This window comes from Aquiflexum gelatinilyticum, assembly GCF_024741135.1.
In the GTDB taxonomy this organism is placed as follows: Bacteria; Bacteroidota; Bacteroidia; order Cytophagales; family Cyclobacteriaceae; genus Cognataquiflexum; species Cognataquiflexum gelatinilyticum.
In genome coordinates, this window is the sequence record NZ_JANSUY010000003.1 from 346,028 (window position 1) to 387,259 (window position 41,232).

The 41,232-nt window shown below is 40.1% G+C and carries 31 protein-coding genes (1 of these 31 running past the window's edge); 17 read left to right on the top strand and 14 right to left on the bottom strand.

Annotation, left to right across the window (positions count from 1 at the left end; translation table 11 throughout):
• The 9 genes from NU887_RS07590 to NU887_RS07630 form a co-directional block, all read left to right on the top strand.
• Positions 1–1,299, top strand: the 3' portion of a protein-coding gene (locus NU887_RS07590) for a S8 family serine peptidase (RefSeq protein WP_258422773.1). 348 nt of this gene lie to the left of the window's left edge; 1,299 of the gene's 1,647 nt are visible here — the last part of the coding sequence; its start codon lies off the left edge, out of view; its stop codon occupies positions 1,297–1,299.
• Positions 1,300–1,356: 57 nt separating this feature from the next.
• Entirely contained in the window at positions 1,357–2,007 is a 651-nt protein-coding gene (rpe, locus tag NU887_RS07595) for a ribulose-phosphate 3-epimerase (protein ID WP_258422774.1), read from the top strand.
• 155 nt (positions 2,008–2,162) lie between these two features.
• Positions 2,163–2,657: a hypothetical protein gene (locus NU887_RS07600; protein ID WP_258422775.1), complete on the top strand. Its 495-nt coding sequence runs from the start codon at positions 2,163–2,165 to the stop codon at positions 2,655–2,657.
• A 102-nt stretch (positions 2,658–2,759) separates the two neighbouring features.
• The gene (locus NU887_RS07605; protein ID WP_258422776.1) at positions 2,760–3,746 is read left to right on the top strand and encodes a hypothetical protein; all 987 of its coding nucleotides are present in this window, start codon (positions 2,760–2,762) and stop codon (positions 3,744–3,746) included.
• Between the two features lie 92 nt (positions 3,747–3,838).
• Positions 3,839–6,319 (top strand): DNA gyrase subunit A, encoded by a 2,481-nt coding sequence (gyrA, locus tag NU887_RS07610; protein WP_258422777.1) that lies wholly within the window; start codon positions 3,839–3,841, stop codon positions 6,317–6,319.
• Positions 6,320–6,376: 57 nt separating this feature from the next.
• The gene (locus tag NU887_RS07615; RefSeq protein ID WP_258422778.1) at positions 6,377–7,585 is read left to right on the top strand and encodes a tetratricopeptide repeat protein; all 1,209 of its coding nucleotides are present in this window, start codon (positions 6,377–6,379) and stop codon (positions 7,583–7,585) included.
• 127 nt (positions 7,586–7,712) lie between these two features.
• Positions 7,713–8,870: an acyloxyacyl hydrolase gene (locus tag NU887_RS07620; protein ID WP_258422779.1), complete on the top strand. Its 1,158-nt coding sequence runs from the start codon at positions 7,713–7,715 to the stop codon at positions 8,868–8,870.
• Positions 8,871–8,965: 95 nt separating this feature from the next.
• Positions 8,966–11,422: a PIG-L family deacetylase gene (locus NU887_RS07625; protein WP_258422780.1), complete on the top strand. Its 2,457-nt coding sequence runs from the start codon at positions 8,966–8,968 to the stop codon at positions 11,420–11,422.
• 94 nt (positions 11,423–11,516) lie between these two features.
• A complete protein-coding gene (locus NU887_RS07630; protein WP_258422781.1) occupies positions 11,517–13,223 on the top strand; it encodes a sodium:solute symporter family protein in 1,707 nt (568 codons plus the stop codon).
• 76 nt (positions 13,224–13,299) lie between these two features.
• Here NU887_RS07630 and NU887_RS07635 read toward each other — a convergent pair whose 3' ends face one another.
• On the bottom strand, positions 13,300–13,884 hold the full coding sequence (locus tag NU887_RS07635) for a DUF4136 domain-containing protein (RefSeq protein WP_258422782.1): 585 nt from the start codon (positions 13,882–13,884) through the stop codon (positions 13,300–13,302).
• A 250-nt stretch (positions 13,885–14,134) separates the two neighbouring features.
• Here NU887_RS07635 and NU887_RS07640 point away from each other — a divergent pair, with 250 nt between their 5' ends.
• Positions 14,135–14,500 (top strand): DUF2200 domain-containing protein, encoded by a 366-nt coding sequence (locus NU887_RS07640; protein ID WP_258422783.1) that lies wholly within the window; start codon positions 14,135–14,137, stop codon positions 14,498–14,500.
• An 18-nt stretch (positions 14,501–14,518) separates the two neighbouring features.
• Here the strand turns inward: NU887_RS07640 and NU887_RS07645 are convergent, their stop codons facing one another.
• On the bottom strand, positions 14,519–15,625 hold the full coding sequence (locus NU887_RS07645) for an AI-2E family transporter (protein ID WP_258422784.1): 1,107 nt from the start codon (positions 15,623–15,625) through the stop codon (positions 14,519–14,521).
• A 303-nt stretch (positions 15,626–15,928) separates the two neighbouring features.
• Between NU887_RS07645 and NU887_RS07650 the strand changes: the two genes are divergently transcribed.
• The 4 genes from NU887_RS07650 (at position 15,929) to NU887_RS07665 (ending at position 20,179) form a co-directional block, all read left to right on the top strand.
• Positions 15,929–16,999, top strand: a complete 1,071-nt coding sequence (locus tag NU887_RS07650; RefSeq protein WP_258422785.1) for a mechanosensitive ion channel family protein — start codon at positions 15,929–15,931, stop codon at positions 16,997–16,999.
• A 362-nt stretch (positions 17,000–17,361) separates the two neighbouring features.
• Positions 17,362–18,447, top strand: a complete 1,086-nt coding sequence (locus NU887_RS07655; RefSeq protein ID WP_258422786.1) for an AAA family ATPase — start codon at positions 17,362–17,364, stop codon at positions 18,445–18,447.
• A gap of 277 nt (positions 18,448–18,724) precedes the next feature.
• Positions 18,725–19,201, top strand: coding sequence for an exonuclease domain-containing protein (locus tag NU887_RS07660; protein WP_258422787.1), 477 nt, complete (start codon positions 18,725–18,727; stop codon positions 19,199–19,201).
• Between the two features lie 108 nt (positions 19,202–19,309).
• A complete protein-coding gene (locus tag NU887_RS07665) occupies positions 19,310–20,179 on the top strand; it encodes a helix-turn-helix transcriptional regulator (RefSeq protein WP_258422788.1) in 870 nt (289 codons plus the stop codon).
• Between the two features lie 98 nt (positions 20,180–20,277).
• Here NU887_RS07665 and NU887_RS07670 read toward each other — a convergent pair whose 3' ends face one another.
• The 12 genes from NU887_RS07670 to NU887_RS07735 all read right to left on the bottom strand — a co-directional run bounded on the left by NU887_RS07670 (position 20,278) and on the right by NU887_RS07735 (position 36,543).
• Positions 20,278–22,020: a M64 family metallopeptidase gene (locus NU887_RS07670; protein ID WP_258422789.1), complete on the bottom strand. Its 1,743-nt coding sequence runs from the start codon at positions 22,018–22,020 to the stop codon at positions 20,278–20,280.
• Between the two features lie 77 nt (positions 22,021–22,097).
• A complete protein-coding gene (locus NU887_RS07675; RefSeq protein WP_258422790.1) occupies positions 22,098–22,607 on the bottom strand; it encodes a hypothetical protein in 510 nt (169 codons plus the stop codon).
• Between the two features lie 175 nt (positions 22,608–22,782).
• Positions 22,783–23,805: a PorP/SprF family type IX secretion system membrane protein gene (locus tag NU887_RS07680; protein ID WP_258422791.1), complete on the bottom strand. Its 1,023-nt coding sequence runs from the start codon at positions 23,803–23,805 to the stop codon at positions 22,783–22,785.
• Positions 23,805–28,757: a PKD domain-containing protein gene (locus tag NU887_RS07695; RefSeq protein WP_275982348.1), complete on the bottom strand. Its 4,953-nt coding sequence runs from the start codon at positions 28,755–28,757 to the stop codon at positions 23,805–23,807. The genes NU887_RS07680 and NU887_RS07695 overlap by 1 nt, the downstream gene beginning before the upstream one ends.
• A gap of 167 nt (positions 28,758–28,924) precedes the next feature.
• Positions 28,925–29,731 (bottom strand): queuosine precursor transporter, encoded by an 807-nt coding sequence (locus NU887_RS07700; RefSeq protein WP_258422792.1) that lies wholly within the window; start codon positions 29,729–29,731, stop codon positions 28,925–28,927.
• 33 nt (positions 29,732–29,764) lie between these two features.
• Complete coding sequence (locus NU887_RS07705; protein ID WP_258422793.1) at positions 29,765–30,679, bottom strand: ribonuclease Z; 915 nt, start codon at positions 30,677–30,679, stop codon at positions 29,765–29,767.
• Between the two features lie 2 nt (positions 30,680–30,681).
• Complete coding sequence (locus NU887_RS07710) at positions 30,682–31,062, bottom strand: STAS domain-containing protein (RefSeq protein WP_258422794.1); 381 nt, start codon at positions 31,060–31,062, stop codon at positions 30,682–30,684.
• Positions 31,063–31,110: 48 nt separating this feature from the next.
• A complete protein-coding gene (locus tag NU887_RS07715) occupies positions 31,111–32,046 on the bottom strand; it encodes a phosphoribosylaminoimidazolesuccinocarboxamide synthase (protein ID WP_258422795.1) in 936 nt (311 codons plus the stop codon).
• 83 nt (positions 32,047–32,129) lie between these two features.
• Positions 32,130–33,275 carry a toxin-antitoxin system YwqK family antitoxin gene (locus NU887_RS07720; RefSeq protein ID WP_258422796.1) on the bottom strand — a complete coding sequence of 382 codons (1,146 nt, stop codon included), beginning with the start codon at positions 33,273–33,275 and terminating at the stop codon, positions 32,130–32,132.
• A gap of 71 nt (positions 33,276–33,346) precedes the next feature.
• Entirely contained in the window at positions 33,347–34,525 is a 1,179-nt protein-coding gene (locus NU887_RS07725; protein ID WP_258422797.1) for an acetyl-CoA C-acyltransferase, read from the bottom strand.
• Positions 34,526–34,719: 194 nt separating this feature from the next.
• Complete coding sequence (locus NU887_RS07730) at positions 34,720–35,562, bottom strand: hypothetical protein (protein ID WP_258422798.1); 843 nt, start codon at positions 35,560–35,562, stop codon at positions 34,720–34,722.
• Positions 35,563–35,577: 15 nt separating this feature from the next.
• Positions 35,578–36,543 (bottom strand): vWA domain-containing protein, encoded by a 966-nt coding sequence (locus NU887_RS07735; RefSeq protein WP_258422799.1) that lies wholly within the window; start codon positions 36,541–36,543, stop codon positions 35,578–35,580.
• Between the two features lie 109 nt (positions 36,544–36,652).
• Here NU887_RS07735 and NU887_RS07740 point away from each other — a divergent pair, with 109 nt between their 5' ends.
• Genes NU887_RS07740 through NU887_RS07750 form a run of 3 tightly spaced genes read left to right on the top strand, consistent with a single transcriptional unit; the run spans position 36,653 to position 41,094 of the window.
• Positions 36,653–39,043, top strand: coding sequence for a TonB-dependent receptor (locus NU887_RS07740; protein WP_258422800.1), 2,391 nt, complete (start codon positions 36,653–36,655; stop codon positions 39,041–39,043).
• A complete protein-coding gene (locus tag NU887_RS07745; RefSeq protein ID WP_258422801.1) occupies positions 39,043–39,876 on the top strand; it encodes a DUF4249 family protein in 834 nt (277 codons plus the stop codon). The genes NU887_RS07740 and NU887_RS07745 overlap by 1 nt, the downstream gene beginning before the upstream one ends.
• A gap of 48 nt (positions 39,877–39,924) precedes the next feature.
• Positions 39,925–41,094, top strand: a complete 1,170-nt coding sequence (locus NU887_RS07750; protein ID WP_258422802.1) for a THUMP domain-containing class I SAM-dependent RNA methyltransferase — start codon at positions 39,925–39,927, stop codon at positions 41,092–41,094.
• Positions 41,095–41,232 lie beyond the last annotated feature (138 nt).

Below are 41,232 nucleotides of genomic sequence, written 5' to 3' on the forward strand. Positions count from 1 at the left end.
TTGGCAGCACCGGGCATGAGTTCCAACGGTAGATTGGGAATAGGTTTTGGCAATAAAGTCGGAACAAATTCATCAATACATACAAACGCGAAAACCGCTGCAACACCCTATGATTTCCAGAATGAGCTGGTAGGCATTCCTGTCATGCATGGAGAAGGTTATAAAGGAAAGGGCATTACAATCGCTGTTTTTGATGCAGGCTTTCCCGGAGTTAATACTATTTCAGCTTTTTCTCATCTGTTTACCAACAATCAGATCGTGGGAACGAGGGACTTTGTCCATTTAGAAAATGCCAATGTCTACAGTTTTAACCAGCATGGTACAAATGCCCTTTCTCTAATCGCAGCAAATCAAGAAAACTTGCTTGTCTCCGGTGCACCGGATTCCAAATATATACTAGGTATCACAGAGGATGTTCCCACTGAATACAGGATTGAGGAATACAATTGGGTACGGGCAGCCTCTTGGGCCGACAGCCTTGGAGCAGATATTATCAGTAGTTCCTTGGGCTATTGGGATTTTGATGATCCTAGTATGGATTACACCAAAGAGGACTTGGATGGAAAGACAGCGACTATCACCATAGGTGCCGATGTGGCTTCAGAAAAAGGTATCTTGGTCGTCACAAGTGCGGGAAATTATGGTTCCAGAGGAGTTTCCTCTATTATCGCTCCTGCAGATGCAGAGGGAATTTTATCCGTAGGTGCAGTCAATTCTAGCCTTACCAGAGCCGGGTTCAGTTCTCAGGGCCCTACAGCCGACGGCAGGTTTAAGCCCGAAGTTTCTGCTTTTGGCAACAGTGCGCAAGTAATCCGTTCCAATGGAACTCTAGGACCATCCAACGGCACTTCTTTTTCTGCGCCACAAGTTGCTGCTTTGGCTGCGGGATTATGGGAAGCACGGCCTGATTGGACCAAAGATAAACTGATTGAATATATCCTCAGGAGTTCAAGTCAATATGAAAACCCTGATAACCTCTTGGGATATGGCATTCCGGATTTTTCAAAAGCTTATTATGGAGAGATTTTGAGTATTTTGACTTTGGAAAAAGAAAGTGATTTTAAAGTTTATCCCAATCCCTTGAACGGAGGTGATCTTTTTGTCCAATTCGGAAAAAGTCTCATGGGAGAGTTTTCAATATATGATGTCAATGGGAAGGAAATCCAAAAAATTGATATCCAAAGAGAATCCGTATCGCAACCCTTTGAAATCAGCCTTCCCAATATTCCTAAAGGGATGTTTTTGGTTCAGATGCAATCAGGCAGAGAGGTCAAAAGGACAAAATTGTTAAAAAGGTAAAGCGTCAAAGAGATTTTTTTATTTCCTTTGCAGGCAATTCTATAACCCTTTCCTGCCATGTCTGTTCAAGTTGCCCCTTCTGTATTAGCATCTGATTTTGCCAACATCCAAAGAGAAATCGAAATGCTCAATGCCTCAGAGGCAGATTACATTCATGTAGACATCATGGATGGGGTGTTTGTTCCAAATATTTCATTTGGCATACCAGTCACTGAAGCAATCCATAGGCATGCAAAAAAACCTTTGGATGTTCATTTGATGATCGTGGACCCAGACCGGTACCTGGAAGCTTTCCAGAAAGCAGGAGCGCATATCATTTCTGTTCACTTGGAAGCTTGTAATCACTTGCACAGGACTTTGCAGGCCATAAAAGGCCTAGGCTGTAAAGCTGGAGTTGCTATCAACCCTCATACACCTGTTCACCTCTTGGAAGATATCATCCATGATATAGACCTAGTCTGTGTGATGTCCGTCAATCCTGGATTTGGCGCCCAAAAATTTATTGAACATACTTATGAGAAGGTTTCACAGCTGAAGTCTCTAATTTATAAAAGAGGGACATCTACTCTGATAGAAATCGACGGAGGAGTGAATCTAAAAAATGCGCCATTGCTTATTGCCGAGGGAGCGGATATTTTGGTTGCCGGTAATTTTGTTTTTTCAGCAGCAGATCCCATCCAGACCATACACGAACTTAAAGGGCTTTAAATGAGGCCATAAACCGTCTTCCTTTTATAATTCATATATTCCATTTAACATTTTTTAGGGTATTTTTTTTGATGATTTTGTTGTATTCATCAGGCTTAAGCCCTTTATTGAAAGTTGATACAATTTGAATTTATTTACCAAAACCCGTTTACAACATGAAAAAAGTGTTTTTATTGGCTTTCCTATTCATGGGAATTATGAGTGTGAAGTCTGTGGCACAAGAGGCAGCAGAGGAAGTTACAGAGGAAGAAATTTTGAAATTTGCGACGATGGAAGAGTCAGTTGCGAATTTTTTGGCAGAAAAACAGGAAGAGTTGGTGGAGATGATCAAGGGGGATTCCACTTTAGGCGGTGCAGCTAGGTATAATGAAATCAAAGGAGCTTGGGGGGATGATACAAAACTTGCAGAAATAAATATCACAGAAGAGGAAAAGGCTGCTTTCCAAAAGATCCAGGATTTTATGGATTCCTTGGGTGAATCAGTCAAGAATTATAAGATTGATTTCATCAAGGATGCAGAAAAATTAGGAGCAGGAACCTATAATAAAATCATGAAAGCAAAATCTGCAGATCCCAGCCTGAATGAAAAAATCAATTCCCTGATTTCGGAATTGGGAAAAAAGCGGGAAGAAGGTGAGGGAAACGTTTAAATGGTCGAATCAGCAACAAGACCCGGAAGGCTTTCATAATTGAAAGCCTTTTTTGTTTTAGTCAAGGTATTGTTTTTAATTTCGGTTTCGTTAATTATTTGTATGAAAAAACTAATTGCGTTGATTGGGATTTTGTCTTTGGGAATTCAAATTGGAAATGCCCAAGATGAAGATATATTCGGGATAGATTCAAAAGCCAAATCCAAAACTAGGAAAAGCCAGAGTAATATTGGGAATGTTTTTAGGAATGCGATTGGGAATTTCAGTTTTGAGGTTTTTACAGGAGGTGCCTTCCATACCAATAAAATGGTGTTTACGTCTCTTTCTCCCTCGCTATATCCTATTGAGCAATTCCAAAATATTGAAATCCCCCAGCAAATAACTGCTGAAGATACCCTTACTTTTTCAGGCAATAATTTTGCCATCCCGGTCAATGCAGCAGTCAAAATCAATCTTTTCAATACATTGACTCTTGGTGCAGGTTATGGAAGGGAATTCGGCGGGATGTCAAGTCTGCGTTCAGGTGATTTGGAATTTCGTTTTGACAGGACCAACTATACTCTGGATAGGGCATTTGGTTCGATAGGATTGGTGCTTTATGATGCCAACAAACGGGCTAAGTTTTTGAGATGGCGGTATAGGGCTTTTGACTCCAACAACATCATGATGCAATCCGAAATGAACCAAAGGATTAGACAGATTTATCCTTGGAGATTTATGGCTGAAAGTGAATTTGGAAATGTCTACATGAGGAAGAATTTTGATGCTTTGGTCAATACCAATAACCAGTCTTTTTTCAACTTGGCTTTGCGGGTAGAAAAAGAATTTTCAGAGTACACCAAGTTTTTTGTCAAAACAGGAGCAGAATTCCGTAAATACAATTACCAGACAGAAATCCCGGAAGAATTTCAAACCATTGGTCAAAATCTTTTTTTTGCACAGGTAGGATTGTCAATCAGTCTTCCTAGCACCAAGAGGTGTAAAGTTCCCGGTTGTGGGGTAGTAATGAAGCACTTGCACAACGGAGTGGAATACAGGGGCAGCTCTATTTTTCAACTACAAAACCGAAGGGTTGGGCAGTGGTATTGATGCCAAATCAAAACCTGCCCCAAGATCGCTTTCCCTTTTTAAAACCGTATTCTTTTTATTAACTTGCAGGCTTATTGATCACCTTTTAAAATATGGCGCAAGGAGAAAACGAGAATATAATCCCTATTACAATTGAGGATGAAATGAGAGGGGCGTACATCGATTATTCGATGTCAGTTATAGTTTCAAGGGCCCTTCCGGATGTTAGAGACGGACTCAAACCGGTTCATAGAAGAATACTTTTTGGTATGCAGGAATTGGGTGTGATGCATAACAAACCCTACAAGAAATCTGCAAGAATAGTTGGGGAAGTATTGGGTAAATACCACCCGCACGGTGACTCTGCTGTATATGAGACCATGGTCAGAATGGCCCAGCCTTGGTCTTTGAGATATCCATTGGTAGATGGACAGGGAAACTTCGGTTCCGTAGATGGAGATAATCCGGCTGCGATGCGTTATACCGAAGCTAGGCTTAAAAGAATTGCAGAGGAGTTACTGATAGACATCAATAAAGAAACTGTTGACTTCCAACTCAATTTTGATGATTCTTTAAAAGAACCTGTGGTCTTGCCTGCCAAAATCCCTGCATTGTTGCTTAACGGTACATCAGGAATTGCGGTCGGAATGGCCACTAATATGGCTCCCCACAACCTTGGGGAAGTAGTAAGTGGGATCATCGCCTTTATTGACAACAGAGAAATTTCCGTAGCTGAATTGATGGAGTATATCATTGCTCCTGATTTTCCTACAGGAGGAATTATTTACGGGTACAATGGTGTAAAAGCAGCCTTTGAAACAGGGAGAGGAAGAGTAGTCGTAAGAGGCAAGGCAGAGATTGAAACCCGGGACAATGGCAGAGAATCTATCATCATATCGGAGATCCCATATTTGGTCAATAAGGCCAATATGATTGAAAAAACTGCCGCACTTATTAATGAAAAGAAAATAGATGGCATTTCTGCGATCAGGGATGAATCTGACCGTCAGGGAATGCGGATTGTCTATGAGTTAAAAAGAGATGCGATATCAAGTGTTGTACTCAACAACCTATACAAGCAGACCCAGCTTCAGACTTCTTTTTCAGTCAATAACGTGGCCCTTGTAAAAGGCAGGCCACAGACATTGAACCTGAAGGACATGATTTTCCATTATGTCAACCACAGGCATGAGGTAGTCATCAGGAGGACAGAATATGAACTGAGAGAAGCTGAGAAAAGAGCCCATATCTTAGAAGGATACCTGATTGCATTGGATCACCTTGATGAGGTGATTTCCTTGATCAGGAGTTCAAGGGATCCTGAAACAGCCAGAAATGGTTTGATGGAAAGATTCAGCTTGAGTGAAATTCAGGCACGTGCCATTCTTGACATGCGTTTGCAGCGTCTAACCGGCATGGAAAGGGAAAAAATTCAGGATGAATACAATGAGATCATGACCTTAATTATAGACCTGAAGGATATTTTGGGTAGTGAGGAGCGTAGGATGCAGATCATCAAGGACGAACTCAATGAGATCAAAGACCGGTACAATGATGCAAGAAGGACAACTATCGAGCACAATGCCGAAGATTTCAGCTATGAAGACATGATTCCCAATGAGGAGGTAATCATTACTGTTTCCCATCAGGGTTATATCAAAAGGACAGCATTGACTGAATATAGGTCTCAAGGTAGAGGCGGTGTTGGGTCTAGAGGAGCGATCACCAAAGAAGATGACTGGACCGAATATCTTTTCACTGCTTCTACTCACAATTACCTATTGATTTTCACCGACTTAGGGAAATTATTTTGGCTGAAGACTTATGCGATACCTGAAGGCGCAAAAGCAACCAAAGGAAGACCAATCCAAAATCTGATCAATATTACTTCGGAAGACAAAATCAGGTCAATTATACAGGTCGGAGATTTGAATGATATTGATTATATCACCAACAATTACCTAGTGATGGTAACCAAGAAGGGGATTATCAAAAAAACCAACTTGGAACAGTATTCCAGACCAAGGACAAATGGGATTATCGCCTTGAATATCAGGGAGGACGATCAGTTGCTTCGGGTGGATATGACCAATGGAGATTCCCATATCATCATTGCAGCCAAGTCCGGTAGAGCAGTTCATTTCCATGAATCTACTGTAAGACCAATGGGAAGGACAGCCACAGGTGTGAAGGCAATTACGTTAAGTGATGTTAAAGACGAAGTGGTTGGCATGGTATGTGCTTCGAGAGAAGATGCAACACTTCTTGTGGTTTCACAAAAAGGATATGGAAAACGTTCACTGATCGAGGAATATAGAATAACCAACCGTGGTGGAAAAGGGGTGAAAGCCATGAACATCACAGAAAAGACAGGTTATTTAGTAGCGATCAAAGAAGTGGTGGACAGTGATGATTTGATGATCATCAATAAGTCAGGGATTACAATCAGAACTCCGGTGTCAGAATTGAGAGTGATGGGAAGGGCTACACAGGGGGTCAGGTTGATTAAATTAAGCGAAAGTGATGAAATTTCGTCAGTCGAAAAAATCACTAGGGAAGAAGAGGATGAAGTAGAAACTGCACCGGAATTATAATCCAACACTTATTATAGAATCAATAAAGAACCAAATAATTAGCAAAAAAGAAAACAAATGAAAAAGGTAATCTTATCATTGGCAATGGTTGCAGTCGCGACGGTTGCCTTTGCCCAGAAGAAAGTCGTCAGTTCCGCGGAAAAGAACTTCAAAAAAGGAGATCTTGAACTTGCAATTTCGGAAATTGATGCAGCTCTTGAAAACCCTGAAACCAAGGATGACCCAAATACCCCACTCCTTAAAGCCAGGATTTTGACAAAAAAATTCGGTCAGGATTCTTCCAATGTAGCATCAACTGTAGAGATTGGCAGAAGTGCTCTTGATCAATTCAACAAGGCTATGGAAATGTCAGGAAATGATAAAGAGAGTAAAATAGGAAAAGAAGTTTATAAGGAGGAGATACCTGATCTTCCTGAAAACTTCAAGCCATACTCGATCAGAACCCTAAAAAATGCCGCATTTGAAAAGGCGATCAAAACCTATGAAAATGACGACATGGAAATGGCCTATGAGTTTTTCAACCTGATGTCCGACATCGATCCTACTGACACAACCTCTTCCTTCAATGCAGGGTATATTGCCAATGACCTTGGTAAATATGAAGATGCCAAGAAGCAATTCAAAAAACTGATTGAGATCAAAGATTACAATAAGCTGAGTGCTTATTACCTTTTGATTCAAATCTTGAGTGCTGAGGATAAAAATCCGGAAGAAGCATATAAGTATGTAACCAGAGCCAGGGCTGATTATCCTGATGATAAAACGCTGTCTGAATTTGAAGTTCAACTTTTGCTTCAGATGAACAAAATGGATGAGGCAATGGCTTCCGTAAAAGAAGCGTTGGCTGCAGATCCTAATAATGCAGGTTTACTGTTGAGATATGGTTACCTATTGGAGCAATCAGGCGATATGGCAGGTGCTTTGGCTGAGTACAAAAAGTCTGTGGTTGCAGATCCGAATTTCTTTGAAGGAAACTATTATACTGGAGCAATATTCTTGGATCAGGCAAGGGAGATTTTGGCAAAAATCAATGACCTATCTGATGAAGAATGGGAAAAAAATGCACCAACAATGACCAAGCAGGCCGAAGGTCTTTATGCCGAGGCAGTTCCATATTTCGAAAAAGGTTTGTCTTTAAAGCCTGAAAATGTTGAAATCATGGAAATTTTATTCAATGTTCACACAAGATTGAAAAACACTGCAGAAGCTGAGAAATACAACAAAATGCTTGTTGCAAAATTAGGTGCTGACTGGATGGAAAAATAATCCTAAGCATTTTAAATTACTTGAAAGGCCGTCAATTTTGACGGCCTTTTTTTGTTGCATTTTCTGATTTTGTTTACTGCCAATAAATTTTCATTTTTGCCGATTGATATAAAAAATTCCTTGTCAAATGCCGGCAAATATCAGATTCAGGATTTTGGTTTTATTTTTATTTTTTTCCTTTGATCTGGCAAAGGCTTCCAATGAGTCAGATACTGTTGCCAATCATAATCCAAAATTCCAAAAGCACTTAAGCCTTTTGTTCGAAACAGGTCCTATGATTCCAAAAAATACAGATTGGGGGGAATTCATCAACAACGGGTTGAATTATAAGGCGCTGGATTTGAGGCTAGGATTCAGAAATACAAAAAGCAATCTTTACAACAGGATTTACAGGTACCCCACTTATGGATTTGGACTTTACACGGCGACCTTCAAAAACGATTATATCGGCAAACCCAATGCGGTTTATGCATTCGCAGATTTGCCATTTACCAAGACTTTTCTGAATGGTAAATTGAGATACAGTTACTTTGCGGCATTTGGTTTGGCATTTAACTTCAAACCTTATGATCCGGATTCTAATCCCATCAACCTATTCATTGGTTCTTACAGAAATGGATATGTCCATGTAGGATTCTCTATGCGATATGCCATTACCCCATGGATGGACCTTGATGCTGCATTTGGATTGAAGCATTTTTCTAACGGCTCTATTAAAAAACCAAATTCAGGATTGAATTTCATTCCGTTTTCCATAGGATTGAAATCAACCCTCAACCGTGCTTCTTTTGAAAACGCAGACCTTTCAGATATACCTCAATATATCAGTAACAACCATGTGAATCTTTGGACTTCCGTTGGAGCCAAAAACTATGAAATCGGAGGTGACATCTACTTGAAGTGGGGATTCAGTGCCAATTACTTAAGGCAGACAGGATATAAACTTAGATATGGTTTAGGCTTGGATATGTTCTATGCCAATAACGGGATCTTGCCGGGGGATTGGGTGAAAAACGGATTTATGGACAAAACCTCCTTTGCAGTAGTAGCTTCAGGAGAATGGGTACTGAAAAAAAATTTCTCTATTCCATTGGGCATCGGCGTGTATATCCATAGGAATGAATTCAATGATGAACCAAGTTTTTACTACGAAAGGATAGGAATCAGATATAGGTTTTCCAACCAAATGTTTACCGGCATTACCTTAAAAGCACATGGTTTCAAAGCTGATATCTTTGAATGGACAGTAGGATACTCCATTTTTAAAGATAAAAACAAGTATTGATTTAGGTATTTTAACAATTGGTACAACCCATTGATATAAAAAACAGTTTTTTTAGAAAATTGCTTGCAGTACATTTTATCCAAATTTTGAAAAACATGAAGAATCAAAAGTGGTGGCTATTTTGCTTATGTTATCTTTTCGTATTTCCTATTTTTGCACAATCCAATCCTTCATCTAAACTTTACCATAGCCTTTTGAGATTCAAGGAGACCAAGCGGATATTATTTGTCGCAGCGCATCCTGATGACGAGAATACGAGACTGATAGCCTATCTGGCAAATGCTGAACATGCTGAAGTAGCTTACCTTTCATTGACAAGAGGAGATGGGGGACAAAACCTCATCGGCAGTGAACTCGGGATAGAATTGGGTTTGATAAGGACACAGGAACTTTTGAGGGCAAGAGAAACAGATGGTGGCAGGCAGTTTTTTACCAGAGCTTTGGATTTTGGATTCAGCAAAAACCCCGACGAGACTTTCAACAATTGGGACAAAAAGAAACTCCTTTCAGATGTGGTTTGGATAATCCGTAAATACCAACCGGATGTGATTCTCAATAGGTTCAATACCATTCCCGGAACTACACATGGCCACCATACAAGTTCTGCCATGCTTTCTGTGGAGGCATTTGAACTGGCTGCAGACAAGAATGCATTTCCCGAGCAACTCAAATACGTCTCTGTGTGGCAGGCTAAAAGTGTCTTTTGGAATGCTTACAATTGGGGGGGGCAATATGAACCAGAAGAAGGGAAAACTTACCACAGATTTTTGGTAGGTGAATACAACCCATTATTGGGGACTACTTATTCTAAGATTGCCGCAGACAGCCGTACAATGCACAAATCGCAAGGCTTTGGCTCGACTTCACAGATCGGTCAAGGCAACGACTTCATTGAATTGATCAAAGGAGAACCTTTTAAAACACATCCTTTTGAAGCAATTGAAAGCCGATGGAATGATCTGCCAAATGGCGGTGAAATTACCAAATCCATTGAAGCCGTGCTTTCCTCTTTTGACTTTATACAACCTGAAAATAACTTGGAAGGCTTGTTGAAAATCAAATCATTACTTGATATTCAAAAATCAAATGCCCTTTGGCTAACAGAAAAAAAACAACAGCTTGACGGGTTGATCTTGGAGGTGCTTGGAATCAAAGCGGAGTTTAATATCAGGAAAGAAATCGGCTATCCTGGAGAAAAGATCAATGCTGAATTTGTCTTTAATAACCCATCCCAAAGTGTCGTGAAAGTCAAATCCTTTGATGGTACACTTTTCAAGTCCCAAATCGATAAAGAACTGAATGGCAATATTCCGCTGACCATTCCGATTGAAATTCAAATACCCAAGGACTATCCCGTTTCTCAGCCTTTTTGGCTAGAAAAACCATTGGACGGTTCATTGTTTAATATTACCGAGCCGGAGAAAATCGGAAAACCCAACAATAGCCCAAGTATCCTCGGGTCAGTGTCCTTAGAAATAAAAGGGCAGAAAATCAAGATGGAGCTCCCTCTCCAATACAAATACAATGATCAGGTGGACGGAGAAGTTAAGCAGCCTTTCACCTTGGTACCTGAGGTCAATGTACATCTCGACAAGGCAAACCTTTTCCTTGTCAACGGTGCCGAGCAAAAACTCCACGTAGAAGTGAGCTTCCGGGATCAGATTTTGGACGGTGACTTGATGCTGAAAGGCTTGGCCTCAAATCAATACCGTATAGTAAGAGTCGAAAAGGATGAAAGGAGAAAGAGAATACTTTATACACTTGATATCCTTGATTCTGACCAAGAGAAAAAGCAAGTTATGGTTACCTTCAGTAGTAAAGATGGCAGTGAATTCAACCAAGATACCAAACGGATTTCCTATAAACATATCCCTAATCTTACTTATTTCACAAGCACCACTTTGGGTGTAGTAAAGGCAGACATCAAAGTTTCCGGCCAAAAAATCGGATATATTAACGGGGCAGGGGATGATGTGGCTGAAATCCTTAAAAACCTCGGTTATGAGGTGAGCATCCTTGAAGATTCAGATCTTCAGAAAGACAGGCTAAAGGCCTTTTCCACGGTTATTGTTGGGATCAGGGCATTCAATGTCAATCAGGCACTCGCTTCCAATGTAGACCAGTTGATGGAATATGTAAAAGAAGGTGGAAATGTAATCGTCCAATACAATACTGGTTCTCCTTTGCTGACCAAAGACCTTGGACCGCATCCATTTTCTATATCAAGGGAAAGGGTTACTGTGGAAAATTCACCGATTCAAGTGGATTATTCCCATCCAATTTTGGCAGGACCTAATAAAATCACCCCTAAGGATTTTGAAGGTTGGGTTCAGGAAAGAGGGCTCTACTTCACCGCCAATTGGGACCCGAATTACAGTGCACCGATTGCCTTTCAGGATCCGGGAGAGGAATTCTTCCATGGATCTTTGATCCATACCAAATATGGCGAAGGGACATATACCTATTCTGGAATTTCCTGGTTCCGTCAGCTTCCGGCAGGCGTGCCTGGTGCAGTAAAAATATTTGTTAACCTTATTGAGCAGGGGAAATGAAAGATAAAATCAACTGGAACAACTGGTACTTAGGCTTGATGCTGACCTTGGGTGGTTTGGTATTGTTTTTTTACTGGCTTACCCATCATTTCGCATGAGTGCATTAGACTGGATTGTTCTTTTTGGTACCCTCATTACCATTGCAGGATATGGTGTGTACAAAACCTACAAGGTCAATGACATGGATGGTTATATCCGTGGCAGCGGTGACATGAACTGGTGGACAATCGGTCTTTCCATCATGGCGACACAGGCGTCTGCGATTACTTTTCTCAGCACACCCGGACAGGCCTATGAGGACGGGATGCGGTTTATCCAGTTTTACTTCGGATTGCCCTTGGCTATGATTATACTTTCGGTCACATTCCTTCCGATTTATTACAAACTAAAAGTATATACGGCCTATGAGTTTTTGGAAACTAGGTTTGATTTGAAAACCAGGACTTTGGCAGCTTTTCTTTTTTTGGTTCAACGGGGTCTTGCGGCAGGGATAACGATCTATGCACCTGCAATTATCCTTTCGACTTTACTGAATTGGAACCTCACGTTCACCAATATCTTTATCGGGATGATGGTGATTGTTTATACCGTTTCCGGCGGGACCAAGGCTGTATCCATTACCCAAAAGCAACAAATGGCTGTCATGATGGGAGGGATGCTTTTGGCGGGAATCTTAGTTATCTATATGCTTCCGGTGAAGTTTACTGATGCTCTGCATGTCGCGGGTAAAATGGAAAAACTCAATGTGGTCAATTTTGAGTTCAATTGGGCCGACAGATATAATTTTTGGTCGGGGATGACCGCAGCGCTGTTTCTTTTCCTTTCCTACTTTGGGACAGATCAATCTCAGGTGCAGCGCTATCTTTCTGGCAGTTCACTGACGCAAAGCAGGATGGGCCTGATGATGAATGGCCTGCTGAAAGTACCTATGCAGTTTATCATCCTCTTTATCGGGGTAATGGTATTTGTGTTTTACCAGTTTTTCCAGCCTCCTGTTGTCTTCAATAAACAACAGACCGAGCAATTGGAAAACAGTGCCCTTAAGGAAGATTACAGGTTTTTGCAGGATGAGTTCACACAGGTTTTTCAGGAGAAAAATAAGGACATCCAAGACCTTCTGAAAGCTGTGGAGTCGGAAGATGAAGCCGGTATGGCCATGGCGAAAGATGGGATCCAAAAGAAAAGCCAATACCAGGAAACCATCCGAAATGAGGTAAAAGACCTGATTGTCAGAAATGACGCCGCTGCTGTTACCCGGGACACCGATTATATTTTCATGAGGTTTGTAATGGATTATCTTCCCAAAGGCATTATAGGGTTGTTGTTTGCGGTGATCTTCAGTGCGGCGATGTCTTCGTCTGCTTCTGAGTTTAACTCCTTAGGTACTACCACGACCATCGATATGTATAAGCGCTCTATCGTCAAGAATGCTAGTCAATACCATTATATGGTTTCTTCCAAATGGTTTACGGCGATTTGGGGAGGCTTTGCGATCCTGTTTGCGATTTATGCTTCCCTGTTTGAAAATCTGATCCAAGCCGTCAACCTGCTTGGTTCGCTCTTTTACGGGACGATTTTGGGGATTTTCCTCGTAGGTTTTTATATGAAGTGGGTCAAAGGTCACGCAGTTTTTATTGCGGCTTTTCTCGCTGAAGCGATTATTTTATTGATCCATTGGAAAAATGGCAGTACACTTTTGGGGGTTCAGATTGATATTGGATTTCTTTGGTACAATGCAATTGGCTGCATTTTGGTGATGTCATTTGCGGCCGTGTTACAGTTGTTTTTTGGAAGGAAATGAAAGCGATTAAAGTAAAGAAAATTTAAAAAAAAAGGCGCAATATTCACTTGCGCCTTTTTGGTTATAGAAGGTCAGATTACTCAGCAAAAGGGTCAAAATCCCATTCATTGAAAATTGCAATTACTTTGGCCTCCAAGTTTGAGAAATCTTTCATGTCTGTCGCATCAAATGCGCCGGAAGCAAATCCCTGCCACAATTGAGTCCCTGTATTGGCATCTATAAAATTTACCATAACTGTGCCTGCTTTGACAGGTACCATTTTTGAGTTTGTTGTTTTTGGACCAAACCCCAAATAGTTTTGACCATTTGTCAGGGTAAAAGTCCTTAATTCTGTTGGCTTTTCAAGAATATGGAAGTTAACCAACATATCCGGACTGCTTTTATCGTGGCTAAATCCTTTGGCAGCCAATTGTGTATCTATGGCGTCTTTGACATTCTTATTGGCGCTTGTGTTGTTGTAAATCAACATGGTGCTTCCGTCAAAGATTAACTGGTCTTCGGGGATATTCTCTTTTGTGAAAATCCATTCATATGTTTTATACTCACTCAAATCTATATTTTCCCTTTTATCTGTAAAAGCCTTTTGGCCAAAGGCCAAAGTTGACACCAATGGTATAAGTAAAATTGAAGTTAAAATATATTTAAAATTTAAATTTTTCATGATTAAAATTGTTTTATTTCGTTAAACATCTTGATAAATATAACGAAATATATAACAAAGGGTTAAACACTGCTTAATGTGTGAAAAATATTCATCTAATTATTTGCTTAAAATAGAATTTTATGGTAAATGATTATGATATGCCATATATGTTTTCCTCAAATGGAGAATTACACAATAAAATTTTTTGTAATTTTCTAATAATTAGAGCGAATTCTCTTGAAAAAACTTCTAGAAAGACTTAAATCTCATGAAAACAACCCCAGAACACAATGAGCGTGTGGCAAAAATGACTTTTGCCTCGGTGTTTCCCCACTATATCAGCAAGGTGGAAAGCAAAGGAAGGACAAAGGAAGAATTGCTTCAGGTCATCACTTGGCTGACCGGTTTTGATGAAAAGAAATTGCAGGAATTGATTGATGAAAAAGCCAACTTTGAAATCTTCTTTGAAAAGGCCGACCTAAATCCAAATGCGAGACTTATCACGGGATTAATTTGTGGTTACCGTATTGAAGAAATTGAAAATCCCGTCACCCGAAAGGTCAGGTATTTGGACAAGTTGGTTGATGAGTTGGCCAAAGGAAAAAAGATGGAAAAGATTTTACGGGTTGGGTGAGGAGTTCCAATTCCAAATTTACTTAAACCAGCCCTTTACTTTTTCTATCCACATTGAATTTTTTGCAGCTTTTTTTTCATCCCCGGAAATATCGTTGCTTATCAGCATGGCAATGGGTTTCAATTGGTCAAACTCTTCGCAGATTACTTTGAGGATGGAAGCAAATGGCAAAAATAGAATCATGCCTGCCACTCCCCATACCGCAGCACCGACCAACAAACTCAATATGGCGACCAAGGCATTGACATTGAGGCTACTGCCAACAATCTTTGGATTGAGAAAGTTGCTTTCAATTACCTGGATTGCCCAAAACCAAATAACCACCGCCACGGGAACCCATAGAGAGTCCGAAGACATAAAAGCGTAAAGTACCGGAATAACTGCGCCAATGGTGGTGCCGACAAAAGGTACTATGGATAACAGTGCTGCTAAAAATCCAAATAGAAAGGGATTGTCAATCCCTATGAGAAGCAATCCTATACTGTTGGCAAAACCCAAAATCAAAATCAAAATAAACATTCCCGAAAGGTATTGTTTTCCAACACGCTGTATTTTTTGGAGCATCCTAAAGATTCTATCCTGATTTTCTACCTCCCCAAAAGAGACAAATGCTTTGGTCAAACCATCCCGATAAATCAGAATCAAAAATGTAAATATGATGGTGGTAAATATGCCTGTAAATAGTGTGGCTGTAGTGCTAAATGTACTTTGTAATAATGTCCCGGATGATGCCTGAAGCCAACTTATTCCTTCCTCAATCAATTCTTCCCTATTCAAATCTTCAATAAAATTGATATTTCCATTTATATAGACAATTACCTCGGATAGGGTGTCCATTATTTTTCCTGTGAATCCTGCAATCTGATCCGAAAAATTCATAATCTGGGTTGAAAATAAAGTTAAAAATCCTGTTAAAATCAGAAACATCATCAGTAAAGAAAGGAAGGCAGCAAGCAACCGATTGACTCCCCATGCCTCTAATTTTTGAACGACCGGAAATAAGATAAATGACACTAGCAATGCCATGCTAAGTGGTATCAAGACAGATTTGGCAATCACCATCACGGCAAAAAGACCAAATACGAAGGCCAGCACGAAGAATAATTTGGAGAAGGATAGATTCATAGGTTTTTCAATGTCATGTCTTTAGCGTAAAAAATGGCATAGAATTATTTATGCCTTTTTTGCTTGGAATCATTTAAGAAACCAAATTGAAACAAAAGAATTCGCTACAAAGGTCGGGATTTTTTATAGGAAAGAGCATTAAAATATCAATTGTGTTTTACATAATTCGCTGAAAACCCTAATTGGATCATTATTTCTGACATATCCCGCAGAACTGTCCTGTCGTAAATTCTGACGGAAAGAGCCAATCAAGGAAAAACAGAAAGTTGGTTAAGATTACGCCTACTTGAGTTAACTTCAAGCATGGGAACAACAGAACAAAAAGAAGACAAAGAAATTGAAGCCATCAAAAAAGATGAAAAAGTGCAAAGAGCCCTGAGCGAAACCTCCCTTGTGGCACAAAAAGAAGGTCCCGATGGTGCACAAAAGAAAGTTCCCTTTCTAGGCATCACAGCCATTGTTTTTTTGTCATGTGGAGCCCTTTATTTTCTCTTAGGCTGGAAGAGATTGCCTATTCCGATTACCTATATTCCACTTGCCCAAAAAATTTTATTAGCCATAATGTTGGTTTCTTTGGTATTGTTTGCGATTAGGCTTTTAAAAAATATCGTTAACAGTAAGATTGAAGATAAAACCAAAGAATTTAATTTCAACCGGATCGCAGACTTATTTGCAGCCCTGATCATTCTTGTCATTATCCTTTCCCTTCTTTTTGCGAATTGGTATGCGGCTGCGGTTTCATTTGGAATTATATCCTTGATACTTGGTTTTGCATTGCAAAATTTGATCACTAGTTTTTTTGGATGGCTTTATATTCTGATCCGAAAACCGTTTGAAGTCGGTGACCGAATTAAGATAGGAAATGTCTTTGGAGATGTTATCAATGTGGGTTATCTCGACACCACCCTTTGGGAATTTCATGGGGATTATTTGTCATCTGACCATCCAAGCGGACGTATTATCAGGTTTGCCAATTCCAAGGTATTCGGTGAATACGTATACAACTATTCTTGGCCCTTGTTTCCTTTTATCTGGAACGAAATGAGCTTCTTTATTTCATATGACAGCGATTTTAAATTTACCAGCGATACCATCAAGCGTGTGGTTGAAGTTAAGATAGGTCAAGCAATGGTCAGAAGGGTGAAGCGATTCAAAAAGATATTGTCAGAAACTCCCGTGGATGAACTAGATGTCAACGAATACCCGACGGTGATTTTGAAGGCGCATGTCAATACCTGGATAGAGGTGACAGTGAGGTACCTGGTCGAACCCAAAAATTCCGGCCGTGTGAAAAGAGAACTTTTTGAAGTTGTAATAGAAGAATTAAAGAAAAATCCGGGTAAGGTGATTTTTCCCAATACCAAGATGAAATGATCCTGCAAAAGATTTTTTTATAGGACAATGGAAATATATAACATAAAGATTGTCAAATACTTAAATCTCACGGTTTTTAGATTTTTACTTGAAAGTGGTAAAAGATGGAGAGTTTTTAATATTAATTTAATTTGACCAAAATTAACTATTGGGTTCAATGATCCATTTTGATTATCAGAATTATAGATAGAATTTCAGTAAAACCTTTTTACCTGTAATTAATTTTTGAGCGACATACTTTGGCGTTTCATACTTCTACTTTTGGAAAGACATTAGAAATAAAGAGAAACATGAAAACATCCAACCAAATATCAACTAATAACGGGAAGAATTTTTTTGATCTTCAAAACACATCTGCAAATATGAGTCTTTCAGAAGTTTTTGCAGAGAGAAGTATCTCCTATCTTAATGAATTGACACTATTTCTAGCCCATTTTAATTGTATTCCCAATTTAATTGAAGAGATAGATATTGATTGCAAAAAGGCCAATCTTTGGTTTAACAATAAGTTTGGATCAGAAGTTAAAGCGCATTATTTCAACAAAAGGTACTTCGGGGGAAGTGTTAAGGCAGAACTTGATGATATCTATTATTTTTTGGAGGAAGATTTATTGGTTGATTTTGACACCAACAGTTCCATAGTTAGATTTTTATTCAGAAAAACTGACCCTTCAAAAATTGAGGAAATAATTAAAGGAATTAAAAAATTCAAAAAAGGAAGGACCAAGCGAAAGCCTAAGATTTTATTGCTTGTTGGTGGCATGAAAGGGATTTATACAGAAGCATTGGCAATAACAAAGCCGAAATTGAATATTCAGGATAATTATAACGAAGGCTTTTATGAAGTTCATCAGACTATCATAAAAAGACTTTCCAAGAAAAATGATAAGGGTATAGTCCTGCTTCATGGCAAACCTGGAACAGGAAAAACTTCTTACATCCGGTACCTCATCGCATCACTTAAAAAGAAAATTATTTTTCTTCCGCCAAATATGGCAGGAGCCATTACAAGCCCAAACCTTATTTCCATTCTGATCGAAAATCCAAATTCCATCTTTGTCATTGAAGATGCCGAAAATATTGTAGTGGATCGGGAACGGGATGGAGATTCACCGGTATCGGCATTGTTGAATATTTCAGATGGATTGCTTGCTGACTGTCTGAATGTTCAAATAATCTGTTCTTTCAACATTGATATTTCAAAGATTGACAGTGCATTGATTCGGAAAGGAAGACTTATAGCAAAGTATGAATTCAAAGAATTAGAAGTGGCCAAAGCCCAACAGCTATCTAACAAACTCGGCTTCAAAACGACCTTTGACAAACCCATGACATTGACTTCAGTCTATAACCAAGAAGAAAAAGATTACCAACAAGCCAAAATTAGTAATCCGGTAGGTTTTCAACTTTTAAGCAAAAACAGGCAAGCCGAAAACTGTATAGAGTAGGCATCAAAATGAATTCAAAAAAATGGCAAATTTTTATTGTGAATATTGTGGGTCAAAGTATCCAAGTGTGGCTAGTTTGACGAGTGCCCAATGTATGAGGTTTCCCAATGGACCAAATAATGGAAAACACAAACTTTATGAAGGAAGCGAAAAATCACAATATGTCTGTAAATATTGCGCTACCAAATATTCTTCAGTTCCTTTCTTGACAAGCTATCTATGCATGAGGCATCCAAGCGGTTCTAATAAAGGGAAACACGCACTAGCTTTATAGATTATGGATTCATTTACCGCCATAGATTTTGAAACCGCGCAGGGATACCGATGGAGTATTTGTCAGGTCGGATTGGTCCGGGTGGAGAATCGAATCATCACAGAGAAATTATCCATTCTCGTCCGGCCGCCAAAAAATTACTATTGGAATAAATTTATTGACATACATGGAATTACTCCCGAACAAACTGCGGAATTACCAACGTTTGATTTAATTTGGGATCAAATTGAGCCTTTTATCACAAACCAGAATGTAGTAGCCCACAATGGATTCCGCTTTGATTTTCAATGCTTAAAGGAGACACTGGCGTATTATGGTATTTCAATTCCGGTATTTACAGGGCATTGTACCTACCGCATATTTGGAGTTAACTTGGCTTTCCTTTGCAAGAACTATGGAATCCAATTATACCACCATGATGCCCTGACCGATGTAATGGCTTGTGCAGAATTGTTTAAAATTTATTCACAAAACCAATAATAGGAAGTTGAGTTAAGAGGTTTTATTTGTTGATTTTTATTTAAATGAGTTCACTAACTGATGTCCAAACGAGGCTACATATCGCGCTACTTGCTTATTCTAAAAAAGTTGAAATTAAAACCTTATTCAACTTATGAGGAATTGCAAGCCTATATAGAAAATCAATTCGATTACCTGCAGGTGCAGGATGATACTTTGAATATTGGCTTTTCGAAGCGAACGCTTCAAAGAGACATCAAGGAAATCAGAAACGTTTTTGGGATTGACATCGAATTTTCAAAATCCAATAAGGGATATTTTATAAGCCAAAACGAAAATGAAAACATGAATTTCCAAAGAATGATGGAGGCATTCGATATGTTTAATTCTTTAAATCTGGCGCAGGATTTAACTCCTTTTATTCACTTGGAAAAACGCAGGCCACAGGGAACAGAAAATCTATACGGACTCCTTCACAGTATCAAGAATAGGTTAAAAATCGAATTTACATATCAGAAGTTTTGGGACGACGAACTGAGCCGACGAATAGTGGAACCCTATGCTTTGAAGGAATTCAAAAACCGATGGTATATAATTGCTAAAGACTCCAAAGACAATGACATCAAAAGTTTTGCTTTGGACCGTTTGACGCAGCTTGAAATTTCAAAGCAGACTTTTGTTTATCCCAAGAATTATAGCGTTGAAGAAAATTATCGCTATTGTTTTGGAATCATAAGTCCAAATGGAGAATCACCCCAAGATATTATTTTAGCATTTGACCCTTTTCAGGGAAAGTATATCAAAACATTGCCTTTGCATGACTCTCAGGTGATTTTGATAGACAATTCTGAAGAAATAAGGATCAAACTCAGGTTATGCCTTACTCATGATTTTTTGATGGAATTACTTTCTTTCGGAGAATACCTGAAAGTAATCGAGCCAAAGGCTTTGGCCGATAAGGTGAAAAAATCCCATGAGAAAGCATATAAGCACTACTGATTTTGGAGAAGGATTTGGTAATTGTTGAGATTAATCCGACAAATCTGATTCCTATAATCTCATCGTTTTTACCTTACGGTTACAAATAATTACTCCCCTTATTTTTTAACCATAAACTTCAGGTTCTGGATTTCATGGTGGGATGTAAATCTCACAAGGTAAACCCCGTTGGCAAACTCATTGACATCTATTGGAATCAGGTTTCCGTTGGTAGGAATATCATTCAAAGTTTGAATGACGGTTCCCTTTGAGTCCAAAACCTCTATATACTTGAGCTCAGGATCAATCATTTTAGGAAAGGCAATATGGATTATCCCTTGGCTTGGGTTGGGGTAGATGGTGATTTCATTTTTATTTTCATCTGGTGTGGATAAAATCATATCCACCCGCACGTTGGCAGTTTTGGAGCTTTCATTTCCATAAAGATCTCTGACGGTGAGTGTGACCAAATTTTCACCATTGTCTTCTTTGGAAAAGTTTGATTTTGAAAGACTTCGGCTTTCAATTCCACAATTGTCAAAAGAGCCATTGTCAATGTCTTCAGGCAAAAGCACCCCATTTCCATCTTCATTAAGCATCAAAGTAAAATTTCTGATCAAGACAGTAGGTGGGTTTTTATCCATAACTGTGACTATTGCTTTTTGAGTATTTTCGTTTCCATTGATATCAATCGCTTTGAAGATTATTTCATTTTCACCAATATCATTACAGTCAAATTCAGTTTTGGATAGAAGCAACTCACGGATTCCCGCGTTATCTGTGGTGCCATCGTCAATTTCATCAGGTGAAATTTTTACTTGCCCCATTTCATTTAAATTGGCTGTAAGATTTTTTAACCTGATTACTGGCGGTTCGGTATCGGCTTTAGTTACATGGATATATTGGGTCCTGTTGATGGTGGAGGAACCTAAAGCATTGGAGGTTTTCAATGAGACCTGAAAAACACCCTCATTTGGATAGGTAACGGTTGGATTTTGGAGGTTGCTGGTTTCGGGATTTCCTCCTTCAAATGTCCATTCCCATGCTGTGGGAGTCTCGTTACTCAAATCAAAAAAATTAACTTTTTGCCCTTCATATATTTCCCTGTTATCTGCCCCAAAAAATGCCAAAGGTAATTGCAAAGCTGAGGGAGCCGTCAGACTTTCTATTTTTTTACTGAGTTCATTGGTACACACCGAGCAAAAATCCCTTCCAAGGAATCTCATTTTACAATTTTGATGCGGTCTAAACCATGTCGGTGATTCTTCATGTGCATATATTCCTATTCCGTTTTGGTTAAGGAAATTTTTCCATCTGATATCATTAACATTGCTGGTTTGGGTCAAATTATAAGTTTCCCTGGCATATTGGCTTCCTGCCCAATACTCATCAGCCAAGCTGGAAAAAGTATGACCAAGTTCATGAATCATGATCTCTGCAGATTCGGGATTTGTCGAAAAAGTTGCAAATGTGCCTCCACCTCCTCCGTATCTTTGGTCGTTAACCATAATGAGTCCGATATCAAAAAATGGAGTATGGTTATTGAGAACTTCCAAAATCCTGTTGATTTGGGTTGGATATAGCAAGCGCTCTATATTTAAAGTATTGAAAGAGCTCCCAAAAAAATTATCAATAGGTTGGTCGGGACGGTTTGCCGCTCCTGAAACATTAGAAACCACCTTGACAGCATAAACATTGATTTTTTGAGAATAGGCATTCCATGGACTTTGGATAAGCATGCCGTCAATATTTTTTTTGACATCTTCGATGAATTTTTCCTGTTCGTTCAAGGTATATCCATCGCCCATTACTACCAAATTGAGCATTTGGTCAGGTGAACCGTTGTATCTGATTATTTCCATTCCAAAGTTTTGTCCAAAGGAACTTTGGTAAAGGAAGAACAATGAAATTAAATTGGCGATAAAAATAGCTACCTTCTTCATCGGACGTTTGGTTTATTATAGTTGAAGGTTTTTAATAATTCCCATTTATCCTCTGCGAGCTTTTCTACCTTGATTTGCTGAAAACAATCTTTCCATTGAAGCCTTATAAAAAATTTCGCTTCCTCTAATTCCACCGCTTCAGCAATCAATTTTCCCGTACTGTCACCTGATGAATATTCAACTTTCCTTAAAAGGGGATTGGCAACGATCATTTCTTGGCAATTAACCCCCTTCAAATCCAGAAATGTCAGTTTAAGGTCTCCATTGTAAGATGTGGATAGGCCTGTTTCATTTCCTTTGTAAACCCCCACATTGAGATAGGACTGGTCTATGGAAACAGAATCTTTTTGATTGATATAAAACAAAATCAGGAGGATTTCAGGATTGGTCCTTACTTCAGTTGAAACTTCATTTTGGATCCTAAACTGATCTTCAGGCTTTACACTTTTGCACGAGAAGTGAAAAACCAAGAATAAAATGATTTGAAAATTTGAAAGCCTGTTCATATTTTTCTTTTAAAAAATAGAACCTGAATATCTCAAAAAAATAGGTTTGATCCAAAAATCATTTCAGAATTCTAATCAGTTTTTAGTTTTTGAAAAAAAATGAATTCTGCCTAAGTCAATATTTTTGTCTTTAGAGATAAGAACAACTTCATTTCCTTGATTGATTTAAACCCTCTCACATCATAAAATTAAAACACTTCAAAACCCGGCTACGTTGGTTTCGGGATTTGGGATCGCCCATCAGGAACTGATATCGGAAAGATACTTCATGGGCGCCTTGGGTTTGGAAACCGATTTTGGAGATCATAAAGTCATAGCTATATCCGATTACCATGCCGTTGGACAGATTGATGCCAAAAAGAAAGATGATGGAATCCTGATTGGGAAGGTCTCTTACTCCGGGAATTCCCCTGAATCCCAATCCCCCAATAACATTGCCAAAGAGCATCTGTACACCGAGGTCCAATTGCTGAAAAGGATTTTGGTTTTTGTAGTTGGCAAGGATGGATACCTGATTGTCAAACTTTGACCCAAAATAATTTCTCGAGCCCAAAGGGAAATTGACTCCACCGTGAAAGCTCCATTTCATTGGCAGGAAGCCAGCTTCATTGTCCGGAAAAAAACTAAGGCTAGGCCTGTTGACATGGTGGGCAGATCCTCCCAACCAAAAATATTCATTGTTGACCAAGGCGCCAAAGGAAAGGTCTAGGTACCCGTTTGGTTCAAATTCAGGGATTTGGTCAATAGTAGTTTGGTTTATAGTGCGATTGAAAAGGTCCACCTGATCTCCAAACACGAGGTTGTCAAGCTGAGCGCTACGTCTTACCCAAGCTGCCTGCCCTCCAAATTTGAAGTTCCAGGTATCTGCTACCTGTAAGTTATAACTATAGAGTAGAGATACGTCTGTGGTATTGATTTGCATGTTTGATTCTTGGAAGCTGTTGACCATAAATCCAAAACCACTGTTAAGGTCAAAGCTGTAATGGTCAAAATAGGCCGAATAGGCATTGAAATCATAGTTCAGGCCAGGCCATTGTTTGCGGTAATTGACACCAACGCGGCTCAGTTCGGTAGATCCTGTAAGAGCAGGGTTGAGGTTGAGGGGAGAGGCGTAAAACTGCGAAAAATGAAAATCCTGTGCCGATACCTGCAGGAAGGCGAAAATACAGAACAGTCCGATAATGAATCTTTTTTCCATCATTTCAGTAAGAGGAAGACCTCCGTTTGCGTTTCTACCCGTCCATCTACGGTTTCAAATTTGAGCCTGTATATGTAATTGCCAGGTATGGCATAATCTCCACCGACTTTCCCATCCCAACCCTGCGAATTGATGTCCTCGGTGTAGAAAATGGTTTCTCCCCATTTGTTCAAGATCCAAAATTCCATTTTGGTGACATTGACAAATTTGGGAAAGAAATAATCATTGATCCCATCTGCATTGGGAGAGAATACATTAGGGACCACCAAAAAGAAATCCGTTATCTCGATTTCTTTTTTAACTTCCAGGATACACCCGTTTTCATCTATAGCTTGGAGGGTGACGGTATATTTTCCTGGCTTTTGGTATGTATGTGTTGGGTTGATTTCGGAGCTGCTGTTTCCATCACCAAAATCCCAGAAGTAGGAGATGATATTTCCTACAGATTTATTTTGGAAAGTGATTGGGATACCGACAAGGAATGATCCGTTTTGGTCAATCCCGGTGGATTGGATGCTGGCATCGATGACTACGTCTGTGTTTTCCACTTCAAATGACTCATTGAAAGAGCATCCTACCGCGTCAGTGATGGAAAGCAGGTATAGACCCGGTTGTCTTGTAGACATTTTCAATCCATCATCCTCTACTGATCCGTTTGACCATTGTATGGAATAAGGAGGTACTCCACCTGTTATTGAGATGTTGAATTCTTCTGTTATGGCTCTTGGTTCACAGACTACGTTGGTTTTTCTTACAGTGACCACCTCGATCGGAGCAGGCCTTTTGATTAGGAACTGACCTTCGATCGTGCATCCATTCGCATCGGTTACCTCAAGAGAATAAGGTCCTGAGGAAAGATTGATGAGGTTTTGCTGGGTACTTCCGTTACTCCATTTGAAAGTGAATGGCGGGGTTCCGCCGGCTACATTGACCAAAATATTTCCGCTCTGAGGATTGTCGCAGGAAAGTGCATCAGTCACGACAGATTCTAGGACCAATGGATCCGGCTGGATAATCGTAAATTCCCTTCTTACAGGACAGGTACCGAATTTGGTGACAGTCACCCCGTAGTTGCCCGGACCTAAGTTGAAAATCCCAGGAAGTTCCTGTCCGTTGTCCCATCTTATATTGACGCCTTCATTACCGCCTTCGATATTCAATTCAATAGCCCCGTTTTGCTCGCCGAAACAGGTGATTTGGGTTACCTCTGAACTCACTTTGAATAAGGGTGCATCTACTATATTGACAGATTCGGAGACGATACAACCTGCTTGATCCTCCACAGTGACGGTGTAAGTCCCCGGACCTACATTTTCGAAGGAAGTTGCATTCGAACCAAAATCCCAATCTATCTGATAGGGTGCTACACCGCCGATAATGTTCAGGTCTATTTTGCCATCATTGGCTTCGTAGCAAGAGATGTCTTCCTTGTTTACCTGAATCTGAAGCTTGACTTCCGGTTCGGCGATGAGAATCGGACCTGTTGAGACACTGCAATTGTTGTTGTCGACCAAAGTCAGTTCATACGTACCTGCCTGCAGGTTTTCAATAATTGGACTGTCTGCTTCAAAAATCTGACCGTCTTTGGTCCAATTGAATTGGTATCCTTCAGGTTCTACTCCTCCTGAAACCGCTACCTCAATCCTTCCAGTATTGTCTCCTGTACAGAATACATCGGTTTTCTCAACAAAAGTTGCTAACAATGCTTCTGGTTCCATGAGGGTATAACTCTTGGCGATATTGCAGCCAAATTCATCTTCGATCAATAGTTCGTATTGGCCGGGGGCTAAATTTTCTATTGTCTGGTTCCCTGAAGTATAGCCATTGGGTCCGGTCCAAGTGAAGATGAAATTCCCGTTTCCTCCTGAGGGTATGACTGATACCCTGCCATCATTCGCTCCAAAGCAGCTGATTTCAAATCCTGAAAAATCTGAAACTTGCTCTGTGAGGCTGATGGATGGATTGACAGTGATTTTATAGATTTGCGGAATTCCGGAGCAGGAATTTTGAACTCCGGTAAAGGCACTGACCTGATATTCCACTGTGAGCGGGTTAGGACTTGGGTTGATCAGATTTTGGACTGGAATGGTGTTTCCTTGGCCGGACAAGACTACACCTTCAACACCATTTGGGGAAGCAGTCCAAGTGAATGTTGCCGAAGGAACGGGACTGGAGATCAAAACTTCGCTACTTGAGGTACCTGTACAAAGGACCTGGTCACCAATTGAAAAATTGATACCCGGAGAAGGAAGTAGTGTAACAATCAGTGAAAACGGTTTTCCCGGACAAGATCCCAGAAAAGGTGTGACTTGATAGAGAAGATTTCTTGCCTCATTGGTATTGTTGGAAAGGGTATTTTGAATAGAGGAACTAGGTTGGGTGGAAGGCGCTGCACCGAAAACACCCGGAATTTGGTTTACCGTCCAAGTGAATAAAGAACCTGGGATCAAATTTTCTGGAGTAAAGTCCAAATTGGATCCGCTGCATATTTCCAAGCTATCATCGATGTATACAGGCTCCGGATTGACAGTAATCTTGTAGGTTCCTACCACTTCTTCACAAGCTCCTAAGTCCTCTGCTACGATTTTGGCAAGAAAAATGACATCGATAGGGGCGTTTGTGATATTGGTCAAAAGTTGGGAAGGAATCACGTTTATCCCGCTTGCTATTACCCCGCCAACGCCATTGCTTTGGGCGGTCCATTCTATATCATATCCCGGGGGTTCAGAAATCAGGTTGACCGCTGAGGTACTTTCCCCTGAACATATTTCTTGGTCAGGAATAGAGAATTTTACTGTAGGGGCAGGAATGACTGCGACCAAAACCTCATCAAACTCCAAACAGCCCGTGTCTGTGTTTCTGATTTGGACGGTATACTTTGTGGTTTGATCAGGTTGGATTGTTGGGCTTTTTGTGTTGGCATTTTCGATAGGGCTTACAGGATCTGAACTCCAGGAATAAGTATAATTACCTTCAGGAGAGGCAATGGCATCCAATGTCAGGATTTCCCCTTTGCAGATACTTTTATCTTCCCCTGCATCTACAACAGGTAGCGGATTGAGCTCAAACTGAATGGATTCCTGAACTGTTCCGCAGGAATTGGTAACTTCCAAGGTGATATTTTTTATGCCGGGAGTGCTAAATGTAATTGATCCTGGATCAAGGGTATTTGCAGTTGCCGGTGTTCCTCCCTCAAATGTCCATTTATAAACTGTCGATTCTGAACCGCAAGAGCTGACATTTGCTAGGGGGTTGAGAACTAGTTCCCCACAGGCATCAGGGATATTTTCAATTGCAACCAATGGTGGAGCAAAAACAGTTACTGTTTTCAAATCGGAAAAAACACCACAAGGAGTATTTAGAGTTTGTGTGATCAGGTAATTTCCTGGACTTGTAAATTCAAATACAGGGTTGATGGAGTTGGGACCGGTTCCTTCTAAAAATGACCATGTGTCAGAAGTACTGCATTCATTTCCTTGGATGGAAACGGACCAAGTCAGGAAATTCTCAGGTGCCGCACAGGTCTCGAGGATATTTGAGTTATTGGTAGTCCTCACCACGACTGGTCCACAACCTTCAAGTATATCCACTTCAAATGCAGGGATAGGTTCGGGGATGATACATACTGTTTCGGTGATTTCCTCTATGCCACACCTGTTGCCTGAAATAAGTTTGATTGTGTAGACTCCCGGTTCGGTAAATCTTGGAGTCAAGACCATTGATCCATTAATCCAGGAATTAGGGATATTTGGATTTGTAAGGGTTCCCAAGGTATTTCCCGGACTCAATTCCCAACCTGTGGTGGGGCTTATTTCCCAGACAAACTTACCAATGTTGGTACATTGGCCACTGTTGTTTGCTTCATTTCCATAAAGAGTCTGGTTTTCAATTTCAAAAAAAGTATTTACACAATAAACATCCTCTTCAATTCCAATGATGGGTTCAGGTTTTTCGGTGACATAAATGGGTACGACTTGGGCAGAAGATTTTGAACAGGGATTTTCTGCCAAAATGGTGGCTGAAAATGAATTTGGGAATCCTTGCCCACCAGATTTTCCGCAGGAAGTTTCTGTAAAAATATGACTTACAGAAGGAGGGGGAGGGTGGTTGAAAACCTGTGGTTCTGATCCGTCAGAGAAAGTGACAGTATAAACCGTTCCGGAAGGATTATTTTCTGTGCCTGTAATCGGGAATGTCAGTGCTTCTCCTGAACATATATTTGTATTGCCGGGATTACCAAATCCAACAGCAGGATTAGATCCTATGAAAACACCGATTCTTTTTGTGATGGAGCAGCCATTCCCGCCAACTACAGTATAGTCAAGGTAAAATACCCCTATGGGATAAGCATGTGATACCTCTTCCCAATTTTCTGCGACAAATGGTTCGGTTCCATCCCCCCATTCTATGGTGTAGGACACATTGGTTTCTTTTGTGGAGGAGTTATTAAAAAAAGTGAAGGCCGACTGTTCATTGTCACAGACTATAAAAAAGGGAAGGTTGTCAAAGTCCGAATCAAAACGGTCACTGATTACTGTGGTAGAAGGAATTTGGTTGATGGTAATGGTATCGGTTTTTGAGTCTGTTTCTACGCCCAATGAATCCGTTACGGTCAATTCTACTACGTAAGTTTGCGTGCCATTCCCAATGGCATTGTCAAAAATATGTTCAGGAGATTCCAAAGTAGAAGTTTGCCCATCCCCAAAATCCCAAAGATAGGTCAATTGGGAACCGGTAGATAGGTTGGTGAACACCACAGGCGAGGAACCGCAAAGATCGTTTTGGACAAAAGAAAAATCAGCTATAGGGGCTTCTATTAAACTGTTATTTATGGTGGTTTTTGGATAAATGGAATCCAATCTGCCAGAAAGTACCAACATGGCACTTACCCCACCTACCAAAAAGAATAAGGCTAGATAGAATGTGGCGAAAAACTTTTTAATGGAATTCATTTATCTAGCAATAAATAAAAATGTAATACGTATACAAACTATTGCCGAATATAATCAAACTATCTTAAAAAATATATCCAAAAACTTAAAACCAATCCAAAATCAGTTGATTTGATTTTTATTAAATGACCCTTACGGAATTCCTATGGCTAAATTTTTAACCAAGGCTATAAAAACGAAGTGTCATTGGCAGCTTCTTTGGTCATGACTTCAGCAACTTCTTTACCCAAGTACCGATCAATCAAATAATGTCCCAAATAGAGTAGGGGAGTAAGCAGGATGGCTACACTGAATTTATAGACATAATTGATAATGGCAACTGAGGCCACTTGTGCCCAACTCCAGTTTCCAAAAACATAAAAAGCAATTCCCAAGACAACAAAAGAGTCGATCAGTTGAGACACTAGCGTAGATCCGGTGGCCCTGAGCCAAATCATTTTTGAACCGGTGATTTTTCTCAGTTTCTGGAAAACATACACATCAATCAACTGCCCCAACAAAAATGCAGTCAGTGAGCCCAAAATAATTCCCAAGCCTTGTCTGAAAATCATGTTGAATGCATTGTTGATGTTGAAAGCATTGCCATCTGCATCCGGGGTGTTGACCTCAAGCCAAAAGGCTGCAGGAGGGAGAACGGTTACTACTGAAATGACCAAGAAAATGTAAGCAATGAAAAATGCAGTGATAAAGCTGATTTTTCTGACCCCTTTCTTTCCAAAATATTCATTGATAATGTCGGAAGTGATAAATACGACCGGCCATATCACCGCTCCCGCAGTCAGGTTGAAGTCAAGGATATAATCCCCAAAGATTTTCCAACCTACAGGCTCAATTCCCAATGTCTGCTCTCCTGAGAATATTTTGACACCGATTATTTCTGCTAAAATTGCATTGGTGAGGAAAAGACCGCTAAGGATGATGAATAAGTTTGTTTTCTTGGATTGAAAAGACTTTTGTTCGGTTATACTTCCCATAAAGTTGTGGTGATTTTTCAGTTGGGATTAGGGTCAGATTGAATAAGTTATTCCTTCTTCACTAAGGAAACTATTTTCAAAAACTTCTTTGGCCTGATTCAGGATTGGGATAAGGTCCTTGTACCTCGAGGAGTAATGTCCCAGAAGCAATTTATCAACCTCTGCTTCCTTTGCAATGTTGGCTGCCTGTCGCGATGTACTGTGAAAAGTTGTACCCGCTCTTTCTGTCTCGTCATCACCAAAGGTAGCCTCGTGGTACAATAAATCGACGCCTTTGATATAATCTACCAAACTCAGGTCAAAGATGGTATCAGAACAATAGCCATATTTTTTGGATTGTTTTGGAGGATAAGTATATTCTTCTACTCTGTATATGACTTTGCCGTCGGAGTCTAACACATCATTTCCTTCACGTAAAGAGACAATGGCTTCTACAGGCATTTTGGTTTTTACCAATTTCTCCTTGATCATGTTTCGAAGTCCGGGCTTTTCTTCGATCAAAAATCCAGTACAGGGAATTCTGTGTTGTAAGGGAAAAGTGAAAACCCTGAACATGGGTTCTTCCAGGATCAGGTTTTTTCCTTCAGCCTGAGTAGGAACAAAACGTAAGGGGAAACTCAGTTTGGTATTGGTATGCTTAAGCTGAGTGGTGATGATCTCATCCAGTCCACTTGGTCCAAAGATGGTCAATAGTCTTTCCCTTTTTACCAGATGGAAGCTTGAAATCAAACCCATCAGGCCATAAAAATGATCGCCGTGAAGGTGAGAAATCAGTATGAAGTCTATCCTTCCAAATTTTAGCTTGAATTTACGGAGTTGGATCTGAGTTCCTTCCCCACAATCGATCAATAAAAAAGAATTGCCCACGGATACCAGTTGTGATGTCTGGTTTCTTCCGTGGGCAGGAATGGCGGAATTGGATCCGAGGATGGTGACTTCAAATTCCAAAATTAATCTTCCTCTTCTTCTTGTTCTTTACCTTCAATTTCATGGATAAAGATAGCTTCGGCAGCTTCTTCAATGGTGTCCACAATGATAAAAACCTTATCGAGCATGGAAAGTTTAATTAATTTCATGACATGGTCCTGGGGAGAAGAAATGATGAAAATCCCACCATTGCGGCCAAATTCCCTGTTGCCTACCAAAAGAGCACTCAATCCGCTTGAATCAGCGTATTTCACATTACTCATGTCAATGACCAAGTTGTTATAACCTTCAGCCTGAACTGTCAAAAGTTCAGACTTGAGTTTTGGAGAAAGTGCTGAGTCCAGCTTTTCTTCCATTGGGGTAAAAATTACGTATTGTTCTTTTTTATCAACTGAATACTTCATAGCAATCGTTTTTGAATGTTGTCCCTCAAAATAGGACGGTTTTGTGAATTAAATATTTTCCAATATGGCTTTTTCTATACTTCCTTCCAAATCTGTATAAGCAGATTTAACAAATGGTTCACCAATAATATTTTCATAGAGTTCGATGTACCTGTTGGAGATTTCTTCAATGAATTCATCCTTCATTTCCGGAACTGATTGGCCTTCTTTTCCCTGAAAACCATTTGCTATCAGCCACTGTCTTACAAATTCCTTGGAAAGTTGCTTTTGGGCCAAGCCTGCATTTTGGTATTCGTCGTATTTGTCCGCATAGAAATACCTTGAAGAATCCGGGGTATGAATTTCATCTATCAGAAGGATTTGATCCCCATATTTCCCAAATTCATATTTGGTATCTACTAGAATAAGCCCCATTTCTTTGGCCATTTCGCGTCCTTTTGCAAATAGGGCATGGGTGTATTTTTCCAACACTTCATAATCCTCCCGGCTTACAATCCCTTGCGCGAGGATAGCTTCTTTGGAAATGTCTTCATCGTGACCTTCGGAAGCTTTTGTCGTAGGGGTGATTATAGGATGTGGAAGTCTGTCATTTTCTGCCAATCCTTCCGGAAGGGAAACACCGCAGATGCTTCTTTTTCCGGCTTTGTACTCTCTTGCAGCATGGCCGGCAAGGTATCCCCTGATGACCATTTCAACTTTGAAAGGCTCGCATTTTTTGCCGATTGTCACATAGGGATGTGGTGTGGCTGTTACCCAATTTGGGACCAAATCAGCCGTTGCTTTCAGAAACCGGGCTGCAATTTGATTCAAAACCTGCCCTTTAAATGGGATGGGTTTAGGTAAAACCACATCGAATGCAGATATCCTGTCTGTTGCGACTACGGCTAACTTATCCTCAAAAATATACACGTCCCTTACTTTACCTTTGTAAAAACCCACTTGATTTGGGAAATTGAAATGGGTTTCTTTTATGGCTGTTTTCATAGGTTTGATCTATTTGGCAAAATTAGAAAAAGATGGCTGTTTTGGGGATTTGTGAAGGATTAATTATCAGTTTTTTCCTATTTTTATTTTGTTGGCGGGTCGACAGGTTTTCCCTCTTTGAATAACCTTTCAGAAATCAGGTTGCCACTTTCATCAAATATTTTTTGGATACCGTGTGGTTTTCCCAACCTATAGTAAATAGATTCTTTAAGATTTCCATTGGGATGGAAAATTAGGACTTCCCCTTCCTCCAGTCCATTTTTGAAGTTGATGACCCTTTCTTTTTGGCCGTTTTCATGATACCCTAGGATTTGGACAATTTGTCCGTATCCATTGAAGTTGCTGATTTCGGAGGTTTTTCCATTTTCAAAATAGCTGATAGCTTTTCCGGTGATGTTCCCATTTTTATAGCTGACAACTTTTTCTGTTTTTCCGCTTTCGTAAAAACTTTCAAACTTGCCTGTAGGAATGCCCTTTTTGTAGCTTCCCTTTTTGGCTACCTGGCCGTTTTCAAAATAAAAAATAGCTTCACCTTCCTGTATACCGTTTTTGTAATTGATTTGTGAGGAAATTTTTTCCTCTGGATAATAAGTAAATTGTAGACCATTCAGCTTTCCGTCTTTATAAGTAGACCGGTTTGTAAGCTGTTCCTCGTAATAATTCTCCCTTATTTCGATGACACCTTCGTTGAATAATATTTTTTCAGAAATTGCTCCGGGCAATTCCTCGCTATATACCAAAGTCCAACCATTTGGTTTGTCATTTTTAAAGAAAGATTTCTGCTTGACTGTTCCTTCCTCAAAGTAAGAGGTGATTTCCCCCTCTATTTTATTGTCCACATAAGTTAATTCCTGAGATACCTTGCCGGAAGGAAAGTAATTGATCGATTTACCCTGCTTTTTGTCATTGACATAATTGACTTTTCGGAGCGTGTCTCCGGTCTCTGGATACCAATCAATAAACAAACCTTCTTTCTTGCCATCTTTAAGATGGCCTGTCTGCGCCAATTCCCCTGTTGCGAGGTAGAGTTTGAAATTTCCCTGTGGTACACCACCAACGGTGAAATATTCTTCCTTCAGTAATTTTTTATCTTCATCGTAGTATACTTTCACCAACTCCTGAGAAAATAACGGTGCTAAAATCCCAATTCCAAATAGTAAGGTCAGGGCGGTTTTTTTCCAAGCCCCTTGATTTTGATTAAAATACATTGAATGAGTGGGTGATTTCATCAGGAATTTTTGGGGTTAATTAGGTAAAAAAATACGGGGATAAAAGTAGATTTCCTTTATCCCCAATTCAATCAGAGTTTTTCGATGACGATGGCCGAAGCGCCACCTCCGCCGTTGCAGATACCTGCGACGCCGATTTTTCCATTCTTTTGATCTAACACGGAACAAAGTGTCGTAATGATCCTGGCACCCGAAGCGCCAAGCGGATGTCCCAAAGAAACAGCTCCGCCAAATACGTTCAGCTTGTCATTGTTGAGGTTAAGCTCACGCTGGTTTGCGATAGCCACAGCGGCAAATGCCTCGTTGATTTCATAATAATCAATTTCCTCAGCAGACAACCCTGCATTTTTGATGGCTTTTGGGATAGCCAAAGCCGGTGCGGTGGTAAACCAAAGCGGATCTTGTGCAGCATCTGCAAAACCTCTTATTTTGGCGATGGGTGTGAGTCCAAGTTCCTCGACTTTTTCTTTGCTAGCCAAAACCAATGCCGAAGCACCGTCATTCATGGTGGAGGCATTGGCAGCGGTTACTGTACCGTCTTTTTCAAATACAGGTCTCAGCGTGGGAATTTTGTCAAACATGACATTTTTGAATTCCTCATCTTCCTCTATCAGGATTGTTTCTCCTTTTCTTCCGGCGATTTCCACAGGGATGACCTCGTCTTTGAATGCCCCTGATTTCCATGCATCAGCCGAGCGTGTGTATGATTGGATGGCATAAGTATCTTGTTCTTCCCTGCTGATATTCATTTCCTTGGCGGTATTATCTGCACAGTTACCCATCGGGAATTTATAATAAGCTTCAAACAAACCGTCTTTGACCAATCCGTCTACCAGTTCGGCATTGCCGTATTTGTAACCGAATCTTCCTTTTGGAATATAGTATGGGACATTGGACATGCTTTCCATACCACCTGCTACCACAAGGTCGTTTTGACCTGTCATGATAGATTGTGCTGCAAACATCACTGCTTTCATTCCTGAAGCGCAGACCTTATTTACTGTCGTACAAGGAACATTGTAACCAAGTCCTGCTCCGATAGCGGCCTGACGTGCAGGTGCTTGTCCGAGATTGGCAGAAATCACATTCCCCATCATGACTTCCTGTACTTCGCTTGGATTTACTCCTGCTTTTTGCAAAGCACCTTTGATGGCGATACTTCCGAGTTCTACGGCAGTCAACCCGGAAAGCTTTCCGCCAAAACTTCCAAGCGGAGTTCTTACTGCGGATACGATATAGACTTCTTTCATTTGGGTTTATATTTTTAGATATGAGATAAGAGACGTGAGATATGATACATGAGAGCCGAGAAGCGGGAGACTAGATGTGAGAGCCAAGAACCGAGAATAGAGAACCGAGAATTGAAAGGTTCCACTTTACACTTATTACTTCACAACTTACTTTCTGCCTTTTTACTTCCTACTTCTAACTTCTAAACCTCCCCCTACCATTCCGGCAGTCCTCTTTGTGGTTTTTTGGTAGGTTTTTTCTTATTCTGTTGGATATATCGGAGTTCAGCTGCATTCATTGCTTCAAGGATTTGAGCAGCTTGTTCCGGAGAAAGATTCATTTCCTGAAGTTTTTCTTTGACCTTTTCCAAAGCTTTTTCTCTGTCGCTAAGGTCGCTTTCTATGTCACTTGCTTCTTCAGAATCCTTTTCTTCCTGAGATTTTTCTCCTTCTTTATCTTCTTTTTTCTGGGATTCGGATGCTTCATCCTCTTTAGTTTCTTCTTCCCCTTCACCGTCTTTCTTTTCTTCTGATTTCTGATCCTGCTTATCCTGTTCCTCTTGTTTTTCCTGATCTTCTTTATCCTGTTGGTCCTGCTGCTGCTGTTCTTGTTGCTCAGGATTTTTTTCTAACCACCTGCTTAGCAATTCATAATTGTACCTCGCGGATTCATTAGTTGGGTTATTGATCAGAGACATTTTGAATGCTTCGAGGGCCTCATCATATTTCTTTTCCCCACCTAGTATGACTCCGTTTTGGTTGTAAGCAAATGAAGCGATGTTTTTATCGGGGGATTGGTAAAGGCTTTGATAGGTGAGCCCCGCCTGTTCCAATTGTCCGCCGTAATGTTGACTCAGTGCAAGATCATAGGTGACATTGGGTGTTGTCAGGTTATATTCACTGACAAGTCTGAGGTGGTTGGTGATGGAGGCTTCATAGTCTGTTTCTTCATAGCTTTTTGTCGCAGCTTTGATGGCAGCATTTCTCTTTCCCACTTCATTCCAATTAGAAGTGATCATCAGAATCGATAAAAAGAAAACACGTATTGAAGTCATCATGTTTGTTACACGTTTTTACAATTTGATGGTTTTAAATGGCAACATCAGGTCAAGAAGCCCTAAGCCCAATGCAATTAACAGAAAATAAAAATACTTATTGGCGGAAGCTTCTACCATCCTGGACCCGGTTACAGTAGCTTCCTGTCTTTCCAAAGCAGAGATTAGGTTTGGTATTTCTTGTACATCATCACTGAGTTCAAAATAGGAGCCATTTGTTTGTGAAGCGATCAATTTGAGGTTGTCGGATTCCAATCGGCTGATGGCCGGTAGGTTGGTATTGGGATCTATGATTTTTCCACTTCCTTTGGGAATATTGCTTCCTTGACTTGTTCCGACTCCTAATGAAAATACTTTGATTCCCTTATCACTCAATTGTGAGGTGATGTCCTGAAAATCTTCCCCGAAATCTTCCCCGTCCGAGATCAGGATGATTGATTTTGAATTGGCTTCGGCAGATTCTTCCAAGTCAAATTTATTCAATGCCATATTCAAAGGAGCAGAGATGTCTGTACCTTGGTTTGGGACCAATCCTGTATTCAATCCGTCGAGATGGAGTTGAAGGACGTTTTGGTCGAAGGTCAGCGGACATTGGATAAATGCTTCCGAACTGAAGATGATCAATCCGATCCTGTCACCGGAAAAATTCTTGACCAGGTTTTTCAATTCAAATTTTATCCTTTGGATTCTGCTTGGGCCTATATCGGTGGCATTCATGGATTGGGAAAGATCTATCGCTATGAAGATGTCTTTTCCTTCCTCTTTGATTTCTTTCATGGAAGTGCCTATGGATGGCCCTGCCAAGGCGATCAAAAACAATATGAAATAAGAAAGCCTAAGCAGAAGTTTAAGAAAAAGCCTGTGTTTTTGGACAACAAGTTTTTTGTTGATCAAATAAAAACGGTATAAGTATACCAAATACAATAAGCCAAAAACTGCGGCCAATATATAAATCAATCTCGTGTCAGGGTATGCCCAAATCATGCCCTGAAATTATAAAATATTGATGAAAAGAAAAGGAAAAGAAATTAATGACATAAATTTCAACACCTAAAGGCCAAAATCCGTTATCCTTGAAAACCAAATTTTCTGCATGAAGTTTTTGACACTTACCTTTATTGTTTTTTTATTTTTGGGTAACCCATTACTTTATTCCCAAGAACAGTCGTTTATCTCAGGTACTGTTTATGAAGTTGAGGAAAATGCACCCTTGCCGGGTGCAAATATTTATTGGGAATCCGAACCGCAGAAAGGTGTCGTTTCTGATATCAATGGCAATTTTACCTTGCCAATCATCGCTCTACCTGCAAAAATTGTCGTTTCTTTTATCGGATATTCTCAATCTGTCAGAATACTGACTGCCAAAGATTTGGAAAAACCAGTAAAGTTTTACCTCAAACCTGAAGAGCTATCTCTTGAAGAGATCATTATCCGAGACGTCAATCCTGAGCAAAACGTCAAAGGAATAGAAATGGGGAAATCGGTAGTACCAATTGAGACGATCAAAAACATTCCGGCCTTATTTGGTGAAGTGGATATATTGAGAAGTTTACAACTTCTGCCAGGGGTGCAGACCGCGGGAGAAGGGACGACAGGCTTATTTGTTCGTGGAGGGTCTGCTGATCAAAACCTGATCAATCTGGATGGGGCCCCTGTTTATAATCCGTCTCACTTTTTTGGTTTTTTCTCTGTATTCAATCCCGATGCTTTGTCGGATATTGAATTTTACAAAGGAAATATTCCTGCAGAATTGGGAGGACGTGTATCTTCAGTGATTGATGTTTCGATGCGGGAAGGGAATTTTCAAAAAATCCGGGGTGAGGGTGGGATAGGAACTATCAGTTCGAGACTGACCATAGACGGACCGCTTTTTTCTGATCAATCTTCCTTTATTGTTTCTGGAAGAAGAACTTATGCAGACTTGTTTTTGAGGCTTTCCAACAATGAAAATATCCGAAATAACCAGCTGTATTTTTATGACCTCAGCGGAAAGTTTACTTTCAAACTTGGTGAAAAAGATAAAATCTCATTTTCCACTTACTATGGTTCGGACTTTTTGGGCCTTTCGGGGCAATTTGGGCTGGGATGGAATAATTTTATTTCTTCTTTCAATTGGAATAGAAATATCAGTGCTACCAAATTCTTTGACTTAAGCGCCTACCACAGCAGGTACCAATATCAGGTGCTTTTTGACGATCCACAGGATGGATTTAACTGGACCAATTCACTTTCTGAAAGCGGGGTAAATCTAGGTTGGACATGGTTGTTGGGGGATAACTCAGTGATTAAAGCCGGGTACCATGGGCAATTCTATCATTTTTCACCTATCAATTTGGAACTCGCCCCTGAATCTAACCTGACCGATATCAATACCAACCAAAAAAACGGTTTACTCAACAATCTCTATGTTTCGGGTACCACAGAATTTGGAAATAAATTACTCGTGGAGGCAGGAGTCAGGTTAAGCCATTATCAGGAAGTTGGCAAGGGAGTGCTATATCAATATGCGGATGGAATCCCCAGCCCCGAAGCAGAGGTGACAGATACCTTGACTTTTGGAAGGTTGGAAAGGATGAAGGTTTTTCAAAAGCTGGAACCAAGGATTTCTTTCAGGTACCTCCTTGCAGAAGATCTTTCTTTGAAAGCAGCATTTAACAGAAGCCATCAGTATGTCCAAGTAGCCTCAAACAGTTCTGCTGGTTTGCCAATAGACCGATGGGTTCCTTCTGGAACCTATATTGAACCCTTGAGAGGAGATCAGGTTTCGGTGGGATTGTTTAAAAACCTAGCCAATGGAACTTGGGAAGTATCGGTAGAAACCTATTACAAGGACTTTAGAAATGTCATCGACTTGAGGCAAGGAGCGAGTGTGTTGTTTACCGATAATGTCGAAACCGAATTGCTTTCTGGAGTGGGATATGCCTATGGTGCGGAGTTTTTGATCCGAAAAAATGTGGGTAAGACAACCGGTTGGCTTGGCTACACTTACTCCAGGACCTGGAGAAAAATCGAGGGCATCAGCAGTGACAATTGGTACAATCCCCGGTTTGACAGACCGCATGATGTAAATTTGGTTTTGAACCATGAGTTTTCGGATAGATGGAGTGCCGGGTTGACTTTTGTTTATACCTCAGGTCAGGCTGTTACTTTCCCTGTTGGCACCTATGTGGTAGATGCGCAAAGGGTTCCTGTATATGGAGATCAAAGAAATGCGGACAGGTTTCCGGATTATCATCGAGTAGATGCATCCATCACTTGGAGAAATCAGGATAAGGGCAGAAAATGGAGAGGAAGTTGGAATTTCAGTGTATACAATCTATACGGAAGAAAAAACCCATTTACATTCCAGTTTACGGATATTTATAATGATGATATCAATTTCGATCCGGAGGATGGAGGGGAGATTGTTTCCCAAAGACCGGGTGTGGTGATGACTTATCTTTTTACGTTTTTGCCTGCATTGACTTATAATTTCAAATTCTGATGAAATACCTAATCGTAATTTTTGCCTTGATTCTGTTTTCTTCCTGTCAGGAGGAAGTCGTTTTGGATTTGGATACCCTTGAACCGATCCCGGTCATAGAGGCAATCTGGACAGACAACAGTGCTATCAACCAAGTGAAGATCACCCTTTCTAAGGATTACTATCAGGAAGGGGATAATGAGGTCGTCGAAAATGCAGATGTGAGTATCCGCAACATAGATTCCGGTGGGGTAGTGATTTTCTTTTATTCTCCGGCAAACAAAAAATACCTTGCCCAGAATGGATTGAGGGGGATAGTTGGACAACGGTATGAATTGAGCGTAAGGATTGAAGACAAAGTATATCTTTCCAATGGGACCATTCTTCCTCCTCCTGTTTTGGACAGTGTCGTGGTTGAATTCAAAGATGAAAGACTTTTTAGGGACGAGGGATACTACCTGACAGTCTATGGTAAAATTCCATTTACCGAAAACAATAATTACAGAATCAGGATTGTAGAAAATGACACTTTGAAAAACAGCAGGTTTGACTATTTATTGTTTGATGATTCTTTTGGAACGGCCATATTGGATGATGGTTTTGAACTTTCAGGATTTCCATTCAAGGCAAATGATAAGATACGTCTTGAGCTTTTCCGTCTAAACCAAAGTGCTTTTGATTATCTAAACCAATTTGTGAGCCTTTTATTTAATGATGGCGGACTTTTTTCTCCTCCTCCACAAAATCCCCAATCCAACATCAGACAGGAAAATGGGGATGGACCAGTGCTGGGCTATTTTATGACAAGTCCTGTACTTATTGAAACTGTATTGATTCCTGATGATCAGCCTTGATTTTTAGCTTTTAGATTCAGTTAGGAGAATATTTTTACCTTTGTGGCTATGATAGATTTTGGATTGAAAGGAAAAGTGGTAGTCACCTGCAAGGATAGGTTTTCATCTTATCTTGAAAAAGAATTGATGGATTTGGGCTTTAAGCCGAAAAAAACCGAAAGAACAGCTATTGAATTGGAGGCCTCTCTGTCGGACTGTATTTTTTTGAACCTCCATTTGCGGACTGCAAGTCATGTTTTGTATGAAATCAGGTCCTTTTACCTTCATGATGCAGACGATATTTACAGAAGGATAAAGGCTTTGCCTTGGGAAGATTATATATCCGAATCCTCTTATTTTTCTGTCATTTCGCATGTAGATAACGGTAGTGTGGATAATCCGCTTTTTGTCAATGTAAGGATCAAAGATGCCATAGTAGACCGCTTCAGAGAAAAAACAGGAATCAGACCCGATTCCGGTTCGGCATTGGAAGGTGCTGTTTTTCAGCTTTTTTGGAAAGAAACCCAAGCCAATCTTTATATCAATACCTCAGGGGAAACTTTGGCAAAACATGGATACAGGAAAATTCCCGGAAAAGCACCCATGTTGGAAGCTTTGGCTTCAGCTACTATCCTTGCTACGGATTGGGACAAAAATAGTCCCTTTGTCAACCCGATGTGTGGATCGGGAACTTTGGCAATAGAAGCAGCGATGATGGCTACAAATAGGTTTCCTGGTTTGTTGAGAGACCATTATGCTTTTATGCATATCAAAGGTTATGATGAGGATTTTTATCAGTCAGAAAAAGAAAAACTCAAGGCAGAAATCATTGAAGTTCCCGGCCTAAAGATCATTGCAAGTGATATTAGTGAGCAGGCGATCCTTTTCAGCAAGGAAAATGCAAGTACCGCAGGAGTGGAGGATTTGATTGAATTTGAGGTTGGAGATTTTGAGGAAACGACAGTTCCTGAGTCTGATTCCGGCGTTGTGTTTTTTAACCCTGAATATGGCGAAAGACTGGGAGAGGAAGAAGACCTTGGATTAACTTATAAAAGAATGGGGGATTTTATGAAGCAAAGATGCCCTGGTTATACTGGATTTATTTTTACTGGTAATGTTGCGCTTGGCAAAAAAGTTGGCCTTCGGGCTGCCAGAAGAATTGAATTCTATAATGGAACAATAGATTGTCGGCTTTTAAAATTTGAATTGTATAAAGGGACGAGAGAGAAAGTTGATTAGTTATCATTTCCCAGACCACAGAGGTTGATTCACGGCATCAGGCTATATTTTAAATAGATATGTCTGGTGAGGAGCAAAAATGTATAAAAACAAAAAAGATCTAATGGTCAAAAATAGTTGGTAAAACACCTTCTAACA

What these genes read in the sequence shown, in the direction of transcription:
- NU887_RS07750 (WP_258422802.1), top strand. Translation starts at nt 39,925, where the DNA reads ATGATAGATTTTGGATTGAAAGGAAAAGTGGTAGTCACCTGCAAGGAT.
- NU887_RS07720 (WP_258422796.1), bottom strand. Translation starts at nt 33,275, where the DNA reads ATGAAATCACCCACTCATTCAATGTATTTTAATCAAAATCAAGGGGCT.
- NU887_RS07645 (WP_258422784.1), bottom strand. Translation starts at nt 15,625, where the DNA reads ATGAATCTATCCTTCTCCAAATTATTCTTCGTGCTGGCCTTCGTATTT.
- NU887_RS07740 (WP_258422800.1), top strand. Translation starts at nt 36,653, where the DNA reads ATGAAGTTTTTGACACTTACCTTTATTGTTTTTTTATTTTTGGGTAAC.
- NU887_RS07730 (WP_258422798.1), bottom strand. Translation starts at nt 35,562, where the DNA reads ATGATGACTTCAATACGTGTTTTCTTTTTATCGATTCTGATGATCACT.
- NU887_RS07640 (WP_258422783.1), top strand. Translation starts at nt 14,135, where the DNA reads ATGAAAACAACCCCAGAACACAATGAGCGTGTGGCAAAAATGACTTTT.
- NU887_RS07670 (WP_258422789.1), bottom strand. Translation starts at nt 22,020, where the DNA reads ATGGAAATAATCAGATACAACGGTTCACCTGACCAAATGCTCAATTTG.
- NU887_RS07615 (WP_258422778.1), top strand. Translation starts at nt 6,377, where the DNA reads ATGAAAAAGGTAATCTTATCATTGGCAATGGTTGCAGTCGCGACGGTT.
- NU887_RS07630 (WP_258422781.1), top strand. Translation starts at nt 11,517, where the DNA reads ATGAGTGCATTAGACTGGATTGTTCTTTTTGGTACCCTCATTACCATT.
- NU887_RS07680 (WP_258422791.1), bottom strand. Translation starts at nt 23,805, where the DNA reads ATGGAAAAAAGATTCATTATCGGACTGTTCTGTATTTTCGCCTTCCTG.
- NU887_RS07605 (WP_258422776.1), top strand. Translation starts at nt 2,760, where the DNA reads ATGAAAAAACTAATTGCGTTGATTGGGATTTTGTCTTTGGGAATTCAA.
- NU887_RS07675 (WP_258422790.1), bottom strand. Translation starts at nt 22,607, where the DNA reads ATGAACAGGCTTTCAAATTTTCAAATCATTTTATTCTTGGTTTTTCAC.
- NU887_RS07600 (WP_258422775.1), top strand. Translation starts at nt 2,163, where the DNA reads ATGAAAAAAGTGTTTTTATTGGCTTTCCTATTCATGGGAATTATGAGT.
- NU887_RS07745 (WP_258422801.1), top strand. Translation starts at nt 39,043, where the DNA reads ATGAAATACCTAATCGTAATTTTTGCCTTGATTCTGTTTTCTTCCTGT.
- NU887_RS07715 (WP_258422795.1), bottom strand. Translation starts at nt 32,046, where the DNA reads ATGAAAACAGCCATAAAAGAAACCCATTTCAATTTCCCAAATCAAGTG.
- NU887_RS07660 (WP_258422787.1), top strand. Translation starts at nt 18,725, where the DNA reads ATGGATTCATTTACCGCCATAGATTTTGAAACCGCGCAGGGATACCGA.
- NU887_RS07650 (WP_258422785.1), top strand. Translation starts at nt 15,929, where the DNA reads ATGGGAACAACAGAACAAAAAGAAGACAAAGAAATTGAAGCCATCAAA.
- NU887_RS07735 (WP_258422799.1), bottom strand. Translation starts at nt 36,543, where the DNA reads ATGATTTGGGCATACCCTGACACGAGATTGATTTATATATTGGCCGCA.
- rpe (WP_258422774.1), top strand. Translation starts at nt 1,357, where the DNA reads ATGTCTGTTCAAGTTGCCCCTTCTGTATTAGCATCTGATTTTGCCAAC.
- NU887_RS07635 (WP_258422782.1), bottom strand. Translation starts at nt 13,884, where the DNA reads ATGAAAAATTTAAATTTTAAATATATTTTAACTTCAATTTTACTTATA.
- NU887_RS07620 (WP_258422779.1), top strand. Translation starts at nt 7,713, where the DNA reads ATGCCGGCAAATATCAGATTCAGGATTTTGGTTTTATTTTTATTTTTT.
- gyrA (WP_258422777.1), top strand. Translation starts at nt 3,839, where the DNA reads ATGGCGCAAGGAGAAAACGAGAATATAATCCCTATTACAATTGAGGAT.
- NU887_RS07725 (WP_258422797.1), bottom strand. Translation starts at nt 34,525, where the DNA reads ATGAAAGAAGTCTATATCGTATCCGCAGTAAGAACTCCGCTTGGAAGT.
- NU887_RS07625 (WP_258422780.1), top strand. Translation starts at nt 8,966, where the DNA reads ATGAAGAATCAAAAGTGGTGGCTATTTTGCTTATGTTATCTTTTCGTA.
- NU887_RS07710 (WP_258422794.1), bottom strand. Translation starts at nt 31,062, where the DNA reads ATGAAGTATTCAGTTGATAAAAAAGAACAATACGTAATTTTTACCCCA.
- NU887_RS07655 (WP_258422786.1), top strand. Translation starts at nt 17,362, where the DNA reads ATGAGTCTTTCAGAAGTTTTTGCAGAGAGAAGTATCTCCTATCTTAAT.
- NU887_RS07695 (WP_275982348.1), bottom strand. Translation starts at nt 28,757, where the DNA reads ATGAATTCCATTAAAAAGTTTTTCGCCACATTCTATCTAGCCTTATTC.
- NU887_RS07700 (WP_258422792.1), bottom strand. Translation starts at nt 29,731, where the DNA reads ATGGGAAGTATAACCGAACAAAAGTCTTTTCAATCCAAGAAAACAAAC.